Source organism: Bacillus sp. I-2, from assembly GCF_001974945.1.
Lineage (GTDB): Bacteria > Bacillota > Bacilli > Bacillales > Bacillaceae > Bacillus > Bacillus safensis.
The window spans coordinates 1-57671 of sequence record NZ_LZRW01000043.1; the positions used below are offsets into that span (position 1 = coordinate 1).

Sequence of the window (57671 nt, forward strand, 5' to 3'; positions counted from 1 at the left end):
TACACTAATCGGATAACTAACTCTTTTTCCCATACAAAAAACACCTCCAAATTGTTTTCAGATATGCTATACCCGATTTTTCAATTTAAAGGTGTTTTTATTTGTCTCACTTTATGGGGTCAGTCCCGATGCCTGTGCTTTTTTATGTGCAGTTTTTTGAGGTTGAAAGGCCTCAATGATTTGAATGGTGTCGATAATCTTTTCTTTACATAGTCTCCAATCAAACCATCGAATATATGAGAAGAAAGACCCTTCCGTTTTATGGAATTGAGCCGCCGACATTGCCTTTAGGTATGTATTTCCTGTATGATAAAGAATGGTATGTTTTGATTAAATTTAAGAGGTGTTTATATAGATGGAAAAACAATATCGCGTTTTACTTTACTATCAATATGTCCCCATTGAGGACCCAGAGACGTTTACAGCAGAGCATTTAGCATTCTGTAAGGAGCTTGGTTTGTTAGGCCGTATCCTCGTATCAGCAGAAGGCTTGAACGGAACGGTTTCTGGAACCATTGAGCAAACGGACAAGTACATGCAAGCGTTAAAAGAAGATCCGCGCTTTGCGTCTATGCCGATCAAAATTGACGAAGCAGATGGTCATGCGTTTAAAAAAATGCACGTCCGTCATCGGAATGAACTAGTGAACCTCAGCCTTGAGGATGATGTGAATCCATTGGAATTAACGGGGAAACATCTTAGCCCGGTTGAATTTTACGAGCAAATGCAATCACCTGATACGGTTGTGATTGATGCGCGTAATGATTACGAGTTTGATGTTGGTCACTTTAGAGGGGCAGTTCGTCCTGATATTGAGACATTCCGTGAATTACCTGAGTGGATTCGTGACAATAAAGAGATTCTTGAAGGGAAAAAAATCCTGACTTATTGCACAGGCGGTGTACGCTGTGAGAAATTTTCAGGCTGGTTAAAGCGTGAAGGCTTTGAAGATGTCTCTCAGCTTGACGGCGGAATTGTCACTTACGGAAAAGACCCAGAAGTGCAAGGGAAGCTATGGGACGGTCAATGCTATGTGTTTGATAATCGCTTAACAGTACCAGTGAATCAAACAGAGCATGTGGTTGTCGGAAAAGATTTCTTCACTGGTGAGCCTTGCGAGCGTTATGTGAACTGTGCGAACCCTGCATGTAACCGTAAGATGATTGCCACTGAAGAGAGTGAGCATAAGTATATGCGCAGCTGCAGTCATGAATGCCGCACAAGCGAACGGAACCTGTATGTGAAACAGCACAATTTATCTGAAGAAGAAGTACAAGAAAGACTAGCTGTCATTGAAAAAGAACAAGCGATTTCACAAGGATAGAGGGAACCCCCTCTATCCTTTTTTTCTGTACATGACGGGGGTTAGAAGATAGAGGAAGTCATTTCCTCTATCTTTTTTGTTTTGTTTTTTTCAAAATAAGGGTAAAGGTAGTTATTCAGTCTAATAGATTGAACAGGTGGAAAAGCGCTTTCTTTTGAAATAAGCATGTTCGACTATTTCAGAAAATGAAGAATTGAGAGATAATATAACAGGCAAAAAAATGAACAAGGGTAAAGGTTCATTAGGGGAAATATTTGCCATTTTAAAGTGAGCTGCTTTGAAAGAAAGACGCTTGCTTGACACATGCTCTGTATTTTAATCGAAAGGTGTTATGAACATGAATCATTTGCATCGTAGGATGGGAACTTTCGCTTTAATGATGGTAGGTCTTGGCTCAATCATTGGTTCAGGATGGCTCTTCGGTGCTTGGCGTGCGGCTCAAATCGCCGGTCCTGCTGCTATTTTATCCTGGTTGATTGGGATGGTTGTGATTTTATTTATCGCTTTGTCTTATAGTGAACTCGGATCGATGTTTCCTGAGGCAGGCGGAATGGTGAAATATACGCAATATTCACACGGATCTTTTATTGGGTTTATTGCAGCTTGGGCGAACTGGATCGCCATTGTCTCCGTGATACCAGTTGAGGCGGTTGCTTCCGTCCAGTACATGAGCTCTTGGCCTTGGGAATGGGCAAAATGGACATCCCATTTGGTCACAAAAGGGGTATTGACGACAGAAGGTCTTATGGTTGCCAGTGTGCTGCTTGTGATTTACTTTCTGCTTAATTATTGGACAGTTGGGTTATTTTCAAAAGCAAATACATTCATTACCGTGTTTAAAATTGTCATTCCAGGATTAACAATTGGTGCGCTCTTATTCGTAGGTTTTCATAGTGAGAATTTTACTTCTGGAACAAGTATTGCCCCTAACGGCTGGGCGAGTGTGCTGACAGCTGTTGCGACATCTGGGATTGTGTTTGCCTTCAATGGCTTCCAAAGCCCGATTAATATGGCCGGTGAGGCAAAAAATCCAGGCCGGTCGATTCCAATTGCCATTGTCGGATCGATTTTCATTGCAACTGTGATTTATGTCCTTTTACAAGTTGCCTTTATCGGTGCTGTTGATCCATCTATGATTGTGAATGGATGGGGTCATTTGAATTTCAACTCGCCATTTGCGGACCTTGCCATTGCGCTTGGGATTAACTGGCTTGTTCTGATTTTATATGCGGATGCGTTTGTGTCACCTTCGGGTACAGGAATTACGTATACCGCAACGACGTCTCGGATGATTTATGGAATGGAAAAAAACAAATACATGCCAAGTGTGCTTGGCCATCTGCACCCTATTTACGGCGTGCCTCGTCCAGCAATGTTTTTTAACTTAGCCGTATCGTTTATCTTTCTGTTTTTATTTAGAGGCTGGGGTGTACTTGCTGAAATTATCTCTGTCGCTACACTCATTTCTTATCTGACGGGACCAGTGACTGTCATGACGCTGAGAAAGACAGGGACAGATTTATATCGTCCGCTTCGAATAAAAGGACTCAGCATCATTGCTCCTCTCGGTTTTGTCTTTGCCTCATTGACGCTGTATTGGGCAAGATGGCCGTTAACAGGTCAGGTGCTATTCATTATTCTCATCGGTCTACCTATCTATTTTTACTATCAAGCAAAAGTGAAGTGGAAAGGATTCGGCCGCAACTTTAAAGCGGGTGCTTGGATGGTTGTGTACCTGCTTGTGATGATGACGATTTCCTGTCTTGGCAGTGATAAATTCGGCGGTTATAACATCATTCATTATGGCTGGGACATGGCACTGATTACAGTGGTAGCTCTGCTATTTTATATGTGGGCACTCAAAAGTGGATATGAAACAGAGTTTTTAGAGGATGCGAAAAAAATCAATGATGAGCTGCGTGCTTCTCAGAAAGAAGCTGCAACAACCAAAGAATAAAGAAACGGCTGCCTGAACACTCGGGGCAGCCGTTTTTATTTGGATGAAAGGTGCATCACATGCCGTTTCAGCCAAGTGGTGACGCCGTGCAAAACGGCCGCTGTGACAAGTGAAATGAGCACATATCTCCAAAGCTGGCCTAAGCCTTGTCCACTCCACCAGAACACGATGCCTAGAATGATGAGGGTGAACATGAGCAAGAATAAAAATGATGCAGACCAGAAAAAAGCCTTCACAGAAGGTCACCTCCTCAGGAGTATTGTATGCAGGCAATTGAAGGATCAGACCAGCTATGAAAGGGTAGAATTGTGGTGAAATCTATTGCAAAAGTCAGATAAAAACGCCAAGTGATTTGACAGTTGTGTTAAGATGAGAGCATATTTTGTAAAGTTGTTGGTCATAGACGGAGGTGTTTGGAAATGCAGATACAAAAGGTTCTAAACAATAATGTCATTAGTGTCATAGATGAACAAGGAAAAGAAATCGTCGTCATGGGGAGAGGCATTGCGTTCCAGCGACGTCCCGGGGACCCGGTGGACGAATCGTTGATTGATAAAGTCTTCCGCCTGGAGGATCATTCCGTTCACGAGCGGATGAAAATGCTGCTTCAAGAGGTTCCGTATGATGTGGTCAAGGTGACCGAAGAAATGATCCAATATGCACATACAAAGCTGAACCGAAGATTAAACGAAAGTCTGCATGTATCGCTGGCAGACCATATTCATTATGCCATCGAACGGCTGAAGAAAAATCATCTGATTGAGAATTCGCTTATTTGGGAGATTAAACGCTTATACAAAGATGAATTTCTCGTGGCAAAGGACTGTCTTGAGATGATTGAAGAGCGTCTTCATATTGAACTGCCTGAGGATGAAGCGGGCTTTATTGCCATGCATATCATTAACGCAGAGCTCAATGAGGATATGAATACGACGGTCAATATCACAAAGGAAGTCAATGCCATTCTCACCATTGTGAAATACCATCTCAACATGGAATTTGATGAGGACTCACTCAACTTTTATCGTTTTCTCACGCATTTGCGCTTTTTCGTCCAGCGTCTGATCAATGAAACACTCCTTGTCAGCGAAGATCAGGACTTATATCAGCTGATTAAAGTGAAATATCCGAAAGCATACGATTGCGCAAAGAAAATCGCAGAATATGTCTATCAAACCTATCACCGGGATCTCACATCAGAGGAGATGCTGTATCTATCAATTCATTTGAATCGACTGATCAAACGAGAAAAATAAAGATAGATTTTAAAAGAAAGCGTTGACATGAGAAAAGGTGAGTGGTACTATTTGCTCATAAACATAAAAGAATACGGTTTCACAATGATCGTCTTAGAGGATTGTGACTGTTCGGCAGGCAAAACCTAAACGTTCACTAAAAAAGCGCAACAGCAAGCTGCGACTATTTTTGGTGCCCGTTTAGGTTTTTATTTTGCCCAAAAACGTATTTTTTTGAAAAAAAGGGGGTTTTTGCATGAGTTATCGTCAATTAGCAGAAGACATTATCAAACACATTGGCACAGAGAAAAACGTTCATTCATTGGTGCATTGTGCCACAAGACTTCGCTTCACCTTAAATGACAGATCAAAAGCAGATAAAGCGGCCATTGAAAAATTAAATGGCGTCGTCACAGTCATGGAAAGCGGCGGCCAATTTCAAGTGGTCATTGGCAATACCGTACCAGAGGTATATCGAGAAATTGGAGAGTTTACGAATCTATTAGAGGATTCCGCTGCTTCATCTGCAAAATCAGGTGAAGAGAGCACAAGCCTTTTCGGGAAATTCGTCGACATTGTTTCGGGGATTTTCACACCACTTCTCGGTGTCATGGCGGGTGCAGGTATTTTAAAAGGTCTATTAGGCATCTGTATCAACGCGAAATGGTTAACTCCTGAAGATACGTCGTATCAAATTTTATTTGCGGCATCTGACAGCTTGTTCTACTTCTTGCCATTATTGCTCGCCTTCACTTCTGCTAGGAAGTTTAAAGCGAATCCGTTTGTCGCTGTGACGATTGCAGGTGCACTTATTTACCCAACCATTCAAGAATTGTCAAAAGGCGGCGGAGATGTGACCTTCTTCGGGATTCCAGTCGTCTTAATGTCTTATACATCTACGGTCATCCCAATCATTTTGGCAGTGTTTGTCATGGGATATATCGAACGTTTCTTTAACAAAGTCATTCATGAAAGTGTCAAAAACTTTATTACACCACTGATTTTACTTGTCACGGTTGTTCCGCTGACACTCATCGTATTTGGACCATTTGGTGTGTATGCAGGGAATGGCATTGCAGCTGTTTTGCTGAAAGTCTTCTCCTTTAGTCCTACACTTGCAGGTGCTTTAATTGCGATGGCTTGGCAGATTCTTGTCATCTTCGGTATCCACTGGGGACTTGTGCCAGTGATTTTAAATAATATCGCAGTCCATGGGAAGGATCATATCAAGCCGGCCACTGCGCCAGCTGTATTCTCACAAGCCGGTGCTTCTATCGGTGTTATGCTGAAAACAAAGAATAAAAAACTGAAATCATTGGCTGGATCGACAGCAGTTTCTGCTGTGTTTGGGATCACAGAGCCAGCTGTATACGGGGTCACGCTTCGTTTGAAAAAACCATTTATTGCAGCCGTTATCTCTGCTGGGGTCGGCGGTGCGATTATCGGTTATTCACAAAGTATTGCAATTGCGTCAGGCCTTCCAAGTTTACTGACACTGCCGATTTTCTATGGTCAAGGATTTACAGGGTTCATCATCGGTATCTCGGTCTCGTTCGTCCTTTCGATCATCTTAACTTATTTGATTGGATTTAAAGATCCAGTAGATGAAGATGAAACGCCGGTAGCCGCTTCTGCACCGGTAATTGAAAACGAACATGGGGTCAAAGCAGCTCATGTGAAAAGTCCTTTAAAGGGCGAGGTCATCAAGCTGGAGGAAGTGCAGGATAAGGCATTCTCATCTGGTGCACTAGGAAAGGGCGCAGCCATCATTCCATCAGAAGGAAAGCTGTTTGCACCAGTATCAGGAGTTGTGACAACGGTGTTCCCAACTGGACATGCGTATGGTCTAACCTCTGAAAGCGGAGCAGAAGTACTCATTCACATCGGACTGGATACCGTACAATTAGGCGGAAAGCATTTTACCCCGAAGGTTGTGCAGGGGCAAACCATCACAGAAGGCGAACTGCTTGCTGAGTTTGACATAGAAGCCATCCAAGCTTCAGGCCTGTCAGTCACAACACCCGTAATCATTACCAATTCAGGTGAGTTTAGCGATATTATTGAAACAGAAGAGAAACAAATCACACCAGGGCAATCATTTTTACATCTAGTTTAATCAAAAGGAGGAAGAAATCATGAGATATTCAACACTAGCATCATTTCCAAAAGACTTTTTCTGGGGCGGATCTACTTCCGCCTATCAGGTAGAGGGTGCGTGGAACGAGGATGGCAAGGGGCCTTCTGTCATTGACATGAGAGCAAGTTATCCTGAAGGGACAACGGATTTTAAAGTCGCAAGCGATCACTATCACCGCTATAAAGAGGATGTGAAGATGTTTGCAGAAATGGGCTTGAAGGCTTATCGCTTTTCCATTGCGTGGACACGGATCATTCCAGATGGAGATGGGGAGATCAATCAAAAGGGGATTGAATTCTATCATTCTCTCATCGATGAATTGCGCCGCTATGACATTGAACCAATCGTGACAATGTATCATTTTGATCTGCCTCATGCGCTTCAAGTAAAGGGCGGTTGGTCTAACCGCGAAACAGTGGATGCGTTTGAGCGCTATGCTGAGGTTCTATTTCAGGAGTATGGTCAGAAGGTAAAATACTGGCTGACCATTAATGAACAAAACATGATGATCTTACATGGATCAGCGCTCGGTACACTTGATCCAAATTTAGAAAATCCGAAAAAAGAACTGTATCAGCAGAATCATCATATGCTCGTTGCACAGGCAAAAGCGATGACGCTTTGTCATCAAATGCTACCTGAAGCGAAAATTGGACCAGCGCCAAACATTGCGCTCATTTATCCGGCTTCTCCAAAGCCTGAAGATGTGCTTGCTGCGGCGAATTACAATGCGATCCGCAACTGGCTTTATCTTGATATGGCCGTGTTCGGCCGTTATAACAACCTTGCTTGGGCGTACATGAAAGAAAAAGACATTCTTCCTGTCATCGAAGAGGGAGATATGGATATTTTGAAAAGCGCGAAGCCAGACTTTATTGCCTTTAACTACTACACCTCACAAACGGTTGAAGCGAGTAAAGGAGATGGCAACGACGAATTTGCACGCGGCGGAGATCAGCATTTGAAATCCGGTGAAGATGGCGTCTACAAAGGTGGCAACAACCCATTCTTAAGCAAAAATGCGTTTGGCTGGGAGATTGACCCTGTCGGCTTCCGTTCAACAATGCGCGAGATTTATGACCGCTATCAGCTGCCACTTATTATCACGGAAAACGGATTGGGTGCATTCGACAAGTTAGAAGAAGATGGATCAATTCAGGATGATTATCGAATTGATTATCTAGAAAAACATATCGAGCAAATCAAATGGGCGATCACAGACGGCGTCGAGGTATTCGGATACTGCCCGTGGTCAGCTATCGACTTAATCAGCACACACCAAGGATGCTCCAAGCGCTACGGGTTCATCTACGTCAATCGTGACGAATTTGACCTAAAAGACCTTAAGAGAATTCGCAAAAAGAGCTCTTATTGGTATGAAACCTTGATTCAGCAAAATGGAGACAACATCGGGAAATAACATATGAAAAAGCCAATCACCTTATGAGCGGGTGATTGGCTTTTTTTCGTTCATTTTATTGGCAAGATCATATTGTTCGAGTTGTTCTAAAAGGATAGTCTGATCTTAACAGCCTAATAAACTGCTTTCTTTGCGTATTTCTTGTCTCCTCGGATGCTGTCCGAACCAGTCGGGGAAATCTTCCCCGAACTTCATAAGTTAACGAATTCTACCACAGAAATTTTCACCAAAACGAAGTTCTAAAAAATAAAAAAATGATTGCGGACACCGCAAACAAAAAAGGAATTTTCTTAAATCTATCTTAAATCCATTGATACACTCATTTTGATTTGATAACCTTTATTTGGGATTTAATACAAAAGGAGGAATGTGAACAAAATGTTCAAAAAAACACTTTTAACCCTAATTACCCTAGCTCTAGTCATATCAATATGGACTCCATTTTCATCGGAAGCATCAGCAGAAACACACTTTATCAATTCACAAGAATTAGAAACGTTCGTAACACCAACAGTTCTACAAAATGAACAAGCTACCAAAGAATTAGACGAACTTGAAATGAAAATGGGAGAATACATAGAAAACCTTCCATTTACAGAAAAAGAATTTGAAAACATGTCAGAGTCAGAACAATATAAAGTGATAGATCAATATTTCAACAATGAAGAATTTTTAGCTCTAGAAAACCGAATGAAACAACTTGATTCCAAAAGTAGTCAGAGTGAAATCACAACACAAGCACTACCAATATTTTTCGTACCAATCGCAATGACCGTAGGAAGAGTTGCTTTGTGGGCCATAAGATCAAAAGGCGCAAAAGTTGCACTGAAGTATTTGAAGAACAGAATAAAAGGTTTTGGGAAGAACTATCATATCGATTGGTATGTAAAAAATAGAAAAGGAAAAGTCGAGAGTCTCGTAAAAGTGTTCCATAAAAAAGGAAAAAAGAAAATACGAGTATTTGCAGTTGATAACGGAGTCATACCACTAAAACCAGGATCATCAAACTGGTACTGGCATTTTCATGTAGCTCCAAAAATTCAAATACACCATGCTCTTAGAGCATCAGTACCAAGTAAACACAAAGCTGTAAAAGGTAGAACAATACTCCACTAAAAAAGAAAAGCCCTTTTATAAGGGCTTTTCTTTTTTAGCATCGTAATCTTTAATAATTTCAATTGGATCAATTGCATCATCATCTTGTACATATTGCTCTACATAAGGAGTCATCAACTTCTCAAATTGATTTTCATCGTCTACTAAAGCAATACAAGTTTCATATCCTTCAAAATCAGATGGGTATAAATTTGCAACAGCACTACCAGTTTTTAAAGCCTGATCTATCGCATTTTTTAATTCCAATAAACCCTTCCTGTTTCCTAAAATCAATGCTTCTCTATGATGAGTTTCTTGAGCATATATATTACACATCTCTAAAACATCATCATCATCAACTTGAATAGACATACAAAAATCACCTCCGAAGTAAAATTTAGTTAATTATATAATTATTGATGCCAACATGCCAAGACCTCAAACGTCTCATTGGCTACTTAATCCTCATCCTGTTCCGTTGCCGTAATTCATTTTTTAGTTTCTTGAGTTTTTCTTATGGCCTCTAACAGCTTTTTATCTCTTTCAAGCAGACTGCTTTGTATGTATTCTTGCTGTTTTTTCAACTTACTGGAGCTTACACATCTAACTCTCTACTATTATTATACCCCGAATTTAATGAAATTTATAGACTGTTTCTCGCCCATATCTAGCCGTATACTGTTATACGCAAGTCAAAAACGATGAGGGGTGTGGCTGTATGAATGACAAGCAAAAGGTGTTAGATCCCGGGCCATTTTTTCATGGGACAAAAGCGGAATTGAAGATTGGAGATCTGCTTGAACCGCTGCATTTATCCAATTATCAGGATAAAAAATCGAACCATATTTATTTCACCGGAACACTAAACGCGGCCAAATGGGGTGCTGAATTAGCTAGGTCTGATGCGAAAGAAAGAATTTATATTGTAGAACCGTTAGGCGAATTTGAAAATGATCCAAATGTGACGGACAAAAGATTTCCCGGCAACCCAACACGTTCTTATCGATCGAAATCTCCGTTGAAAATAGTCGCAGAATTAGGTTCATGGGAAAGACATTCCGATGAAGAAATCAATCATATGCTGAGCTCCTTAAAAAAATTAAGTGAAGAAGGAAAAAATGTCATCTACGATTGATGTTACGTATATTTAAATAAAACAAAGGCCGCCTCATGAACTGGGCGGCCTTTTATTTGATCTTATTGGAACAACGCATCCATCAGCTCATCAAATGTTTTGGCTTGCTTGAGGGCGCGAATGCGGTCTGGATTGTCTAGTAAATCGACGGCCTGTTCAAAGAATTGGTTCATGCAGGCAGCGTCATCCTTATGAATCGCTAGTAAAAAGACAATTGATACTTGGTTTCCCTGCCAGTCAATCGGCTGTTTTAAGTGTGCGATGGCTACAGAGGAAGTGCCTTCATTTGTGATGAGCGGATGCGGCATTGCAATACCGCTACCAAGATAGGTAGACGACATTTGCTCACGCTCAAGCACCGAGGGCCGAAAGGAAGACGATACTAGCTGATGCGCCTCTAAACGGCTGCATAATATATCTAATACCTCATCCTTGTTGCTTAGGTCAGCATTCATTAAAGTCAATCGCTCTTGAAAAAACGCCATCAGCTCTTTTGAGGGTGCCCCGTGTCCATTTAATAAATGAATGACTTCATTTACACGCTGTATATCATGATGTTCAAAAAAGGCGCTGACCTGAATGACTGGTTTCCCCTTTGATGTGAGAGGCACGGTTGTGATGATGACGTCACACGGCAAAGAGGAGCTCATGAGATAATCCTGATAGGAATAGAGCTCAACAATGTCAAGCTCGTGCTGAAAGGCTGCCTTCAATTTAATTTCAAGCAGTCTGGCCGTCCCTAGTCCAGACCCGCACACGATAATCGCTTTCTTTTTTTGTGATGTGTCGAGCTGACTTCTTTCAAATGAAGCAGCGATATGCAGGGCAGCATATGCCGCTTCATCTTCATTTGGCGTCCGCACCAGCTGTAAGGCATTCAGCCCGCTGACAGCCAAATCAAACGGGTAAGGATAGGACGCTTTGATCTCATGCAAAAGCGGATTTTGTAATGATACGCCATATTGGATGCGATTTAATAGCGGCTTCATATGAAGCATCAAGTCTTGCTTCAGGATGCTGTCATCAGCAAAACGATGACCGCTTATTTTTTCAATGTGCTGTAGAAAGACTGTAACCGCCTGCTGAACTTCCACTGTCGTCTGATGCTGGGCGGCTTCTTTCCACGTTTGATTCGCCAATAGATGCATGACTAAGTAATCTGTTTCATCCTCTGATAAGGTCACGCAAAAAGTGTCACTCACCTGCTGTATGATTTTTTGTGCAATTCTCATTAAAACGGGTGATCTTTGTGTACGGGCGGTGCTGGCGGATATCCGCTGGTTTTTTCGTGTTTGCTGAATCGCAATGGCTAAGTGAATGACTAAATTTTTTAAGGCAATGTCTTTAATGAGCAATGATTCTTGATGCAGGTTCGTCAACACAATAGAGCGAATGGTTTCAAGAGATATATCAGGAAAATGGAGCTGCTCCCGCTCGGTGATATGAGAGAGTGCAGGCTCTTCCTCAAGAAGTAAGTCTGCATAGCACGTTCTTTTTTGCAGCTCATCTCCTTCAATCTTTAAGCCAAATCCAGGCTTTGATACAAGGGTCATGCCGTAACAGGCTAACAGCTCTCGTCCTTTTTTTAAATCACTGCTGACCGTCATGCGGCTGATAAACAGTTCTTCAGCCAGCTGGTCAATTTTTAAGTAATCTGATTGAAGCAGCAGCTTTCTCATCATAAATCGTACACGCTCTTCTGGCATGATTGGGACAAGAGAGCGGGCGGGAAGCTTTTGCTGATGAAGCCAAAGTAAGAAAGCGTCTTGGTCACTCGTTAAAAGAGTATACCCCTTTCCTCGGATCGTTTTAATCATGGCTCCAGCTTCCTTTAAATACTCATTTGCCTCCTTGATTAAATTGCGAATAGAGCGGTCAGATAAGCGAAAAGAGGCAGTGAGCTCCTCCAGCTTCACGAACCCCTTCGTTTCAAATAGCCGCTGAATCAGCTGATAGGTTCGAGGATCTGCCGTCATCATCATTGCGCGGCTCCTTGCGCCTGTAAGGCATCAGTTCCAAGAGCAATGGCGCCCATTAAACCAGATAATCCATCAAAGGATGGTTTTGTGATAATTTCATGTAAAGGCTTTGGCAGCTGCAAATAGCCGTGAAGCCGTTTGTCTGTTTCATCAAGGATAAGCGGCAGCATAGCCGGCTGTTTCATCACGCCTCCACCTAGAATGATGCGTTCTGGTGAAAGGGTGAGCAGCAGGTTAGCAGTCATCTGCCCGAGATAATAAGCATGAAGTGACCAGGCAGGATGATCCTCTGGCAGCATTGGTGCCAGTGTATGATAGCGTCCTTCTATGGCAGGTCCAGATGCCAGTCCCTCTAAACAATCATGATGTATAGGGCAGCAGCCGCCGTATGTGTCATGAGGATGCCGCTGAACGGTGATATGACCCATTTCTGGATGCAGCAATCCGTGAATCAGGCGATGTTCAATATAGGCACCGCCTCCTATTCCAGTCCCCACAGTAATATAGACCAAGGAGGCAGGCTTTTCTGCTTCAGTTGAAAAACGGGCTTCTCCGAGTGCTGCGCAGTTTACATCGGTATCAAGCTTCATCGGGAGCCCGAGGGCTTGTTTTAAGGTAGAGAGGAAAGGGAATTGGCGCCAGGCTGTTTTTGGTGTGTCTAAAATCGTCCCGTAGCTTGGGCTTTGCTCTTTCACATCGACAGGCCCGAATGCCCCAATTCCAATGGCATCGACACGATGCTTTGTAAAGTAATCGATCACTTGCCGGCATGTTTCATCTGGATTCCCTGTTGCAAAGGAAGTCATGTGTTCAATCGTTCCGTCTGTTGTTCCGTAGCCGCAGACAAATTTCGTTCCGCCTGCTTCAATGCCTCCAATTCGCATGATCAATGCCCTCCATTAAAGAGGGGCGGAATCCAATGGATCCCGCCCCTACATGTTCATTTTTTCTTTACAATGTAGGTTTGTACCTGACAAGGTGTAAGCGGTTCAATGTGTAATGATCCATGTTGTGCTTTGAGTATATGTCCTTCAGGTGTTTCTCCTAAATTCGCTGTTTCTCCGTGTTGTAGAGATGAACTATTGATTGAAGCGGCTGTTTGACGCGTTAAATATGGATTGAAGAGACGAATGACAATGCCTGTTCCATGCTCTTCTTTTTTCAGAGCGCTTAGAATGGCTCCATCTGTCTCGATGTCAAGCAGGCTATAAGTAGATTGTAAGTCTTCTTTTTCATCTCGGAAAGAGAAAATTAAACGACCGTTTAAAAAGTCTGCCCGTTCGTAGCATTGAACAGGGGTGGTGTACCGTTTGGCAAGCTGTGCTAAGTGTCCCTCGCTGACTGCGTCCTGGCTATAGTGCATACCAAAGGAGAACGATAGTGCACCTTGCAGCTGAGCATCGGGTGTATCAACAATTTTCTCCCCAGATGCGCGGCCTGGACGGTAAAGTAGATTTTCTTTCCCCATTTTTCCGAAACAGCGGAAGAGCGTATATGCAATCGTTGTGTAGCCTTCTCCTGTGATCTGATATTCTCTCACGCAGTCGGTCAACAGAGCGGCACCATATGCTTCATCACGAAGTGCGACAAAGGATTGCATTGGTTCAATGGTGATCGGTTTTTCTTCCCAATGTTCATTGTTCCACCATTCTAGCTCTTGCGTCAGCTCTGTTGGGCGTTCGATTGTACCAAACTGTTGATCGCTCAGTGATACGTTTGATGCGATGCCTGTATCAAAAAGAACGCGCAGGCGATGATCTAACGCATGGTTGTCCACATCTACATGAAAACGGATGACAGCATCGTCTTTGTTTAATGCTATCTTCGCTGTGATCGGAAGTGAAGTCGCAGCCAATTGCTGAGAGCGCTCCTCTAGGTCGTAAGGGACAGTGAGCTGAAGCTTGATGGTCAGCTCTTGCTGCAGGCTGTTTTTAGCCACTGAGATGTCTGCTGATGAAAGATCTTTGGATGACACATACAGGTCCTCACGAGGGGGTGAATAGTTGTAGGAATCCCCATCATCTCCGTTGTCTTCAAAGATCATTTGCTCAGAAAATGTCCGGCCAGTTTGTTTATCTGTGATGTCCAGTGTTCCGTTGTCATTTGCCGCAATGCGGTAATACATATTTTCAATCACGCGTCCTTCAGTTTGTTCCCATGCCGATTCGCTTGATTCATCGAAGACCATGCTGACCTGTGTATAACCAACTGACGGTAAGTCGAGGGCTTCAATCAGCAGCACGGCTTTCCATACTTGCTTTGGCATGTACACTTCTTTACTTGGGTTAAGAGAAATTTGCTGTGCCAGCACATAATCTGTGACATCGGTTTTGCTTTTCACTGTGTACTGAAGCGTTCGTCCATTTGCATCCTTTAGCGTAAATGGACGTTCCGTGATAAAGGTCTCGACTTCAATGACTTCAGAACGCTTTGAAGGCAGTGTATTGAACAACGTGAACGTGATTTCCTGCTCTGTTTGCAGTCGAATAGTGATGAGACGCATGTGCAAGTCTACAAGATTCTCAGCGATTTCCTTTGCCTGCTTGTAGCGGAAGAAGACATCTTGGTTTGTCGTGTCACTATTACAGCCGCCAATGCTGTCATGCGCTGCATTTTCAAACATGAGGTACCAAATATCGCGAACCGTATCATGCGGATAGTCGTGTCCAAGCGAATAGCTGATCGTTAGGATCGGCTCCATCACATTGACGAGATAGTTTTCAATTTGATTGTTTAAGATTTTTAAATCTGCTCGTGTTGAAAAAATAGATTTATGAATCCGCATATGCTTCGCATGAATAAGCTCTCCCTGTAATGTCTCAAAAGATGTCCGCTCTTTTTTCACTGCTGCAATATAATCTTCTAAACTGCTGATTTGATAGTGATGCTCGTCAAGTTCATTGGCTTTTTCTAATAAGTCAGGCAGGTTTTTGCGAATTGGAGCTTGGTCAAAACCGTTCGGGAAATAGACATTCTTTGTGGTTGCCTTTGCTTGCAGTGCACCGATTTTTTCAGATAAAAAGGCTTGTAAGTCCTCAACCTTCTCAGGGATATTTCCACCGTAGTAGTAGCCGAATGGCAGATTCACAGCAAAGACTTCACTGCCGTCAGCACCGCGCCAATTGAATTCAGTTTGGTTCGTCATATGGTCAGAAACGCCGCGCCAAAATGCCGTATCGACAATGCCGAAGCCGCGATAAATTTGAGGCATTTGTGCGGATTGACCGAAGGAATCAGGGACATAGCCGACTTTCATCACGTGGCCGAACTGCTGACAGCGTTCAATCCCATATTGCAGGTTCCGCACAATCGATTCACCTGAAATGACGAGCTGGTCGGTTTGGGTATACCATGGGCCGATGATGAGACGTTTCGCTGTGACGAGCTTCTTGATTCGATTCTCATCCTCTGGACGCCATTTCAAATAATCATCTAATAAGGAAGCCTGGGCATCGAGCATGAAGTAATGGAATCTTTCATCTGTTTCAAGGGTATCTAAAATGTCCATTACGCTTTTCATTAAGTAAATACGGGAGCGGGAGGTGGTGAAATACCATTCCCGGTCCCAGTGAGTATGTGGAATCACATGTACATTGACAGTCATTGATCAACGACACCTTTCTTCGTTCGAATTATCCTTCTAGCACAAGGTCAAAATCGTCTTCTTCTTTCTGCTTCTGATCATGTTCCGGCGTTTTTGGTTCTTTTTTCTCAGAGAAATTCACAAGCAGGTTGGCGCCAATACCGATGACGAGTGCGCCAGTAAGGGCTCCGATTAAATAAGCCCACCAGTTTCCGACTGAGAAGAAGCCGTATAGCCCGCCAATTGGCGGCATGATGTCATGAACTCCTAATAATGCAGCGACCCCGCTTCCAACAGCACATGCGACAACATTGAGCGGAATCAATTTCAAAGGATTGACGAGGGTAAAAGGGATCGCCCCTTCCGTAATACCGATAATGCCCATGACAAGGCCGCCTCGTCCGGCTTCTCTAAAGGTTGGGGAGAAGTTGCGTTTTCGAATCAATGTCGCAAGCCCGTATCCAAGCGGTGGAATGACAATCGCAATATTGACGAGAATGGCAGGGAGGTAGACACCTGATAGGAAGAGGGCGTTACCAGCCATCCACGCTGATTTATTCACCGGTCCGCCAAGATCGAAGCCAATCATCGCACCTAAAATGAGAGCGAGCGCGAGTGTGCTTGTTCCATCAGCGACCATGCCTTTGATCCATTCAATTAATGCCGTGTTCAAAGCGCCTAATGGGCCGCCCAGCAGAACTGACATAAGAAGTCCGGTTAAGCCAACGGTAATAAGCGGCAGGATGAGCAGAGGGACGAGCCCAGCTGCAGAGCCTTGAATTTGAATTTTTCTTTTCACAAAAAGAGCAACATATCCTGCGAAGAAGCCTGCAATGACGGCACCTATAAATCCGGCATTTGTTGAGCTGGCAAGGGCCCCGCCGATAAAACCAGCCGCAAGACCTGATTTATCCGCAATGGAATAGGCGATAAATCCAGCGAGCAGAACGTTCATTAAGCCAATGCCTGTCCAGCCGACCTGCTCCATTAAATAGGCACCGTGCAGTATGCCGCCAGCATCCTTATAGGTGTTTAAATCTGAAACACCAAACCCTAATCCGACCAGTTTTGCTAAGCCAACGATAAGTGAGGCACCGATGATTACAGGAAGAATATAAGAAATACCGGTCATAAGATGGCCTTCAATGACTTTTAATTTTGCTTTCATTTTGCTTTGCTCCTTTCTATATGGCATTGCTCATGTTTATTGAGATTCAGACTTTTTCTTTTCAACAAGTGCTACAGCTTTGGTGATAATTTGTTCGGCATTTTTTAAGGCACGTCCGATCTCGACACGTACAGTGGGAATGCCTGAGAAGCGTTCCGCATCGTTGATATGCTGATTTGAGGCAATGATGCATAGGTCTGCCTGCTGCGCTTCCTCTGCTGTAATGCCGTTCACCTGTCCCATAATCCCCTGCTGTTCGATTTTGATCTCGTGTCCAAGCTGTTTACCTGCATTTTCTAACGCTTTGGCTGCCATTGGAGTATGAGCTAACCCTGCTGGACATGAAGTGACACCGACAATTTTCATTGTGTAATCCCCTCTTTCAATTGTTGTTCAATGACTTCGTAATAGTAATCAGCTGTTTGACCTGGTTGAATCTTCTCGATAAAAGCAGGTTCCATTAGGCTTGTCGCAATACCTGACAGTAATTTCAGATGTGTGACATTTGCTTCTTCTAGTGGAACGAGCAGTGTAAATAAATAGCTTGTGGGCAAATCGTCGAAGCTTCCCCATTCAATGGGTTGTTCAAGTTCTAAAAAAAGAAGTGAAGCCGTTTGTACAGCGGAGCTTTTTGTATGTGGAATGGCGAAGCCTTGCTGAAGTCCTGTTGAGACTTCGTCTTCGCGTGTCAACAAATCTGCTAATAGCCCCGCCTGATTGTTTGTAATCTGAAGGTCTTCAGCTTTCTCGGAAATGTATTGTAAAATCTCATTCTTTGATCGTCCGTTTACTTGTGTGAAAACATGATCTTTTTGGAACAAGCTGATCCCTTCTCTCTTGTTTGTTAAGCGCTTACAAGTTGATTGTAATGTACTTTTCAGCATGTTTAAATAGCATCATTTTCCGTTTGAAATGGCAAAAAGTTTATGAAGCTATCCGTCTTGCTGACTGAATATCTCAAATCCTAGCTTAAAACGAGTTTAATTATGTAAAAAACAGATTCTACTAAATGTCTTTCTGTGATATTCTTCCAAGGTATCATAAAAGATAAGGGGGTCTTTTCATGTTCAAAAAGCAGGTCAAATCCTGTGTGATCGTACTCATGGCCATCATTCTATGTATGGCAGCATTACCTGGATACGAGGCAGCAGCTGCCAGTCATGGAACAAGTGTCAATGAAGCCATTGGGTTAAAAAATGGTGAAGTCATCTCAGGTACATTACAGAATGAAAAGGAAGAGTCTTGGTATCAAATCACGCCATCTGCACAAGAGGTGGCAAAACATACACACATGCAAATTTCTGTGAAAAGTAAACAAGTGCTGTCTGTATCTGTTTATCCAAGCAAGGACAGAGCGATGAAGGATGACACATATTCAAGATATCGCGTGGACACAGCAAGCGGAGAGACAGAGATCAACTTCCCGCATGCATGGTCAGGTCCCTATTATGTCAAAGTGCTCTATTTAGGGTCAGAGGAAGACAGCCGTGATGAGGAAGAGGATGCGGCATATACAATCGGATATAAAGGAGCTAATCTTCCGCCTTCTGAACCTGTTTTTCCTGAAGAAGATGAGCCTGAAATCATTATTATTGAGAAAAAGTACGGGCGTGAAATTCTTCAATCGATTCGTACAATCGAAGATAAACGATTCAATGAAACAGCAGAAGGTCAAAAGCTTTCACGTCTGCTCCAAAAGACAAAGCCGTTTCTCAAATCAAAGCTCATCAAACATCAAAAAGAGCAGCAAAAGGTTTACAACCATCTGCTCACATTAAAAACACTGCTAAGTGACATAGAGAAAAATGGTGCATTTAGCGGTCATATCGTAACAGAAAAAGAACAGCAGGCGATCGGCTCCCTTTTTGATATGCTCAAAGAAGCAAGTCCGGCATATTTAAAAAAGGAATTAGAAGCCGTCAGTCAAAAAATGGGCATCGATCAGTTTGAAGGAAAGTCAGTTGGTTATGTATTAGAGAAACAAAAACTTGTAAAAGAAGAGAAGGTTAAAACGAATAAGATCATTTTTAAATTAAAGGATGGCCAAACACTTCAATCTGCGAAAAAGAAAATGAAAAGCTACGGCATCCAAGAAAACCGTGTGACATCACAGTCAGTCAGTCCTTTATTCAAAGGAATGTATGTCTATGATGTGCCAGCAGGGCAAGAATCCGCTGGAAAGACACTAAAAGCAGGCAAAGCGGCGATCAAGAGCACGGCAAGAAAGCTTTCCAGCATGCCGAATGTTGAATTTGCAGAGCCTGTTCAAACCTATCGTGCGCTAAGCAACGACGCGCAGTATGGTTATCAGTGGCCGCTGAAAAACAGTGCGCAAAACAGCGGGAAAAAAGGCGCTGACGTCAAATTTGAACAAATGAATACACTGATTGGCACAAGCAAAATGAAGCAAACATTAATTGCTGTTGTGGATACAGGTGTAGACAGCCGTTTGACAGATTTAAACGGGACTGTTCGTACAGACTTAGGTGCGAATCTCATTGGACGAAACAAAGATGCGATTGATGACAATGGACACGGTACGCATGTGGCAGGCATCATTGCCGCAAAATCCGATAATCATTACTCAATGGCAGGTCTCAATCAACATACGGGCATCATTCCGGTGAAGGTGCTGGATGCCTATGGCTTTGGCGATACAGAGCATATTGCACTTGGAATCAAGCATGCAGTGGACAAAGGCGCAAAGGTGATCAACATGAGCCTTGGCGGCTACTACAGCAGAGTGATTGAATATGCAATGAATTATGCTGCACAAAGAAATGTACTAGTGGTCGTGGCAAGTGGAAATGATGGCGTACCAGAAATGGGCTACCCTGCGACGTCAAAATACGCAATGGCGGTTGGCGCAAGCAACCGTATGGATATTGCCGCTGAGTTCTCAAGCTATGGCAAAGGACTGAGCATGTCAGCTCCAGGGTCGGATATTCCGAGCCTAATGCCTGATGGGAATGTCTCATACCTTAGCGGGACATCAATGGCGACACCATATGTGGCAGCAGCAGCAGGGTTACTGCTTTCTAAAAATCCATCCTTAAAGCCAAATCAAGTGAGAAATCTTTTGCAAAGTACAGCAGATGACATCTCATTTAAATCTATTGATGGAAAAGACGACGTTTTCTATGATGAAAACGAGGAGCCAATTGTCGATCCTAAAATCCCAGGAATTGATTGGATGACAGGACATGGCAGACTGAATGCATTTGCTGCATTAAGTGCTGTCGAATTGAATGCATCAGTGAACAAAGTGGAAGATCAGCATCAAAAGGTGACAGGTAAAGCAAAAGCCGGCGCTGCTATTTCTGTGTATAGAGGCAAAACGCTGCTTGGAAAAGGCACAGCAGGCAAAAAAGGAACCTTTAGTGTGAAGATTAAGCATCAGAACAAAAACAAGGTCCTTCACATTAAAATGTCAAAAGGAAAGGCCGCTACGTCGCTCAAAACCGTCGTGAAAAAAGGCAAAGCACCAGCTAAGCCGAAAGTGAGCAAAGTAACCGTCAAAAGTAAAGCGGTCAAAGGGACTGCGGGTGCAGGCTTGACCATTAAAGTGAAAAACAAATCAAAGAAAGTCATCAAAACAGTCAAAACCAATAGCAAGGGTGCATTTACTGCCCAAATCAAACCACAGAAAGCCAAAACGGTTTTATATGTGACCGCATCAGATGTGAGAAAAAGAGAAAGCAAAGCGGTAAAAGTGGTTGTGAAAAAATAAAAGAAGAACTTCCCTTTCTAAGAAAAGGGAGGTTTTTTTGTTTTTAACTGGAAATATACCAATTAATGTCGATAGTAATATAGTAGGAAAAAAAGGAGGATTTATCGATGAAAAAAATTATGTTTGCTTTCTTTCTATCATTGCTTCTCATATTCCCAAGCTTTGCACATGCTGAAGAAACAGGGGCAGTACCAGCATCAGTAGAAGTAACAAGTGTCACAGCAGCCGATAGTGGAATAGTGAATTACGGCTATGGCAGTAAATATCGCGTGGGTTCTTATTATCCAGCTACGTTTAAAGGGACACTAAAAGATGCAAGCGGAAACCTCATGCCTAATCAGCCGATCAAGCTTTATTTTGAAGCAGCCATCAAATCATATGCTCAAACAGCGACAGGCACAACAGACGAGAATGGACAGTTTTCACTGACGTTTCAAGTTCCTGCAGGTGCAGGCTACCAATCATACAATAATGCAGGCTGGTCAACACATTACTACGATATCGTTCCAGTGACGTTCACGTCAAACGACATCAAACTATCTTCAAATGTCACAAGTGTGTACCATTTGGCATATACATCACGTTACTAATCTCATAGAAAAAAGGATGTCATCAAGTGACATCCTTTTTTGTCAGATGGTTTATATAGAAAAAAACCTGATGTTTATACATCAGGTTTTTCTCGTTTTTTCTGAATCCAAGCTGTCACGTAATAGGCAGCATAGCAGAGCGCAATGAAAGGAATGCCGCAGATGAGGGCAATCCGCTGATTTGGATCAAAGGCAATGCCGATGACAGATGCAAGACATAGGAGGAAGGCTGCAATCGGAACTACTGGATAGAGCGGTGTTCGAAAGGATAAATCATGAAGCTGTCCGCCTTCCTGTAAAAATCTTTTCCGAAACATAAACTGTGAGGCAGCAATCCCCATCCATACAACCACAACGGCCAGTCCAGAGATTGACACAAGGACAAGGTATACCGTTTCTGGTGCGATCACGCTCGATAGCAAAGAAAGAATACCACCGATCATACTTAAAATGAGTGCATTCAAAGGAATGCCTTTTGACGTCAGCTTCGCCAGTTTTTTAGGAAGTGTCCGTTCCTCAGAAAGCGACCAAAGCATACGAGATGATGCGTATAATCCTGAGTTTGCGGCAGATAAGATCGCGGTCAGGATGACAAAATTCATGAAATCTGCGGCATAAGGAATCCCGATACGATCAAATACCACGACAAATGGGCTTTTGATCACCCCGGCTTCTTCTACTGGAATCAAGCCAGCCAACACAACGATCGTTCCAACGAAAAACAGGACGAGACGCAGGACGGTTGTGCGAATTGCTCTTGGAATGGTCTCGTCAGGATTGACGCTCTCACCCGCAGCAATCCCAATCAACTCCGTACCTGAAAAAGCAAAATTGACCGCAAGCATCGTCATTAAAATCGGTAAAAAGCCGTTTGGGAAAAGCCCGCCTTCGCCAGTGAAATTAGAAAAGAACGGAGCGGCCTCACCGCCCTTTAATGGGATCAAACCAAACATGGCAGCTCCGCCAAGAATAATAAAGAGAATAATAGCCATCACTTTAATACTGGAAAACCAAAACTCTGATTCTGCAAAAAACTTGACTGTAAATGCATTCAGTAAAAAGATGAGAAGAGCAAAAACGCCACTCCACATCCAAACCGAAGTGTCTGGAAACCAGCGCTGCATTAATAGTCCTGCCGCTGTAAATTCCGAACCGAGTGCCACTGTCCACGTCAGCCAGTATAGCCAAGCGACCGTATAGCCTGTACCAGGTCCAATGTATTTTGTTGCATACGTATGAAAAGCCCCTGTGACCGGCATTGCGACAGACAGCTCGCCTAAACAGAGCATCACGAGGTAGACAATTAAAGCCCCGACAAGATAGGCAAGAATGGTTCCCGCAGGTCCGGCCTGATTGATGGTATACCCCGAGCTTAAAAAGAGCCCTGTTCCAATGACGCCGCCTAGAGAAAGCATGAACAGGTGCCGGCTCGTCATTTTTCGTTGATATTGTTGTGACTGATCTTTTGCTTGTTCCATGTCTTCCCGCCCTTTTGCTTAGAAGTATGTGTGATGATTCATGATGCTATGATGTGGTTCGTTTTAAGATGTCATTGATATCTTCTGGAGTCGTGCGGCAGCAGCCGCCGATGATATGCGCGCCGTCTTTGTACCATTGATGCGCACATTCGCCAAAAGTAAGATGAGACGTATCTCCGTTCCATACCTTTTCTTCAGGATCATATATTTCACCTGAGTTTGGATATACCACAATCGGTTTGCTCGTTCCCTTTTTCATTTCTTGAATGAGAGAAGTGATAAATTGCGGCGGCGTACAGTTCACGCCGACAGCAGCGATTTGTTCATAAGGCTCAAGCGCCTGTACACATTCTCGTATGGAATCACCTTCACTAATGTGCAGGCCATCCTTTGCGCTGAATGTGATCCAAGCAGATGTCCCGCTGAATTCATCTTGCAGCAGCTTTGCAATGGCAGTGGCTTCAATCAGACAAGGAATTGTTTCACATGCAAGAATATCTGCACCCGCTTCTACTAATGCCTGAATTCTTGGTCTGTGAAAATCAATGAGAGCCTGCTCTGAGAGCCCGTAATTTCCTTTATATTCTGAACCATCAGACAAATAAGCGCCGAATGGCCCCACAGATCCAGCGACAAATGGTTTTGTCCGTCCTTCACGACGCACTTCATCCTGCCAAAAAAGATCGCGTGCCTCTTTCGCTAGAGTGACAGAGCGTTTCATGAGTTCAATCGCTTCTTCTTTTGTATAGCCTTTTTCAGCAAAGCCTTCAATCGTTGTTTGGTAGCTGGCGGTTGTTGCGCAGTCAGCACCTGCTTGGAAGTAGTCCAAGTGTACTTGCTGAATCAATTGTGGCTGTTCAATAAGTATTTTGGCTGACCATAAACGATCGTTTAAGTTACAGCCCTTTCGTTCAAGCTCTGTTGCTAATGCACCGTCTAAAATCAAAGGTGCGTGAGCCTGTAAACGGCTTTGAATAGGATTCATCGGAATCAAACAGCCTCCTTTTTAGATCGGAAATGATGGATATGATATGAGGCAGTAGTTTAAATGACTAAAGTGTTTTTGTCAAGGAGAGGAAAAAGCATCGTAGGGCGGAAAAACCCTGAAAACATGCGGGTTTTGATGCATAAAAATGCAGTCAAAATAATAGAAAACCAAGTCATTGACAGCCTCTAAAAAGAGATATATATTATGGAAAGATTGATTTCAGAAAGCTTCATCAAAAGGCGCCGTCTTTTGATTTTTATGTTGTCCAACGACTGTCTTCTTTCGTGCAGAAAGAGGGTTTTTTATATGCTTAAAAAAGGAGGAAAGAAGAAATTGAAAAAATGTGTAAAAGATATAGCGATGATTCTAGTTGGTTCTTTTTTATTTGCCGCAGCAGTGAACATGTTTGTCATTCCGCTTGAATTTGGTGAAGGCGGCGTCACGGGGCTGTCCATTATTTTTTATTATTTGTTTGAAATAGCACCGTGGCTGACGAACCTTGTGTTTAATGCCATCTTACTGCTTGTCGGCTATAAGTATTTAGACAAGAAGACCACGATTTATACTGTGGTTGCCGTCGCAAGTAACTCTCTATTTTTGCACCTGACCACAACATGGGTCGTGAATGTTCATGAATTGATCATTGGAGCGATTTTTGCAGGAATTATCATCGGAATTGGGATTGGTCTTGTGCTCAGAGCAGGTGGAACAACGGCGGGTTCTGCCATTCTCGGAAGAATTGCCAACAAGTATTTAGACTGGAACGTGAGCTATGCCATCTTGTTCTTTGATTTGATCGTTGTATTTGCTTCCTACTTTATTATTGGTGCGGAAAAATTAATGTTTACGATTGTGATGCTGTATGTGGCGACTAAGGTGATGGATTTCGTCATAGAAGGGCTTAACACGAAAAAAGCAGTGACGATTATTTCTTCATGCAAAGATGATATTGCAGAAGAAATCAATCACACCTTGGATCGAGGCGTAACCATTTTAAACGGTCGCGGTCATTATTCGAAGGAATCGAAGGAAATTCTCTATGCAGTCATTCAAAAACAGGAGCTGATGCGTTTAAAGAAAATCATTAAGAAAATTGATCGAGACGCATTCGTTGTTGTCCATGACGTGCGTGATGTGTTTGGAGAAGGATTTGTGAATATATAAAAAGTAAAAAAAGACACCTCCACTATAAAGTGGGGGTGTCTTTTCATATGTTGAGTGATCTTATGTTTAAGGGACTATTTTTTCAAGGTATCATCTTTTTTCTCGTTACTTTTCAGAACGAAAAAGCGTATACACTCAGCAATGGCCACTCCCACCACAAACAGGATGATGGGTGTAATGGTAAAAGGTTGTTTGAAGATGAACAAATACACGATATAACATAATGTTAATGTAATAACTAACGTGAGGTAATTGCTCAACGCTCTATTCAAGATCATCAACTCCTCTCTTTTAAGGTCTACAACTAGCCGGTATTGGTTGAGTTGAAAAGAATTTTCCACTTTCTGCCGTTCTCATCACTTTTTTTCGAGTTGAGTTTTCGTAAAACTTAGTATGATTAAAATAAGGATAAGCATTACATTTAAAAGCATATCGGTATTGAAAAACTGTATAGTACAGTGTGGTGGATGTGCCAGCAAGAAATGCAATAATAGCTGTAATCACACTAACTGGAGCTTTAGTAACAGCAGAAATGCTTGCTGCAGCAAGCCCAATTGTTACATTTTTTATGTTATAAGAATAGTTGAATTTTCCCATGTAAGAGCCGCCTTTTGGAACAGCTTGGGTTGTGAATTCTGTAGATACGGTATTATCCGTAGATACTTTTAAATTTTCATCCTTCCTACCATTAATAAAAAGTGTCTGAGTGTTGTTATAGAACTCCACTAAAGTTTCGCTATTGTTACCTTCCTCTTTAATTTTAACAACGTTTTTTTCTGAATCAGTGAAATCATAGGAGTACTTTATAAGACTGTCATTAAAAATAATTTTTTCAGAGAATAACTTACCCTCATAAGAATCTTTAAAGTTATTTTCCTTTACAGAAAATTTAGAGGGAGTAATAGCACTTGAATTAGACTGGGGGAGGATTGTTGCAATTAGTAAAATCAAACAGAAAAAAGTAAGCCTTTTCAAAGTAACTGCCCCTTTCATATTATATTATCGAATCAACTTATTAATTCCATAAAATTAAACTTATTCCTCTAAAAAAATGAAATAAACAGATAAATTTCTAATATATTACGGTTGATCATAATTCATCTGAGTATAAATACTCTTAATGAAACGAGCATTGTAAAGATGTGATATTTGGAATTCATCAGATATACCTCTTGTCACATCATACTATGTATTGTATAGTATGAATAGTTAGGAGTTGTAAACATGAATGCACAATTAAAAAAAGGATTACTGGAATTTTGTGTACTGGCGGTATTAAAGAAAGGCGATTCCTATGGTTATCAAATCATTAAAGATATGTCCCATTGTATTGAGATTTCAGAATCGACATTATATCCGATTTTAAAGCGTTTAGAGCAAAACAATTATGTGGAGACCTATTCCCAGGAACATAACAGTCGATTAAGAAAATACTACCGCATGACAGAAAGCGGGCGGGAGCATATGGCGCAGTTTTTAGAGGAATGGGATCAGGTGATGGCGATTTACGACTTTATTTCTGGAGGACAGGGCAATGAATAAAAAAGAATTTTTGAGCAGCCTAAAGAAGCATCTGCATCTTCTAGGTGACAAAGATAGTGATCGGTTTATCGAATACTACGATGAAATGATTGAGGATTATCAGGAAGATGGCTACAGTGAAGAGGAAGCGGTTCATCAAGTCGGGCAGCCTGCTATGATCGCTGAAGGGATTATGAAGGAACAAGGAATAAAAACCGTTCAGGTGCCGACGTTTGGAGAAAAAGCGACGAGACTCTCCATTCTCATTTTAGGCTTTCCGTTATGGGGCAGTATTCTAGCAACAGTCTTCCTGCTGATTCTTTCTGTGTATATGGTGATTTGGTGCATTCCACTCGTGACAGGTGCATTGACGCTTACTGGTCTGCTTGGCGGTTTTTGGAGCATCATTGGTTCTCCATTTATTTTTCAGGACGGTTTGCATGTGGTGGTGACGCAGGTTGGCGTTGGTATTCTTCTATTAGGTGTCGGATTATTAAGCGGCATAGCCACGGCGTATTTGACAAAGCTATTTGTGCAAATGACTATTCAAACCACTAAGGCATTCATGGGAATGTTTAAAAAGAAGGTCGTGAGAGTATGAACGTGAATGATTTAAAAAAGCAATGCATCAAATGGGGGATCATCTTCACCGTTGCCGGAGGAATTGTCATGGCAATTGGTTTTGGAATATCAGGCTTTGATTTAGATGCATATCACAACAATGACGAGAGTAACGTGTTCCGCACCATCAATTGGAGCAAGCCATAATAAATGAAAAAACCCGCTTATGCGGGTCTTTTTTTCGCTCGGGCCACAAAGAAGAAATAACAGCAAAGTGCGCCTAGATCACAAAGCATAATGATTAGACCCATTGGAAAGGCTGTTTGGCTTCCGGCTAGTCCGACAAGAGGGGTCATGCAAGCGCCTAGCAGCATTTGTGCCACACCGATCAGTGCAGCTGCACTTCCTGCATGCGCTCCGTGATGCTGCATCGCAAGAGACGGCGCAGATGTGCCGACAATTCCAACGCTTGAGACAACAAAAAACAGCGGAATCAGAATACCGTACAATCCTGCATCAATTGAGATCATGAAAAATAAAGTGACTCCCCCTAATGCAGCTGTCAGCAATCCAATACGAAGAACTTTCTCTTCACCGATTTTCGCAGCGACTCGGGCAAATACTTGTCCAGCCGTGATAATCCCAAGACTATTTACCGCAAAGGCCGCACTAAATCCTTGTGGAGAAAGGTTAAAAATCTCCTGAAGCACAAACGGTGAACCAGAAATATAGGCAAACATTGCTGCGAAGACAAGACCTTGTGATAGGGCATATCCAACAAAGAGACGATCGCTCGCTAGTATTTTCATCGCACCTAGGATCTGTTTGAAGCCCCCAGTCTGTCTGCGTTCCGCAGGTAAGCTTTCTTTCAATGAAAACATTGATCTTAGGAGCATTAGCGCTCCAAGGATTCCTAGAAGAACAAACACACCCTGCCACGTCGTGAACCGTAACATTTGTCCGCCCACGATAGGTGCCGCTGCCGGAGCAACCCCGTTGACTAACATCAGCAGTGCAAAGAATTTCGTCATTTCTGATCCTTCATAATGATCTCGGACAATGGCTCGTGCAATGACAATGCCTGCTGAACCAGCAAGTCCTTGAATCAATCTAAGAAGAATGAACGTCCAAATCGATGTGACCACTGTACAAAGAAGGGATGCTGCAATAAAAATGATCAATCCAATCATGAGCGGCTTTCTTCTGCCGACTGTATCACTGATTGGACCTGCAATCAGCTGTCCAAGAGCAAGTCCAATCAAACAAGCCATGAGACTTAACTGAGAAAGCGCCGTGCTTGCTTCAAAGTCACGGGCGATATTAGGTAAAGCAGGTAAATACATATCCATTGCCAGCGGAGCAAGGGCTGTTAAAGATCCGAGCAATGCGGCAAGGAGAAATCGATTTTTTTTCGATTCTTGGGGATAGGATAAAGAACTCATATGATGACAACACTCCTCGTATACTTCCTCAACACAGCATAATGAATCAAGCGTTCCTTTTCAATGAAAAATTTTCAGAGATGATTCCGTGCAAAATGATTGATCTTTCGAATGAGACTCTTTACATTGAATGAGTAGAGAAAAGAGTAAGGTGATCGCATGCAGTGATTGCATGATACGTATACCCACTAATAGAGAGCAGGAGGTGCTGACATGAAGCAGCAAGAGCTGATTATTCGTCAAGCAGTCAAAGAAGATCATGAGGCCATCACACGCGTGCTGATCAAATCCTATGCACAGTATGAGCCGCAATTTACAGAAGAAGGTTGGCAAAATTATTCTGCCGCGCTTGCAGCAGCCGTAGATAATCCGAACATGGAGCTGATGCTTGTGGCGGAACATGACGGCAAGGTCGTGGGGACGCTTCAAATGTTCCGGTCATCAGAGCAAGCGTATGACAAACCCGAAATGGGCATTACATCAGCCATCGTCCGGTTTTTAGGAGTAGATCCCGATGTGAGGGGAAAAGGCATTGCAGAATCATTGCTGCGTAAAAGTATTGAACTGACGCAATCATGGGGCGAAAATGTCCTGTATCTTCATACATCTGATAAAATGCAGGCCGCCATTCGCCTATATGAAAGAATGGGCTTTGAGCGTGCGCTTGATAAAGAATTTGTGAACCAAAATGGGACACATGTCAAGAGCTATCAATATTTGATCAAGAAAGAACAGCCGGCAGGTTCATAGTATAACGTGCAGCAAAAGGAAGAGCTTACCTCCATGACAAGCTCTTCCTTTTTTCAATTTACGCCCACAGTGCCAGCGCCCAATAGGATACCACCCACGAGATGAAACCGAACATGACAAAGAATTTTAACATGCGCTCATAAGGAGACAGCTTTCGTTCTTTCTTCGTTTTCACCAGCTGCCAATAAAGGACATAGCCGCAAATCATGAGGATGATTTGTCCAAGCTGTGTAAAGTTTTCAAGAATCGTGATTCCGTTCATTTATTTCACCTCATCATAGGTCTTCCATAAGTAAATGAGGCAATCCTTTATTTCTTCAAAAAAAATCGGTGTATACTGGAAAGAGACCAAATGTTTAGAGGGAGTTGTGACATGTTGTTTTCGCTGCATGCGAATCGTTGGGATGAAGTCATCGAGAGAAAAATCAAATACGATCAGAAAGTTGTGGAACATACCTGTCAGCTGTTAGACGCACAGGGACAGCAGGCTGTGCTGTTTCACAAGATTGAAGAACCGTTTACGATGAGGGCAGGTGAGGGTGCTCTAACCATTCCAAAAGGGAGCTATACGACCGCCTATTATTGGAAGGATCGTCCTTATAACATATATTTCTGGAGAGATGATCAAGGGAAGGAACTAGGATCTTATTTTAATATGGTGGGAGATACACAGTTCAACGGGCAGCTGGTCATGTTTGAAGACCTCATTATTGATCTTCTTGTTCTTCCGAATGGTGATGTCTTTGTGCTGGATGAAGATGAATTGCCGGAGAGTTTAGCGGATTTTGAACACGGTACAGTACGGCGGGCATTAGAGAGCGTGACGGCTTCGTTAGAAAGCATTCTCGATCAAGTGAGGGCAGATGCCGAAGGGAAATATCATCACAGCTTGTTTGAGCCGATGTTGAAATAGAAAAAACGATTCCTCGCTGAAAGGAATCGTTTTTTCTGTTAAACCTTAATACGGTTTAATCGTTTTTGTAAATTGGTTTTTGTTTTGGAGGCTTTTAGCTGTTTGACAGCGCTTTGAGCCGCTGCTTTTGTTTTCTTTGTTCGTTTGGTTTCTGCTTTTTTGACCTTTTGTTTAGCGTCCGTCACTTTCTTTTGATAAGCGACTTGTTTTTTAACTTTGTCGAGCCGGTTTTGCAGGCTTGTTTTTTCTTTGCCTTTATTTAGTTTTTTGATGGCCGTTTGAGCACTTTTAATAGCGCCCTGTGTTTTGTTCTTTTCGGCTGTTTTGACCTTTGCACGTGCCGAGCGGATATCAATGGCTGCTTGGACTTTCTTCACCCGTTCTGTGAGTGCTGTTTTTTGCTTGCTTGCAGTGAGCCTGCCAATTCTCGTTTTGGCTTGATTGACATCTGCCTGCTTTTTAGATGTTTCGGCTGTTTTGACAGCACTGGCCGCAGCCTTTAAAAAGGTGGATTGCGGCACATATTGCACGCGGCCATAGCCGAATTGCGGATCCTTCCCTTTTGCGCCAAGATCCACTGTATAGCTGCGCAATAAAGTGCGAAGCTGTGCATTTGTTTTCTTCGGATGAAGCTGCTTTAACAGTGCCAGCATTCCTGTGACATGCGGCGTGGCTTGTGATGTCCCCGTTGCATACCAATATTCATTTTTTAAATAAGTGCTGATAACGTTCTCGCCAGGGGCAGAAAATTCAATCCCTTTTCCTGTATTCGAGATAGACGCGAGTTTGTCTTTGGAAGTTGTTGCAGAAACGGCAATGACACTATTGTAAGCGGCAGGATAGCTAATATCATTCTTTTTCCCATCATTTCCGCTTGCAGCGACTACAAGCAGTCCTTTTTTATAGGCTTCATCTACTGCTGAACGCAAGATGGGGATATTGTCTTCAAAGCCTAAACTTAAATTAATAATGTCCATCTTGTTGGTAATCGCCCAATCGATGCCTCGAAGCAGACTATACAGGTCGCCTTCTCCCTTTTTATCTAACACTTTCACAGCATACAGCTTCACACCGGAAGCGACGCCGACTGTTCCATAATCGTTATTAAGCGCACCAATCGTGCCGGCGACATGTGTGCCATGTCCTTCATCATCTTTATAAGAGGATGTGTAGTTCACGAATGATTTACCGCCGGCTACCTTTAAATCCTCGTGTGAGAAAATGCCAGTATCTAATACGGCTACTTTTACATTTTTACCAGTGACGCCTTCTTTTATTGCTTGCTTGATATTTAGTTTTTGCAGATTGTAAGATTTTTGTACCAATGCATCCTGATTAGTAGCAGCGGCTGTTTTCTTTACAGTAGAAGCCGCGAGTTTGACCTTTACGTTTTTTGAGACGTAAGCGATGTTTGGGTCTTTTTTGAGTGAGGTGACCGCTTGTTCATCTGCTGTCACAGCGACAGCGGGAAGATGTATGTACTGTGCGTTCACTTTCTCACTTTCCTCAATAGCTGTTTGTTTTCCTTTTTGATTTTTATAGACGATGATGACATCTGTTTCTTTTGGCGGTGCAGCTGCCTGCGAATGGAAGGGCAAAGCAGTTGTCAACGCAAGAAGAAACGCAATGACGATAAGTAATTTCTTTTTCAATGCGTGGCTCCTCTCATCCGATGACCTCGGTCTTTTTTCTCTATTATATCGGAGAAAGCAGAGGGATGGGATAGTAGAATTGTCGTCTTGTTCAGAAAGTTATTTTTACAAGTAACCTGAAATTGAAATTCATAGAATTCTAGTAGACAATAGAGACATCATGATAAGAGAAAGAAGGACATGCTGATGAACGTAAAAGAGTATATGACGTATGATGCGACTGGCTTGGCAGCACTTGTGCGGAATAAGCAGGTAACGCCCGAGGAGCTTATGAAGGCGGCATTTGATAGATTGAATGAGGTCAATCCAGAACTAAACGCTGTGATACGGACGAGACAAGAACAAGTTTTAAAAGACATCAAGGAGTTACATGAGTATCAGCCATTTGCGGGCGTTCCGTTTGTGCTGAAAAATATATCACAAGGGATAAAAAATGAACCGCTGACAGCAGGAGCTTTGCTGTTAAAGGATGTAAAAGCAAATTCGGATTCGCACTTTGTTGATCGGTTGAAGCAGGCTGGTTTTCTCATGATCGGACATACAAATACACCGGAATTCGGTTTAAGAAATGTGACGGAGCCTGCGTTACATGGTCCAACGAGAAATCCTTGGAATACAGACTATTCTCCGGGAGGCTCAAGTGGCGGGACAGCAGCAGCTGTTGCAAGCGGCATTGTACCTGCTGGCGGAGCAAGTGATGGCGGTGGTTCCATCCGGATTCCAGCATCCTTTACCGGTCTGTTCGGCCTTAAGCCTACGCGGGGAAGAACGCCAGTAGGCCCAGGCGCAGGAAGGCAGTGGCAAGGGGCTTCCATCGACTTTACACTTACAAAAACAGTACGGGACAGTGCAGCCCTTCTTGATCTTCTTCAAGTCATTCAGCCTGAAGCTGCTTTCCAAACTCCGTTATACGATGGCAGTTACCAAGAGGATCTGGCGAAACGTACATCTTCTATGCGAATTGCTTACAGCGTAGAATCTCCAGTTGGCACGAAGGTCAGTGAGGAAGCGAAGCAGGCGGTTCAGCAAACAGTGAAATGGCTGAGTGAGCAAGGTCATCAAGTAGAGGAAGCCAAGCCGGAAATTGATGGGATTCATCTCATGCAGCAATATTACGTGATGAACAGCGGAGAAATGTCTGCGTTATTCACTTCCTTGGCTCGTTCGTTAGGGCGTCCAGTAAAGCCGGAGGAAACGGACATCGTGGCATGGGTGCTGGCGGAGGCTGGCAAGAATGTGACCGCTGCTGCTTATACAGAAAGTCTTGATGCGTGGGATCGGGCTGCTGCACAAATGGCATCATTTCATCAAACCTACGATCTCTATGTGACACCAGCTACTGCCTATTCAGCTCCAAAGGTAGGTGAGCTTATGCATTCAGATCAGGAAACAGCCGCACTTTTACGTGTGTCATCTCTTTCCATGCAAGCACAGCAGGATCTGATTTATGACATGTTCCTCAAGAGCTTGACCTACACCCCATTTACACAGCTTGCCAACTTAACAGGTCAGCCATCAATGAGTGTTCCTGTTCATCTTACTAGCGCGGGCATGCCTTTAGGGGTACAGGTGACAGCACCTAAAGGAAAAGAGGACTGGCTGCTCAGGCTTGCGGCGGAAATGGAGACATCCTCGATTTGGAAAGGAACTAGTCAATTAAATCGATAACGCATGATAAGCGACTTTGGTCTATGGAGGGAAAAGAGTGTCACACGTGAGTACGAAGGACAAAATCATTCAAACGGCAGCACTTCTTTTACGTAAACAGGGATACCATGCGACAGGATTGAATCAAATTATCAGAGAGAGCGGCACACCTAAAGGCTCTCTTTATTATTACTTTCCAAATGGAAAAGAAGAGCTGGCCATTGCATCTGTTGAATACATTAGTCAAAAGGTCATCAATCAAATTGAAGAAGGCTTTGCCTATTCGGATGACCCATATATCGCCATCGATCGTTTTATGACCAAGATCATTCGAGGATTTATGGAGAAAGAAAGTGAAAGAGGGATTCCAATTGTCTTGCTTGCGGCAGAGTCCAAGCCTGAAAACGCGCAGCTTCATGCTGCATGCAAACAAGAAATGATCCGCTGGCAGGAGCTTGTAAAAGAAAAGCTAATGAACAGCGGGTATGAAGAAAACAAAGCGGATGAGCTGGCTTCTCTCCTTCACTCAATGGTCATCGGGGGTTTATCGATGACCACTGCACTCAAACAAACGACCCCTTTAGAACACGTAAAAAGTTACCTTAGACACTTATTTATGCGAGAAGAGTAAAAAATCTCTCGCATATTGTCTATCTATTATATCAATTGGTCTATATAATATAGATAGTCAATTTGTCATGAGGAGTGATGGGATGTCGGAGCAACCGCAATCGATGAAGCAATCCGAAGGTACCTTTTTTTATACCGTGTCTGGTTCCGGAAAGCTGTATGGGCTGGAGAATCAGCTTGTTCATATGCTGGCAGAAGCAAATCAAACGAATCAGCTGTTTGAGCTTGCTTTAATCACAGGTGGGAAAGGAGCTTATTTCCCGTTGCACTGTCATGAGCACTTATTTGAAACCATTTTTGTGCTGGAAGGAAAGCTTGAAGTGATGCTGGACGGTAAAAAATACATGGTCACAGCCTTTGATTATATTCATATCCCGCCCAAAACGATTCATGGCTACAGAATGCATAGTCATAAAACAAGATTTATTTCATATACGCTGGGCGGAAAAATGACAGATGTCTATCAGCAAATTGGGAAGAGGCTTTTTCAGAATGAATGGTCTATGACTCATCATGCTTTCGATGCATCCAGTTTTCAGCAGGCTGAAAAAGAAAGCGATATCATCCTGATGCATGGAATCAGAGAACTGTCTAATACAACGAGGCCCTCCGTTTTATTTCATAGTCAGCTTCCTCACGAGGTACAGCCTTATGTATTAGAGGCTGGTGAAGGGAAGCAATACATCATTGATGGTCAGATTCATCAACTGATTGCAACAGTAGAAACAACAGGAGGCGGATTCAGTCATTTTGTGGTTGAAGGAGCGAAGGAGAAATATTTCCCGCCGCATTATCATCAAGTTCATACAGAAGCAATCTATTGTGTGGAAGGGAAGATGAACCTTCATTTGAACGGAGAGGATATTTGCTTGATGCCGGGTGACTTTGCCTATATCCCGCCGGATACGATTCACTCTTATGAATTTGTGTCTCATTCAAATAAAATGTTGGTTTTGCTGCTTCCAGGAGAAATTGAGCAGGTGTATGAGCAGTTTGAAGAATCTCCAAGCCCAAGTATATGTCCCTATTTTATTCAAGAAGGGAATTTCATGTTCAATCGGGAGACTTCCACTCAATATGATTTGTTTTTTGTTGAAAAGGAATAATTGTGTAACGCGTTACACGACATTATGAGTCTGTCGAAACAATCGACAGGCTTTTTTTGGTTTTTTGCCTCCTCCACATAAATTTCTCATTTGATGAATGAACCATTCATTCAAGGTGAAGCTAAGTAAAGATGACTTGAGCTAAAGGAGGAAGGGCATGTGAGGGCTGTTACTTATCAAGGGAAAAATAGCATTGCAGTGAAGAAAGTAGATGCACCGTCGATTCAAGATCGGGAAGATGTGATCATACGTATTACATCAACAGCAATTTGTGGATCAGATTTACATTTGTATCAGGGGAATTTCCCGCTTCCAATCGGCTATGTGATTGGGCATGAACCAATGGGGATTGTGGAGGAAGTTGGCCCGGATGTCACAGCCGTAAAAAAGGGAGACCGTGTCGTCATTCCATTTACAGTTGCATGTGGTAAATGCCAATATTGCGATCATCACTTAGAAAGCCAATGTGACAACTCAAACCCGCACTACGATTCGGGTGGACTTTTTGGCTATAGTGAGAAATATGGGAATTACCCCGGAGGACAGGCAGAGTATTTACGCGTACCTTTTGGCAACTATACCCCGTTTAAGATCCCAGATGATTGCGAGCTGGAGGATGAACAATTGCTCTTCTTATCGGATGTCCTGCCAACCGCCTATTGGAGTGTAGAGCACGCAGGTGTGAAAAAAGGCGATACGGTCATCGTGCTAGGCTGCGGACCTGTTGGGTTAATGGCGCAGCAATTTGCTTGGCAAAAAGGGGCAGAACGTGTGATTGCCGTCGATTACATTGATTACCGCCTGCGGCATGCAAAACGGATGAACGGCGTGGAAGTCTTTGATTTTACAGAAGATCCCGACATGGGAGAAACGTTAAAGGAGCTCACCAAGGGCGGAGCCGATGTTGTGATTGATTGTGTGGGAATGGACGGAAAGAAGTCGCCGCTTGAAAAAATTGAGCAAAAGCTCAAGTTGCAAGGCGGAACGATCGGACCCATTCAAATTGCCACAAAAGCCGTTCGCAAATGTGGAACAGTGCAGATGACGGGTGTGTACGGCGGCCTGTACAACATGTTTCCATTAGGCGCTTTTTTCGCAAGAAACGTCACCCTGAAAATGGGCCAAGCCCCGGCGAGAGGATACATGTCAAAGCTCTATCAAAAAGTGACAAGCGGTGAAATTGATCCTAGAGCGATTATTACTCACAAATTGCCATTAGATGAAGCTGCTCATGCGTACCACATCTTCAATGACAAACAGGATGATTGTATAAAGGTCGTTTTAAAGCCATAAAAAGAAGGCTTAGGAGTATTCCTAAGCCTTTAATGTGTGCTTGTCCATCATTTTTTCGATTAATTCAAAAAATGTTTTTTTATCTTCCTCTGAAAGGTGGTTGAACAATTGATTCACAAGCAGCTGGCGATTGTCGATCATTTGTTTAGCAATTTGTTCACCCGATTCAGAGAGTTCAATCCACACAGTACGGCGGTCATTATTATTTCGAGAGCGGATGATCAGCCCTTCGTCTTCTAAGTGATTGAGAGCGGTTGTTGTTGCAGAGGGAGATAATGAAACTTCCTGCAGAATATTTTTCACAGTACATGATTGATGGCGGTAGATGATACGTAAAATAAACCCTTTAACATTCGTGACGTTTTTCGGAATATTTTCTTCATCTATTTGTTTCGTCGCCTTTAAATACTTTGTCAGTGCATGGTCTAACAAACTTGCCTCTAGCTCGAAATGTTGCATTCTCCATACCTCTTTTCCTATTGCATTCGCATTTCCGATCAATTACTAGGTCTATCTTATCATAATAATCAACATGATTTAAACCAAAATGGAAGACGGCTATAAAATTACCTATATTATCAATTAATATAAAGAACAATTCCAAAATGAAATGATTTTACTTTCAGCTGTTTTTATTTTAGAATGTGAATGAGATAAAATCTGCCAACCCAATTCGCTGGAAATTGGCTATTGGAAATCAAACGTTTGGAGATGAAGATATTGAATACTTTACAGGCATTACTAAACGACAGAATGGAACGCTCTTCACAAATTGAGGCGGTAACTGGCGGAGGGGTGTCTTATACATTTGAAGAATATGCAAAACGCATCGACCAGCTTGCTCATTACTTACATCAAAAAGGAATTCGAAAAGGTGACCGCGTTTGCTTTATTTGTCAAAACCATCATCACTTTTCAACGATTATGCTGGCAGCCATTAAAGCAGGTGCAGTCGCAGTTCCGCTGAGCTGGCAGCTTACTTCTTTTGAGCTGGAAGGTATTTTGAAAAAAGCAGAGCCAAAGGCTTTATTTTTTGACCGAGAATTCCGTGACATGATTGCTGCGGTGAATGTGTCTTTAGACAACTGTCTCATGGCGGAATCTGGTGTAAATGCGAAAACAACGCAGCTGTTTGAAGACATATTAGCTTCAAACGATGGCAGTGATCTTGCGGAAGAGGTATCAGAAGAGGATCTAGCGATGATCTTATTTACCTCTGGGACAACGGGGAATCCAAAAGGCTGTATGGTCGGACATGGACGAATCTATCAATTTTTAACAAGACGCGGGAATCGAGGATTTGACTTGAAAGGGAAACGGTACTTGGCGAGTCACCCTCTCTATCATATGAGTTCAATTAATCATCTGATCGCTGCTGCCATTGAAGGGTATACACTTGTTTTCTTACATGATGCAACACCGAAGCGCATTTTAGAAACGATCGAAAAAGAAAGAATAACGTTCATGATGGCTTTCCCATCAGCTTATACGTACATGCTGGAAGAAATGAAGCGCGGTTCGTATGACCTTTCATCCTTTGAAATTGCGATTTCTGGCGGTACGAAGGTGCCGGTCCGTTTGATTAAGGACTACAAAGAAGCAGGCATTCAGATGATGCATGGCTATGGAAGCACGGAAGCATGGGTTGTCAGTGCGTGGCATCCTGCGATGGGCGAGGATAAAATGGGCTCTGCTGGTAAAGTGGATCCAGATGTAGAAGTGAAAATCGTTCATCCTGAGACTGAGGAAACACTGCCAGCTGGAGAAATTGGCGAAGTCGTCATGAGAAGCCCATTTTATTTCTTAGGCTATTATCATCAGCCTGACGCTACTGCGAAGGTGCTCAAAGATGGCTGGTTCCATATGGGAGATGCAGGCTATCTAGATGAAGACGGGTTTCTATTTATCACAGGCAGATACAAAGATGTGATTTTATACGGCGGAGATAATATCTATCCTGATCAAGTAGAAGAAGTCATTGAACAAATTCCAGGTGTGATTGAATCAGCTGTCATCGGGGTGCCGGACGAATTATATGGTGAAGTGCCAAGTGCATATATCGTAAAAGACGAATCCGCCGATTTCTGCGAAGAAGATGTGGTGAACTATTGTCAGGAACGTTTGGCAGATTACAAAGTGCCATCCATTCATTTCATCAGTGAACTGCCAAAAAACAAGCTTGGTAAAATCATGAAGAAAGATTTACGTGAATTGGTTGTGAATGCTTAGTACCTATTCTGCTATAATGAAATTTGAATGATTTTTTGTTTTTCTAACGTTTTGGAGGGAAAGGGTTTGCGACATATTCTTCGTAAGAAACACGTTCACGATTTGTTGGAACAGAGCAGACAGCAAAAGGTAAAGAAAACGCTGGGCGGGCTCGATCTCACGCTTCTTGGTATAGGGGCAGTGATTGGTACAGGGGTTATGGTGTTAACTGGTATTACAGCGGCTAAAGATGCAGGACCGGCTGTCATTTTCTCCTTTGCGATTGCAGCCATTGTGTGCAGTTTGGCAGCACTTTGTTATGCAGAAATGGCTTCAGCGCTTCCTGTATTCGGCAGTGCATACATTTATTCATATACGACCATGGGCGAGCTTGTAGGTCATTTAATGGGATGGACCTTATTATCTGTCTATATGCTGACTGCTTCAGCTGTCGCCAGCGGCTGGTCGAGTTATTTCAACAGCCTGCTCGAGGGATTTGGAATTTCGATTCCGCATCAATTCTTAGCGGGGCCGGAGCAAGGCGGATATATGAATTTGCCGGCGATTATCATTGCTTTACTAATTGCGTGGATCTTATCTAGAGGAACGAAGGAAAGTAAAAAATTTAATAATATCATGGTGTTTGTGAAACTCGGTATTATTGTTCTTTTCATTGTAGTAGGCGGCTTTTATGTACAGCCAGCCAATTGGCAGCCTTTTATGCCGTTTGGTGCAGAAGGCGTCATTGCCGGTGCTGCCGCTGTATTTTTTGCCTTTTTAGGGTTCGATGCGATTTCTGCTTCAGCAGAAGAGGTGAAAAATCCGCAGCGGAACCTGCCAATTGGGATTATAGGTTCATTACTTATTTGTACGATCATTTACATTGTCGTTTGTTTGGTCATGACAGGCATGGTGCACTATACAAAGCTGAATGTCACAGAGGCTATGTCCTATGTCCTGCAAAGTGTACATCAAAATAGCGTGGCTGGTATTATTTCTGTTGGTGCGGTCATTGGATTGATGGCTGTGATTTTCGCCAATAATTATGCAGCAACTCGAATTGCCTATGCGATGGGCCGAGACGGACTTTTGCCTAAAGTGTTTTCAAAAACAAACAAAAGCGATACGCCTGTTGCTAGCATATGGATGATTGGCGGAATGACAGCTGTTATTTCAGGCTTTATTGATTTGAAGGATCTGTCCAACTTAGCGAATATCGGTGCATTATTAACGTTTGCCATGGTTAGTTTATCTGTGCTTATTTTGAGAAAGACACATCAGCAGCTTGAGAGGGGCTTTAGGGTTCCTTTTGTGCCGGTTTTGCCGATTATCTCAATGGGCTGCTGCTTGTTCCTTATGCTCAACTTACCAGGCCGGACATGGCTTTACTTTGGGGTTTGGCTGTTAATCGGTGTCGTCATGTACGCAGCGTATTCAAACAAACACAGTGAATTAGCGAAATCTTCATGAGAAAAAGGTGCAAATCCGTTGACGATTTGTGCCTTTTTTCATACGATTTGGGATAAGCTATAAAAGAGATGATGGACGGAACAAGAGGAGGATGAGGGGTATGATTAGTGTTAGTCCTTATATTGTTGTAGAAGATGTGAAAGAATCTCTTCAATATTATCAAGGGATTTTTGGTGGGGATATTCAGATCTTAAATGAACATCAAGACCGTGTCCTGCATGCTGAATTGCACCTTGGGGAATCACTGCTTCATTTTTCAGATACATTTGGACGTACACCAAAGCCAGAGAATCTGAGATTGATCATGCAGTTTGACAATGAAGAAGAACTAAAGGCTGTCTATGAAGCGCTGGAAGCTGATGGAGATGTACTGGTCGAATTACAGGATACCTTCTTTGGCGCACTTCACGGACAAGTACAGGACCGGAAAAATGGGTTGATCTGGGTTCTGAATTATATGAAATAGACGAAGACCTTCACCAGTGTGAAGGTTCAGCGTGTAGACAAACCCTCGCATTCTGTGTCAGGTCTGCGTGCCGGTGCTCACGAATGCCCAATTCGCTCCGCTCCGGTACTCGCCCTTCCTAGGGCTGCAAAGGTTTTCTATCACGCTGAGAAGAGAACAAAGGCCTTCACCATAGTGAAGGTTTTTTTGTGAGTGTTTTTATTTTCTGAAAAATGGAAAATATGCTATGTTGGAAGAATAAAAGGACAAGGAGAAGGGTGGCAAAGGAATGGAACAAATTGAGTTTCAATCAATCCAAACAAATGGTGTAACACTTCATACAGCAATGGCTGGACCGGAAAATGGCCCGCTGCTTGTGCTGCTCCACGGGTTTCCTGAGTTTTGGTACGGCTGGAAAAATCAAATCATCCCCTTGGCTGAGGCAGGCTATCGTGTTGTCGTTCCTGATCAAAGAGGCTACCATCTAAGTGACAAGCCAGAAGGAGTCGAATCCTACGTATTAGATCAACTGAGAGATGATATTGTGGGTTTGATCAAGACGCTGAGCCCGAACCAAAAGGCGATTGTCGGCGGACATGACTGGGGCGGAGCTGTTGCTTGGCATTTGGCTTCAACCCGTTCTCAATATGTCGAGAAATTAATCATTGTCAATATGCCGCATCCGCGGGTCATGATGAAGGTTCTTCCATTTTATCCGCCACAGTGGAAGAAAAGCTCCTATATTGCTTTCTTTCAGCTTCCGAATGTGCCAGAGGCAGCACTCCAAGAAAATCAATTTCAAAAACTGGATGAAGCCATCGGACTGACGGCAAGACCACATTTGTTCTCGAAAGAAGATATATTAAGCTATAAGCTGGCTTGGACGCAGCCAGGCGCCTTGACCTCCATGCTGAATTGGTATCGTGCCATTAAAAAGGGCGGCTTTGAAAAGCCGATATCTACACGTATTTTAGTACCTGTTCGCATGATCTGGGGGATGGAAGACAAGTTTTTAAGCAGAAAACTGGCAAAGGAAACGATAAAGATTTGCCCTAATGGCCAACTGATTTTTGTCGATGATGCTTCTCATTGGATCAATCATGAAAAGCCAGAAGTGGTGAACAAACTCATACTCGAATTTTTGATCTAAAGAAAAAAGCTCTGGTCAGGGGACCAGAGCTTTTGTGATTTACCCGATATGATTCTTTTTCAACGGAGCAGGTTCATCATCCCAGCATTCAATGTTCTCATTGTTTGGAACGGCATTTTTATAAAAGACTGGATCTTTCCCCTCTTTTTTCTGCCGTGAATAATCCTTTAATGCTGCAAAGGCGACTTTAGATAGCATGGTAATGGCAATGAGGTTGACGATGACCATTAAGCCCATAAACAGATCGGCAAGATTCCAAACAAAAGGAACACTTGCTACAGCACCGAATAAAACCATGGCAATGACCGCAATACGGTATCCAATCAACCATGCTTTGCTTGATTTAAGGAATTCAATGTTCGTTTCACCATAGTAATAATTCCCGATTAGCGTACTAAACGCAAATAAGAAAACCATAATGGCAAGAACACCAGAAGCCCAAGGACCGATGTGTTCACTCAAAGATGCTTGAGTGAGCTCAATACCTGTTAATTTTGTCGTTTTATATGCACTTGAGAAAAGGACGATAAAGGCAGTACTTGTACAAATAATCAGAGTATCAATTAAGACACCAAATGCTTGGATCAGTCCTTGCTTTACAGGGTGGGTCGTCACGGCAGCTGCAGCAGCGTTTGGTGCGCTACCCATCCCAGCTTCGTTTGAGAATAGACCCCGTTTAATCCCTTCCATAATGACGGCACCCATGGTACCTCCTGCAAACTGCTCAATACCGAATGCATGTGAAATAATAGTCTTGACCACACCAGGCAGTTCAGTAATGTTTGTAATCATGACAAAAAGAGCAATACCAATATAAGCGACAGCTAAGAAGACCACAATGTATTCTGCCATCTTGGCAATCGTTTTGACCCCGCCGAAAATGATGATACTAAATCCGATAGCCATAATGACGCCTACGACCAAACGATTTGTACCAAATGAATTTTCGAAAGCAATGGTAATAGTGTTCGACTGTACAGCATTAAAGACAATACCGAAAGAAATGGTGATTAATACAGCAAACAAGATCCCCATCCAGCGTTTCTTTAAGCCTTTTTCAATATAGTAAGCGGGACCACCGCGAAAGCCTGATGCATCTTTTACTTTATACACTTGGGCAAGCGTACTTTCAACAAAGCTTGACGCGGAACCGATAATGGCTAGGAGCCACATCCAAAAAATAGCACCCGGACCACCCATGGCAATTGCAATCGCAATCCCAGTAATGTTCCCAGTTCCAACCCGAGCCGCCATACTAATAGCAAAGGCTTGGAATGGCGATACGCCAGATTTTTGTTTGTTTGTTCCTTCTTTCAGAACGATCACCATTTCCTTAAGCATACGCACTTGAAGGAAACGAGACCTGAATGTGAAATAAAGACCGACAAGAATTAATAGTGCAACAATAATATATGACCATAGATAACCATTTGTTGTTGTTAATAAATCATTCATAACATCACCTCTTCTAATTCATCCTATTTTTTTAAAAAATACTGAGATCCCACTCTTTAGCGAGCTTTTTCAGCATCATGACACCGGTAATGCTATTACCACAATCGTCAATGGCGGGACCGTAAATACCGATTCCACAGCCTGTCTGAAACGGGAACTCTCTTCTTGCGCTTGGCGGAACGCAAGCCATAATTCCTCCAGACACACCACTTTTGGCTGGTACGCCTACGAAAGCTGCAAAATTCCCAGACGCATTATACATGCCGCATGTCAGCATCAATGCCTTTGTTAGTCTGGCGATATCCTTTGGGATGACTTGGACTTGTTTAAAGGGATGGTAGCCATCACTTGAAATAATTAGTCCAATCAAGGCGATGTCCTCAGTTGTGACCTCGATGGAACATTGCTTTAGGTACACTTCTAATGTCTCTTCGACATCTGATTCTAAATAATTGGTTTCTTTTAAGTAATAAGCAAGAGCACGGTTGCGGTGCGCAGTTGCCCATTCTGATTGATAAACCTCTTCATTAACAGAAGGACGCTTACCTATTAAGTTTTCGATTAAATCGAAAATATATGCTAGCTTTTCTGTAGAAGTCTTTCCAGGAAGGATGGAGGATACGGTAATAGCTCCAGCATTAATCATTGGATTAAAGGGTTTCCCTGGTTTATGCATCTCAAGACGGTAGATGGAATTAAATGCATCACCAGTTGGCTCTACATCTACCCGATCCAAGACGTAAGGTACGCCTCTTCCTAAACAGGCAGCTATAAAGCTGATGACTTTTGAGATACTTTGCAGGGTAAAGGGAACGTCCCAATCACCATATCGTACAGATGATCCATCTGGGCCTATCACGCTGATACCAAGTTGAGAGGAATTCACTTTTCCAAGTGCTGGAATGTAGCCAGCATTCTGCCCGTTTGTGTAATACGGACGTATTTCTTCTGCCCATTGATCAACAGAAGACTGGCATGCGTGTTGTGTATTTTTAGAAATTGCTGTTTTCATACGATTCCTCCAATCAAAAATCAAAAAGTACCCTATTGAATTGGCGGATGACAAAAAATGCGATCAAATAGGCACGAAAACATGTTACACATCTTCAAAGAACTTGTCATGCGCTGCTTGCACCACTCCTTTACACCTAAATATATGTACAAATGAAGGCATTGTCGGCGGAAAAACAAAAAGGGTTTTTAGTGAAAATTCAGAAAACGCTTACATATAGTTTCACTAAAATTGTTCATTCAATTTATCTTGGAAACTACACAATCTGACGTAAATCTACAGAAAAACTTACAAATAAAAATCAGTCTGTCGATGATTGTCGTCAATGATCAAAACACTGAATAGCTGAAAGGTCACCTTGCTGCCCCGGAGAATAGTCATAAAAAAGGATTTTGAGGATAAAAGGAGCAGTGAAAATTATTTTTTTGTACATTGTGGAGAAAAGAGTCTCCTTGTATACTGTGGCTATGCAAACAGGGGAAGGGATGTCAGTCATTTGAGTTTAAATCAGCTTGTCAAAAAGGACGCATTCATTTTAATTTTTATGATGGTCATTGTGCCGCTTGCAGGAGAGCTGAAGTTTTATCCTGTGAATGAGACGTTTCGCATCAGCTTTGGAGCACCTGCGTTTTTCTTTTGCTTATTACTCTTAAGAAAATCTAGACCGCTATTGCCGGGATTTTTAACAGGCGCAGCCATTGTGCTTTTTCGGGTAGGCTTAGATTTGATTCAGCAGAATGCTGATCTTGCTTCATCATTTTATCAGCAATTCCCAAGCTTCTTTTTCTATTTCACTTATGCTTTCCTGTTTTTTGCCGTCCGTACGGGACGCTTTAAACAGCGCTCTATTTTCATTGGGATCATCGGTCTGATGATCGAATTAGTTGCTGATTTTGTCGAGCTGTTTGTACAATTCTTAGTGTTTGATACAACGATGACCTTATCAAAGCTGAGCGATATGTTCTTCATTGCGTTTGCTCACAGCTTTGTGGTGATCAGTTTTTTTAATATGATGAAGCTGTATGAGGCCCAATCAAGAGAAAAGCAGATCATGAAACAAAATGAGCATATGATGATGGTCATTTCGAATTTATATGAAGAAACGGTTCATTTAAAGAAAACGTTAAAACATACAGAGCATATTACGCAGGAATCATACCGGCTTTATCGTTTGCTGCATGAACACGAAGCAGGGAAAAAAGTGAGTCAGGAGCTGTTAAAGCTCGCAGGAGAAATTCATGAAGTGAAAAAGGACAATCAGCGTATTTATGCTGGGCTTTCAAAGCTGATTTCGAAGGAAAATATGCAAGACTATATGAAGGCGGAAGAGCTCGTCCAAATTGTCATCCGGATTCAAGAGAAGTATGCTCTATCTCTGGGGAAAAACATCTCCTTCACATCTGATATAAGGGGCATTCATCTGCATGATTATCATGTGTTTATTTTCTTATCGCTGATTAATAATTTAATGGCCAATGCAGTCGAAGCAATAAAAGATACCGGGATGATCTCACTCGAATTGAAAGGAAGTCATGATAAAATAGAGATTCGGATTGAAGATGACGGACCAGGGATTCCTAAAAAAATGAGAGAGATTGTGTTTGATCCAGGGTATACCTCCAAATTTGATGCATTTGGAACACCTTCTACAGGGATTGGCTTATCCTATGTGAGAGAGCTGGTTCAAGAGCTTGGCGGTCATATTCAAATCGAACCAAAAGAAACAAAAGGTGCAGCTTTTCTGCTTGTACTTCCTATACAAAATTTAATACAGAGAGGGTGAGTGTATGCGATTCTTCATTGCAGATGATGATCGTGCAATACGCTCGATTTTAGGTCAAATCATAGAGGATGAGGATTTGGGAGAGGTTGTAGGTGAAGCGGGTGACGGAGTTGGATTAGAGGCACATTCCCTGAACCTCAAGAAAGTAGACATCCTTTTGATTGATCTTTTAATGCCTGCTAGAGATGGCATTCAAACCATTCGCCATATCCACCCTGAATTCAAAGGCAAGGTCATTATGATTTCCCAAGTAGAAGCGAAAGAGATGATGGCAGAAGCCTATGAACTAGGGATTGAATATTATATCCATAAGCCTGTCAATCGCATTGAAATCGTCAGTGTGATTCGAAAAGTCATGGAGCGTATCAAGCTGGAAAAATCGATTTACGATATACAAGCCTCTCTTCGTCAAGTGCTGCCATTAGAGCCTGTGATTTCTCAAGGTGCGGGCGTTGAGGCGAAGAGAAGAACGATGAAAGAGGCTGGGGAATTCCTCTTATCTGAGCTTGGAATTGTCGGCGAGAGCGGCTCTAAGGATTTACTGGAGATACTCATCTACTTACATGAAACACAGTCAGCCAATTCTCATGAGGTCAATTTCCCGCCGCTAAAGCAGCTGTTTATCAAAACAGCAGAAAGAAAACTGGATCATGGTGCAACCGATGTAGAGGTGATGCGGGAAGTGAAAGCGGCGGAGCAGCGGATTAGACGAGCTATTCATCATTCCTTGAATCATTTTGCCTCACTAGGATTAACAGATTTCTCAAATCCTAAGTTTGAGCACTACGCGTCGAAGTTTTTCGATTTTACCGATGTCAGCCAAAGAATGAAAGAAATGCAGAAGACATCTTCTCCCTCAGGATCGACAGGCAGAGTCAATACGAAGAAATTCGTTCAAATCTTTTATTTTGAGGCAAAGCAGTTATTCGAAGGAATGAGCTGAGGAAAATCTGTTGGTATGATTGGAGAAAATAAACAGAGAAAGTCTGTCTTTCCTATGATCTATCGTGATTTTCAGGTGTTTTTATAATTTAACTGATCATTCAGATTTTTCTTTTTTCTTGAAAATAAAACCCTCCTGTGCAATCGTTTGTTAAAATAGTGAGGTTAGACTAGAATGTCGGAGGTTTTATTTTGGGAAAAATTAAACGAAATGCGCTCTGCCCATGCGGAAGCGGAAAAAAATATAAACATTGCTGTGGTCAAAAATCAGGCGGAGAACAAACGTCTGAGCTTGTGTTTAAGGAAGCTGTACAAGTTCAAAAGGATTTAATGAATTATGCTTTTTCTAAGCATCAGAGAGCGATCAATCAATTCATTAATGAGTTTTCTTTCCTTGCAGATATGGATAAAGAAACGCAACAAATCTCAGTTTTCCATTTGAGTGTATGGGGCATCTTCTTCCGTCCATTAACTGATCAGAAAGAGACCATTTTCCAAGAATTCCTGACAAAGAAAGCAGAGGATATTACCCGTCCGAAAACAAGACAAGTTGTCCAATCTTGGACAGACATGGAACCATCTTTGCTTTTATTAAATGAAAAAACGGACGAGTCTCTTTATTTTGAGAATATGATAACAGCGGAGAAGGTTGAAGTAGATGTAAAACCTGATCAAACGGTACTGCCTGAAAAGGGAAGTCTCGTGCTTGGTTTTCCTGTTCAATTTGAAGAAAAGGCAGAGTTTTTCATTCAATATACGATGTTTGCGAAAGAGTTTACAGATACTCTTCTTCTTCAAGTTCGCCAGCTTGTTGACGCATATGAAGCAAATGGAGAGGCGCGCAGCACATTTATGAGAGAATCATTCCCTGATGTGCTGAAGTGTATGTTTGCGAAGCAAGAAGTAGAAGAATCAGAAACACCTGCTCAAACAGAAGGCGTTGCAGGTCTATCAGCAGATCGTATGGACTGGGCAAGTGACGTTCAGCTGGAAACAGCTAAGCTGATTGAAGACGGAATGAAGGAGCACGGTGACCAGAGCCTGACAGACGGTGCTTTAACGGTTTGGAAAGCCTACTGTGATCAGAAATCACCTGTGATCCGTAAAGCAGCGTCATTTGCTGCGGGAATCGAATACTATATTCATTCACTTGCAAGCGATGCCCCGCTTTCTCAATCACAAGTAGCGAAAAAGTATGGCATTAGTGCGTCTACTGTATCGAGCCGTTTTAAAGATATCGAAAAAGCGGTGAAAGAAGAGCAAGAGGCGACAATATAATCTAAAAAAGACGCGGCACCTTCAGAGGCCAGCGTCTTTTTTTAGATTATCTCGTTTTAATAAAACCACTCATGTACTGCTCTGTATTATAATCGTTGAGGTCAATTTTCCATTGACCATCCCCATTACGTTTCATTTTCACTTCATATTCAGCTGGGCTGGAAACGGGAGGAAGTTTTTCGAATTCAGATGCGTACATGTTTAAGCTTTTTTTATACAATTCTTCTTTAGAACGGATTTTCCCGTTGTAAAACTCGTCTCTTTGCTTGTCTAGCTTGTCTTTTAAGTTAGAAGCATCAATGCCGGTTACTTGAGCGACAACCTTTGCTTCGTCATCAGAGATGGTTTTCACACTTGTTTCTACTTTGGCTTTATCCTTCATGGTGTTTTGAATGCGTTTGTACATCGACAGAATATCTCGGTCACTCACTTCATTTCCGTATATTCCTGCACTTCTTTTGAAGTCTTTTACAAACATCTCATGGTATTTATTGACGACATCCGATTGGTTGTCACCCGTTAAATCTGCGAATTCATCGTTCTTTTTATCAAAAACAATAATATCGGTATAAGCGGATAACGCTTTTGCTGGGTTATCCAGCTTTTTTGCTGAATCGAGTATTTTGTTTCCATCTAGGTCGATTTGGATGGAATCACTGTTTTTCTTGATGCTGTCCTGATAGACGAACTGATATTTTTTCCCTTTGTCTACTAGGAAATAAAGAGCTCCTGAAAGTGACTTGCCTTTGTTCAATGAACCAAGGTCAAGACGGTCTTTGCTGCCGTAGAATTTTAAATCAGATACTTTGGCATCGTCCTGATAAAGGGAGAAGTCAGAGTTATATAATGAAAGGGCTTTGTCACCTTTGTTTGTGATCGTCAGGTTGACTTTTAGTACCAATTCATTGTCTCTTAGGGTAGTTGTTGAGTCTTCTGGTAACGTATATTCGTAGCTATTGACTTTTACCTCTGCTGTTTTTGTTGACTTTTGATCAGCGTCGGTTGATTTGGTTGAGCTCTGGCAGGCTGCAGAGATGATCATCACGAATGAAATCATGAGGAGTGCACTTATTTTTTTAAGATTCACAGTTGAAGCTCCTTTGCTTTTCTTTCGTCATTTCTTTCCCGCTATCTGACTATGAAAAAAGAAACAGATAGATTGGTATATTCGGGTGTTAAAGGGGAAAATATCCTAATGACGATTTGCACTATTCATTCTATCGAAATTCATTCATGATGAGGAATAGGTTTTAGTCCCTATTTTTGATAGTTTTTAACACAATCACCTATAAAATAAGGAATTAAATAAGCACAATATACTAGTTAAAAAGTATTGATTTATGGATTTATTTTAGGTTTTAAATGTTTTTTGTATAAAAATCTTGAAGTGAAGGTAGTTTTTATTTCACGAGGCGGTGCCGGATGGCGAAGACGACAGCCTGTGTACGGTCTTGTGCATTGAGCTTTTGTAAAATACGGTGCACATGCGTTTTTACCGTACTTTTGCTGATAAATAATTGATCAGCAATGTCTTCATTCTTTAAGCCATAGGCCATTTGCTGTAATACATCGCGTTCACGTTCTGTGAATGATTCGTGCAGCAGATGAGTGTGATGTGTATCATTTGCCTGCTGAAGAGCTCGTGCCATCATGTGCTCAGAGGCTGCCGTTCGAAAGACAGATTCACCAGCAAAGGCGGTGCGGATGGCCTCAATTAATTCCTCAGGCATTGTATCCTTCAGCAAATAACCGACTGCCCCTGCACGAATTCCGTCAAAGACGTATTCTTCCGTATCAAAGGTCGTGAGAATCACAACTTTTACATCTGGATGCTTTTTTAAAATGTGCTCTGTTGCCGTGATGCCATCCATTCCAGGCATTTGTACATCCATCAGCAGTACGTCTGGTGTGTTGATCGAGCAAAGCTCAACCGCCTCCTGACCGTCTGACGCCTCCCATATGACGTCAATATCCTCTTGAGCGCTTGCAATATAACGAAATCCTTGGCGGATCAGCGGCTGATCATCAATAATGCTAATCTTAATAGGGTTTGTCATGCCTTGAAGTCCTCCTTGATAGGAATTTGAATATGAATACAGAAGCCGTGCGGCTCGCGTATGGACGCCTTGAGGGAACCGCCTGCTGCGTCACACCGTGCCTTCATGCCTGACAGTCCAAAGCCAAATGAAATATCTTTTTCGCTGGTCAAATATCCATCGTCTTCAATGTTCATCATCAGCTCATGCTGGTCGTTAGATAGTGTAATGGTCATCGCGGTCGCCTTGGCATGGCGAATTGTATTGGTGATGGCTTCTTGTAAAATGCGGTAAAGCAGTTCAGATACGGAGAGCGGCCATTTTTTATACGTAAGCTGCTCTGTATGAAAGTGAATGTCAAGCTCACCCGATATCTCTCCTTGCTTGATGAGGCTGCGAAGTCCGGCAAGTCCGAGACCTGCATCATCTGACGCCATATGATGAACCACAGAACGAACTTCGGTGAGACAATTTTTAGAAATATGGATCAGCTCCTGAAACGTCTGCGTCATCTGCTCTGGTTCTTCCTGCTTTAAACGGTAGGGCAAAGACTGCAGCTGGACAATCATCGAGGTTAATTGGTGACCGATACTGTCATGCAGGTCACGTGCAATTCTGCTTCGCTCCTCCAGCACTGCAAATTGGAGTGACTGAACGGTCGCTTCTTCAAGCTCCATATGCGCCTTTTTCAATTGTTCATGGGCTTCTGATAATTCCTTGTGAACCAATTGCAGTTCTCCGAAGTGTTCTTCCTTTAATTCCTGTTCACGCCGACGCATTCTAGAAATCAAAACAAGTGTATACACAAGTAGCTGGAATAGCGGGAGAGTGATCACCATGTTCCAAGAAAAATTGTTTATATAATAGCTGACCCCACTGGTGAAAAAGATGATAGCAAATAGATAGGGATGATGCGCCTCTGAAAAACGAAAAGCGATAAAGCCGATCATAAAAAAGGTCAGTCCAATACTGTCTTGAATCTGATCTGTCACTAGCCACAAGAGATGTGTCAGAATCCACATCAAGAGGAGCATAGAAAATTGCTTTTTAGGTGACAGCTTGCTTTTTGGAAAAAGACAAAGGAGAAACACCAAATAGACGAAGGTGCGAAACACCAATTCGCCTATTGAAAGGGACTCATACATTTGAATATACATATAGGTCAATACAAGGCCTAATACGAATTTTCGCCTTATTTGACCTAAAAGCTTGAGTGGCTGCTGAAGGTACATATCAAAAACTCCTGTCTGTCAGTTAATAGCAGCAGATGCCTTGATGTTCATATATCTTTTTAAAAGAATAAAACGTAATCCGATCATACTGCCGATTGGAAGGAATGTCAGGCCATTTGCGAAAATGATCAGGGAATGACCGCCATCCTGTACAATTGAGCCTACTGTCATCCGGATAAGGATGATTCCGATGAAAAAAAGTGTTCCATAGAGTGAGCTGGCGGCGGTGATACGTCCCGACTGTTGATCATATGTTACTTTGTATAGTTTACCTCTCCATAGACCGATTGCAAAACCTGCGAGTGCAAAGACAATCATTGCAAGCAGGCTCATCGCCGTGATTTCAATATGCTGGGTCAAGGAATAAGAGAGTGTGCCTAATAAAATGAGCGGTCCTATGAGAAGCCTGATGGGGCGGATTTCTTTTTCCTTGCCTGTTCTTAAAAGCAGAATAATCATAATGATGACAATTTGAATGGTCATGACAAGATCTCCTTTTCGTTTTAGTCTATCTTCATCATACGCATCTTCTATTTTCGCGGCGTCCACCTGCGGGTTGATTTTAGAGAGCGGTATACTTGAATGTTGGAAATGATTCGTGGGAAAATAAGGATGATTATGTAGATAAGGGAGATGAGCTTTTGAAAAAGGTAACGCTTGGACGAACTGATTTGCAGGTAAATCCGATAGGGCTTGGTACGAATGCAGTAGGCGGGCATAATTTATTCCCGAATCTTAGTGAGGATGCTGGACGGGAGCTTGTGGAGACGGCTCTTGATCAAGGTGTCAATTTCTTAGATTCTGCTTTTATTTATGGGCTGGGCCGTTCAGAGGAATTAATCGGTGAGATCATTGCCAAAAGAGGCGGCAGAGAAAAGCTTGTCCTTGCGACAAAAGGAGCTCATAAGGAAGTAAATGGCCAAATTGAACTTGATAACAGCCGTGATTTCTTAAGAGGGCAGGTCGAAAATAGCCTGAAACGACTGCAAACTGATTATATTGACTTGTACTATATGCATTTCCCGGATGGACACACGCCGCTCGAAGAAGTAGCAGGCACATTAAAGGAATTGAAGGATGAAGGGAAAATCAGGGCAATCGGTGCATCAAACCTTAATTTTGAACAGCTTCAAGCCTTTAACCAAGATGGCTACTTAGACGTGCTTCAATCGGAGTATTCTCTGCTGAAACGTCAGGCAGAGCAGGATCTTCTTCCATACTGCGTCGAGCATGGGATCTCCTTTATTCCTTATTTCCCATTGGCATCAGGCTTGTTGACCGGGAAATTTACAAAAGATGCGACATTTGATGATATTCGAGCAAAGGACCCGCTTTTCCAAGGCGATGCATTCCTTTCAAATCTCGAAAAAGTAGACAAGCTAAAAGCCATTGCTCAATCAAAGAATGCAGAAACAGCACACGTCGCACTCGCTTGGCTCTTAGCGCAGGATGGCATTGATGCTATTATTCCAGGGGCAAAACGAGCAGACCAAGTGCTACAAAACCTAAAAACAAACGATGTTCAACTAACAGAAGAGGAAATCAATCAAATCGATAAAATCTTCTCGTAACACTAAAAAAAGGTGCAGCTATGCACCTTTTTTTTATGACATGGTGAGAGGGATTTTGATGACGAGCCGCAAATTTGGAGAACGGTAAGTGAAATCAAGTGTACCGTCTGCCTTTTGAACAAGCTGTTGAATGATATACGTCCCCATGCCTTGATGATCGCCGCCTTTTGTCGAACGGCCAAAAGTTTTGAATAAATGATCTAACACGTGTTTTTCCATACCTTTTGTGCTGTTTTCACAATGGATTAAAAATAGCCCGCTCCGAATAGAGGTCGTGACCGAAATGCTGCCCTCTTTTCCGGCTTGCTTCGCTTCAATCGCTGCATCTAGAGCATTATCAAGCAGGTTGCCAGTAAAACTAACCTGATCCGCCTTTGAAAAAGGAAGCGATGAAAAGGGTGCTTGAAGGTCTAGTGAAAGTGCAATGTCCTCTTTCTCAGCCCGCTCCAAAAAGGGGTGGAGGGTTGAGGCTAAATATGCATTTTCTCCTTTCATCCATGGGAAATGTTTGACGTATTGCTGAATCAAATCTTTAATTTCATGTTCGTCGTTCGACGCGGAAAAGGCATTTAAATGTCTGGCTGTTTCATGATGTTTACTGCGCAGCTCAAGAAGTAATTCGTTGGTTCTTGATTCCGCGTTTATGAGCTCTTGAAGCCGTCCATTTAACTGTTTCTCTGTCTGCATCACCTTCAATGAGAGGATATTGACTGTCACCATGATAATGAGCGCCAAAAGACAGCTCAGCCCATTCTGTTGCGTTAGAAACAGCAAAAGGCCTGTGCAGGTAATGAGTATAAAAGCGCCCAATATCACATCACCACTCGTAAGAGGCAAAAATCTTTTGTACATGAAAAATGTATAAACACACACCGCGCAAAAGGTAAGAAGCCACAACACAATGGATGATAGCGGCAGAAAGGCTTCAGCAGCCGCATGAAACGCAAGACCTAGCCATATGAGGGCATAAATGCGAAATCCAAGATAGAAAGCGTTCACGTTCGTTCTCCTTAAAAATAGTATTTCTTAAAGAATTCTAGTTGCTGCTTGGTCATCATGGCTTTTTTATCTGTACCTTCAAAAGACACGATATACGAATTTTTAGCATACGCCGAGAAATTCTTAATGTAATGAATATTAATGATAAACGATCTGTGGGAGCGGATAAAATCCTTTTCAGCCAGATCGCCCTTTAGCTCATTTAATGTCTGATAGGTCTGGATATCTCCTGTCGTTGTCACGATAGTTGTTGACCGGCCCGTTCGCTCAACAAAAATGACATCCTTTTTCTGCAGCACATGAATATCTGACTGCTGTTTAATGAGAAGCCGTCCATGAATGCTTTTCTCCTGCTTGGTGGACATATAACGCTCTAAGCATTTGGCAATTCGATCAGCTTGGTAGGGCTTCATAATATAATCATGTACATTCAAATCAAACGCATGGACTGCATATCCACTGTTTCCTGTCACAAAGACCACATCGACATTCAGTGCGTGAGAGTGAATGAGGTCCGCTAATTCATAGCCGGACATTCCAGGCATTTCAATGTCAGCGAACAACAGATCAATGTCTCCTTTTTTGACCTTCTCATATGCATCCTCTGCTGACTGCGTGACAAAGACGATGTCCACAGCCTCCATCCTGCCTACAATGGCGTGCAGCTTTTCTAAATCTACTCGGTAATCGTCGACGAGACCTACTTTTATCATAAAAATCACCTATGACCATTCTTATTATTTGTCTATTTTACCATTTGTTTTTTTGAAATAGATCATTTCAAGACAGAAAAAGGACGTTTCGCGACATTTTTATATCAGGCAAGCGTTATTTTTTCTATCATAGACTTAGAAAGTTGAAAGGGGCGAACCACATGATTACTCTCAGCGATTGCAGCTGCTGGTTTAAAGATAAGAAAAAAGTCGTGAAAGCGATGAAACACATGACGTTCTCCGTGAAGGAAGGGGAAGTCGTTGGCATTCTAGGAGAAAATGGTGCAGGAAAAACAACATTATTGCGCGCCGTAGCCACATTATTAGAGCCTACACACGGAACAGTCACTGTCGCAGGCTTTGATACAGTGAAAGAAGCAACAGAAGTGAAAAAGCGAATTGGTGTCTTGTTTGGCGGAGAGACGGGGCTTTACGATCGTTTGACGGCAAGAGAAAACCTTGAATACTTTGGCAAATTATATGGCTTAGATCAGCATGAAATCAAAGCAAGAATAGAGGATTTGGCAAAGCGTTTTGGAATGAGACAATACATGGATCGCAAGGTGAAAGGATTCTCAAGAGGAATGAAACAAAAGGTGGCGATTGCCAGAACGTTAATTCATGATCCTGACATTATTTTATTTGATGAGCCGACAACAGGCTTAGATATCACGTCGAGTAATATTTTCAGAGATTTTATCCATCAGCTCAAGCAGCAAAATAAAACGATCCTCTTTTCAAGCCACATCATGGAAGAAGTCAGCCAGCTTTGTGACAGTGTCATGATGATTCATCAAGGAGAGCTTGTTTACAAAGGGACACTTCCAGAATTATATGCACAGGAACAAAGTGAAGACTTGAACTATATCTTTATGTCGAAGCTCGCTAGGGGGATTTCATAATGTGGAAAACCGTCTTTTTGAAAGAAATGACAGATGCGCTAAGGGATCGAAAAACGTTGCTCTTAACCGTACTGATTCCTCTTTTGACCATGCTTGGGCTGGTGTTCTTTTATGAAAGCATGATTGCAGATCCAGGGGATAAAGCCTATACAGTCGCCATCAATGAACAGCTTCCAGCCGAAATGAACCAAATGATCAAAGAGGTCAAAAACCTAAACCTTGAAACATTTGATGATCCCCAGCAAGCCGTCAAGGATGGGGAGGCAAATGCTTACCTAGAAATGCCGAAAGAGGCAGGCGATATGCTCAAGCATCAAAAGCCATTCGCCATTAAAATTCATGGATATACGACAGATGATGATTCGGTGATCACCGTTCAAATGCTGCAATCATTGCTGGAGCAATATCAAAACCAAGTAGTCGAGAAGCGTTTAGCAGCGGATCAAATTGATACGTCCGTTATTCATCCGTTTGAGGTGCAGTCCGTTGATGTAGAAGAAGGGGATGAAGGGGAAAACGGAGTGACCGCTATGCTGTTGTCGATTCTCCTTCCGATGATTTTGGTGACCTCCGTCATCTCAGGAGCCTTGCCGGCTGCGCTTGATATTGTAGCAGGTGAAAAAGACCGGAAATCCATTGAAGCGTTGTTCCTGACACCTGCCAGCAGACTCCAGATTCTCATCGGAAAATGGCTCGCTGTCTCTATGTTCGGTATTTTAAGTGGAATTGTGGCGATCGGCATGCTGCTTCTATCCACTTTGCTCTTTACAGAAAAGCTGAAGCAAGCTTTGAACTTTGGTGATCAAATGTGGAGCATTATCGGCGTCATGTTTGCGGCGTTAATCATCTTCTCCTTCATGGTATCCATGATTGAACTGCTGCTCAGCGTGATGTCGGGCTCAGTGAAAGAAGCACAGTCGTACATGTCCATGATCATTACACTAGGTGTGCTCCCAATGTTCTTTACTATGAGAGCAGGTGCTACGCAGCTAGATACGTATTATTTTGCGGTCCCATTCCTGAATATTCATGCGCTGTGTAAGCAACTGATGTTTGGGATCATTGATCCAATGTCCATCACCCTGACACTCGGCTCCTCGGCCTTGGCAGTCGTTATCCTGTTTGTCATCGTGAGAAGTTTGTTTATGAAAGAGAAATGGATGCTTGCGAAATAAAGAAACGCCCTCTTTGATAGAGGGCGTTTTCAAGTGAATGCCGATCATCGTATTTTTCAGTTTAAGAAACCGAATTGATCTAAGTTCTCTAAATAAAATTGAAAATACTCGTCATGAATACCATCAGGATATTCTTCTAACCCATTTTCAATAAGTGCACCTACAATTAAAGCATTTGTATATCTATTAAGCTTTTCGCAACTATCTCTTACGGTAAATTCTGAAACATATAATCCATCTTTACTTTCTAAAATGATATCAATTCTTCTACCTTCTTGTTCATCAAGCAATAAGTGATTATACTCCCATTCTTTTACTTTCTTGGGGTTTAAGGGATGAAGACGATTATGAAGTACTTGTTCACGATGTTCCTTTTTTTCCTCATTCGAAAACAATTGAATCAATATACTCGGATCATCAATGACAAAACATTTATATACCTTAGTATATTCAAAGTGATCATCATTTACTAAATCTAAAATCTTTGTTTTTGAAAATTCTCTAGCTTTAAATTTAGACGTTATCATCTCAACGACTTGTTCTTTAGTAAAAATCAATTGATTTTTTTTATATAAATACTGTTTATATAGCTTTTCGTAATTGAACATTATTCACCTCTATTAACTATTTAACGGACCTCCGTAGAAAGCATGAGCTTTTGAAGTTCTTTATGGGGATGCCAGTAATAATAATACCCTTTCTTGATTTCATTCTAGCAATTGCTTGTGACTTATTTATTCCTTTTCCAATATATACTCAGCCTCGGATAATAGCTTCATAATGGTTATACTTTTTATTCCTG

Annotated in this window: 53 protein-coding genes; 29 read left to right on the forward strand and 24 right to left on the reverse strand. The window is 42.4% G+C overall.

Going from position 1 to position 57671, the window contains the following annotated elements; genetic code table 11:
- Positions 1-355: 355 nt before the first annotated feature.
- Both trhO and BAE31_RS13220 read left to right on the forward strand, forming a co-directional pair.
- Positions 356-1324, forward strand: coding sequence for an oxygen-dependent tRNA uridine(34) hydroxylase TrhO (trhO, locus tag BAE31_RS13215; protein ID WP_039176148.1), 969 nt, complete (start codon positions 356-358; stop codon positions 1322-1324).
- Between the two features lie 337 nt (positions 1325-1661).
- Positions 1662-3281 (forward strand): APC family permease, encoded by a 1620-nt coding sequence (locus BAE31_RS13220; RefSeq protein WP_076840642.1) that lies wholly within the window; start codon positions 1662-1664, stop codon positions 3279-3281.
- A gap of 35 nt (positions 3282-3316) precedes the next feature.
- On the opposite strand, the gene BAE31_RS13225 is transcribed toward BAE31_RS13220, so the two are convergent.
- Complete coding sequence (locus tag BAE31_RS13225) at positions 3317-3517, reverse strand: hypothetical protein (protein WP_075622241.1); 201 nt, start codon at positions 3515-3517, stop codon at positions 3317-3319.
- 183 nt (positions 3518-3700) lie between these two features.
- On the opposite strand from BAE31_RS13225, the gene licT reads away from it, so the two are divergent.
- From licT to BAE31_RS13245, 4 genes are all read left to right on the forward strand, one after another.
- Positions 3701-4537, forward strand: a complete 837-nt coding sequence (gene licT, locus BAE31_RS13230; protein WP_076840643.1) for a BglG family transcription antiterminator LicT — start codon at positions 3701-3703, stop codon at positions 4535-4537.
- A gap of 235 nt (positions 4538-4772) precedes the next feature.
- Positions 4773-6632: a beta-glucoside-specific PTS transporter subunit IIABC gene (locus BAE31_RS13235; RefSeq protein ID WP_076840644.1), complete on the forward strand. Its 1860-nt coding sequence runs from the start codon at positions 4773-4775 to the stop codon at positions 6630-6632.
- A 19-nt stretch (positions 6633-6651) separates the two neighbouring features.
- Entirely contained in the window at positions 6652-8073 is a 1422-nt protein-coding gene (locus BAE31_RS13240; protein WP_076840645.1) for a glycoside hydrolase family 1 protein, read from the forward strand.
- Positions 8074-8451: 378 nt separating this feature from the next.
- The gene (locus BAE31_RS13245; protein ID WP_076840646.1) at positions 8452-9189 is read left to right on the forward strand and encodes a hypothetical protein; all 738 of its coding nucleotides are present in this window, start codon (positions 8452-8454) and stop codon (positions 9187-9189) included.
- A gap of 15 nt (positions 9190-9204) precedes the next feature.
- Here the strand turns inward: BAE31_RS13245 and BAE31_RS13250 are convergent, their stop codons facing one another.
- The gene (locus BAE31_RS13250) at positions 9205-9540 is read right to left on the reverse strand and encodes a hypothetical protein (RefSeq protein WP_024424405.1); all 336 of its coding nucleotides are present in this window, start codon (positions 9538-9540) and stop codon (positions 9205-9207) included.
- Between the two features lie 346 nt (positions 9541-9886).
- On the opposite strand from BAE31_RS13250, the gene arr reads away from it, so the two are divergent.
- The gene (gene arr, locus BAE31_RS13255; RefSeq protein ID WP_024424404.1) at positions 9887-10303 is read left to right on the forward strand and encodes an NAD(+)--rifampin ADP-ribosyltransferase; all 417 of its coding nucleotides are present in this window, start codon (positions 9887-9889) and stop codon (positions 10301-10303) included.
- Positions 10304-10365: 62 nt separating this feature from the next.
- On the opposite strand, the gene BAE31_RS13260 is transcribed toward arr, so the two are convergent.
- The 6 genes from BAE31_RS13260 to BAE31_RS13285 are packed head-to-tail and all read right to left on the reverse strand — an operon-like array spanning position 10366 to position 17917.
- Positions 10366-12285: a BglG family transcription antiterminator gene (locus tag BAE31_RS13260; RefSeq protein ID WP_076840647.1), complete on the reverse strand. Its 1920-nt coding sequence runs from the start codon at positions 12283-12285 to the stop codon at positions 10366-10368.
- Positions 12282-13166 carry an ROK family protein gene (locus BAE31_RS13265; protein ID WP_076840648.1) on the reverse strand — a complete coding sequence of 295 codons (885 nt, stop codon included), beginning with the start codon at positions 13164-13166 and terminating at the stop codon, positions 12282-12284. Before BAE31_RS13265 ends, BAE31_RS13260 begins: the two co-directional genes overlap by 4 nt.
- 56 nt (positions 13167-13222) lie before the next feature.
- Complete coding sequence (gene mngB / locus BAE31_RS13270) at positions 13223-15886, reverse strand: mannosylglycerate hydrolase (RefSeq protein ID WP_076840649.1); 2664 nt, start codon at positions 15884-15886, stop codon at positions 13223-13225.
- A gap of 28 nt (positions 15887-15914) precedes the next feature.
- On the reverse strand, positions 15915-17033 hold the full coding sequence (locus BAE31_RS13275; RefSeq protein WP_024424401.1) for a PTS fructose transporter subunit IIC: 1119 nt from the start codon (positions 17031-17033) through the stop codon (positions 15915-15917).
- Between the two features lie 36 nt (positions 17034-17069).
- Positions 17070-17399, reverse strand: coding sequence for a PTS fructose transporter subunit IIB (locus BAE31_RS13280; protein ID WP_024424400.1), 330 nt, complete (start codon positions 17397-17399; stop codon positions 17070-17072).
- Complete coding sequence (locus tag BAE31_RS13285) at positions 17396-17917, reverse strand: PTS sugar transporter subunit IIA (RefSeq protein WP_226340863.1); 522 nt, start codon at positions 17915-17917, stop codon at positions 17396-17398. Before BAE31_RS13285 ends, BAE31_RS13280 begins: the two co-directional genes overlap by 4 nt.
- Before the next feature lie 179 nt (positions 17918-18096).
- On the opposite strand from BAE31_RS13285, the gene BAE31_RS13290 reads away from it, so the two are divergent.
- Positions 18097-20763 (forward strand): S8 family peptidase, encoded by a 2667-nt coding sequence (locus BAE31_RS13290; protein WP_076840650.1) that lies wholly within the window; start codon positions 18097-18099, stop codon positions 20761-20763.
- A gap of 107 nt (positions 20764-20870) precedes the next feature.
- A complete protein-coding gene (locus BAE31_RS13295) occupies positions 20871-21353 on the forward strand; it encodes an Ig-like domain-containing protein (RefSeq protein ID WP_076840651.1) in 483 nt (160 codons plus the stop codon).
- 74 nt (positions 21354-21427) lie between these two features.
- Here the strand turns inward: BAE31_RS13295 and mmuP are convergent, their stop codons facing one another.
- Positions 21428-22831: an S-methylmethionine permease gene (gene mmuP, locus BAE31_RS13300; protein WP_041106182.1), complete on the reverse strand. Its 1404-nt coding sequence runs from the start codon at positions 22829-22831 to the stop codon at positions 21428-21430.
- A 46-nt stretch (positions 22832-22877) separates the two neighbouring features.
- Positions 22878-23816, reverse strand: a complete 939-nt coding sequence (gene mmuM, locus BAE31_RS13305) for a homocysteine S-methyltransferase (RefSeq protein ID WP_076840804.1) — start codon at positions 23814-23816, stop codon at positions 22878-22880.
- Positions 23817-24152: 336 nt separating this feature from the next.
- Here mmuM and BAE31_RS13310 point away from each other — a divergent pair, with 336 nt between their 5' ends.
- Entirely contained in the window at positions 24153-24983 is an 831-nt protein-coding gene (locus BAE31_RS13310) for a YitT family protein (RefSeq protein WP_034283328.1), read from the forward strand.
- A gap of 291 nt (positions 24984-25274) precedes the next feature.
- Here BAE31_RS13310 and BAE31_RS13320 read toward each other — a convergent pair whose 3' ends face one another.
- Positions 25275-25958 carry a hypothetical protein gene (locus BAE31_RS13320; RefSeq protein WP_076840653.1) on the reverse strand — a complete coding sequence of 228 codons (684 nt, stop codon included), beginning with the start codon at positions 25956-25958 and terminating at the stop codon, positions 25275-25277.
- 249 nt (positions 25959-26207) lie between these two features.
- On the opposite strand from BAE31_RS13320, the gene BAE31_RS13325 reads away from it, so the two are divergent.
- The 3 genes from BAE31_RS13325 to BAE31_RS19715 are packed head-to-tail and all read left to right on the forward strand — an operon-like array spanning position 26208 to position 27272.
- Positions 26208-26525, forward strand: coding sequence for a PadR family transcriptional regulator (locus BAE31_RS13325; RefSeq protein ID WP_024424392.1), 318 nt, complete (start codon positions 26208-26210; stop codon positions 26523-26525).
- Positions 26518-27105 (forward strand): DUF1700 domain-containing protein, encoded by a 588-nt coding sequence (locus tag BAE31_RS13330; protein WP_041106184.1) that lies wholly within the window; start codon positions 26518-26520, stop codon positions 27103-27105. Before BAE31_RS13325 ends, BAE31_RS13330 begins: the two co-directional genes overlap by 8 nt.
- A complete protein-coding gene (locus BAE31_RS19715) occupies positions 27102-27272 on the forward strand; it encodes a hypothetical protein (protein ID WP_164512186.1) in 171 nt (56 codons plus the stop codon). The genes BAE31_RS13330 and BAE31_RS19715 overlap by 4 nt, the downstream gene beginning before the upstream one ends.
- 17 nt (positions 27273-27289) lie before the next feature.
- On the opposite strand, the gene BAE31_RS13335 is transcribed toward BAE31_RS19715, so the two are convergent.
- The gene (locus tag BAE31_RS13335; RefSeq protein WP_076840654.1) at positions 27290-28507 is read right to left on the reverse strand and encodes a multidrug effflux MFS transporter; all 1218 of its coding nucleotides are present in this window, start codon (positions 28505-28507) and stop codon (positions 27290-27292) included.
- A gap of 213 nt (positions 28508-28720) precedes the next feature.
- On the opposite strand from BAE31_RS13335, the gene BAE31_RS13340 reads away from it, so the two are divergent.
- Entirely contained in the window at positions 28721-29257 is a 537-nt protein-coding gene (locus BAE31_RS13340) for a GNAT family N-acetyltransferase (protein ID WP_076840655.1), read from the forward strand.
- 58 nt (positions 29258-29315) lie between these two features.
- On the opposite strand, the gene BAE31_RS13345 is transcribed toward BAE31_RS13340, so the two are convergent.
- Positions 29316-29519 (reverse strand): hypothetical protein, encoded by a 204-nt coding sequence (locus tag BAE31_RS13345; protein ID WP_076840656.1) that lies wholly within the window; start codon positions 29517-29519, stop codon positions 29316-29318.
- 111 nt (positions 29520-29630) lie between these two features.
- Here BAE31_RS13345 and BAE31_RS13350 point away from each other — a divergent pair, with 111 nt between their 5' ends.
- Positions 29631-30170 carry a ribonuclease FAU-1 family protein gene (locus tag BAE31_RS13350; RefSeq protein WP_076840657.1) on the forward strand — a complete coding sequence of 180 codons (540 nt, stop codon included), beginning with the start codon at positions 29631-29633 and terminating at the stop codon, positions 30168-30170.
- Positions 30171-30208: 38 nt separating this feature from the next.
- On the opposite strand, the gene BAE31_RS13355 is transcribed toward BAE31_RS13350, so the two are convergent.
- On the reverse strand, positions 30209-31822 hold the full coding sequence (locus tag BAE31_RS13355; RefSeq protein ID WP_076840658.1) for a S8 family peptidase: 1614 nt from the start codon (positions 31820-31822) through the stop codon (positions 30209-30211).
- Positions 31823-32008: 186 nt separating this feature from the next.
- On the opposite strand from BAE31_RS13355, the gene BAE31_RS13360 reads away from it, so the two are divergent.
- The 4 genes from BAE31_RS13360 (at position 32009) to BAE31_RS13375 (ending at position 36498) form a co-directional block, all read left to right on the forward strand.
- The gene (locus tag BAE31_RS13360) at positions 32009-33490 is read left to right on the forward strand and encodes an amidase (protein WP_076840659.1); all 1482 of its coding nucleotides are present in this window, start codon (positions 32009-32011) and stop codon (positions 33488-33490) included.
- 37 nt (positions 33491-33527) lie between these two features.
- Entirely contained in the window at positions 33528-34100 is a 573-nt protein-coding gene (locus BAE31_RS13365; protein WP_024424384.1) for a TetR/AcrR family transcriptional regulator, read from the forward strand.
- A gap of 82 nt (positions 34101-34182) precedes the next feature.
- Positions 34183-35205 (forward strand): quercetin 2,3-dioxygenase, encoded by a 1023-nt coding sequence (locus BAE31_RS13370; protein WP_076840660.1) that lies wholly within the window; start codon positions 34183-34185, stop codon positions 35203-35205.
- 159 nt (positions 35206-35364) lie between these two features.
- Positions 35365-36498, forward strand: coding sequence for a zinc-dependent alcohol dehydrogenase (locus BAE31_RS13375; RefSeq protein ID WP_076840661.1), 1134 nt, complete (start codon positions 35365-35367; stop codon positions 36496-36498).
- 21 nt (positions 36499-36519) lie between these two features.
- Here the strand turns inward: BAE31_RS13375 and BAE31_RS13380 are convergent, their stop codons facing one another.
- Positions 36520-36957 carry a MarR family winged helix-turn-helix transcriptional regulator gene (locus tag BAE31_RS13380; protein ID WP_076840662.1) on the reverse strand — a complete coding sequence of 146 codons (438 nt, stop codon included), beginning with the start codon at positions 36955-36957 and terminating at the stop codon, positions 36520-36522.
- Between the two features lie 261 nt (positions 36958-37218).
- On the opposite strand from BAE31_RS13380, the gene BAE31_RS13385 reads away from it, so the two are divergent.
- The 4 genes from BAE31_RS13385 (at position 37219) to BAE31_RS13400 (ending at position 41771) form a co-directional block, all read left to right on the forward strand.
- Positions 37219-38727 carry a class I adenylate-forming enzyme family protein gene (locus tag BAE31_RS13385; protein WP_076840663.1) on the forward strand — a complete coding sequence of 503 codons (1509 nt, stop codon included), beginning with the start codon at positions 37219-37221 and terminating at the stop codon, positions 38725-38727.
- A gap of 66 nt (positions 38728-38793) precedes the next feature.
- The gene (locus tag BAE31_RS13390; protein ID WP_041106205.1) at positions 38794-40176 is read left to right on the forward strand and encodes an amino acid permease; all 1383 of its coding nucleotides are present in this window, start codon (positions 38794-38796) and stop codon (positions 40174-40176) included.
- A 100-nt stretch (positions 40177-40276) separates the two neighbouring features.
- Entirely contained in the window at positions 40277-40642 is a 366-nt protein-coding gene (locus BAE31_RS13395) for a VOC family protein (RefSeq protein WP_025092526.1), read from the forward strand.
- Between the two features lie 268 nt (positions 40643-40910).
- Complete coding sequence (locus BAE31_RS13400) at positions 40911-41771, forward strand: alpha/beta fold hydrolase (RefSeq protein ID WP_041106207.1); 861 nt, start codon at positions 40911-40913, stop codon at positions 41769-41771.
- 39 nt (positions 41772-41810) lie between these two features.
- Here BAE31_RS13400 and BAE31_RS13405 read toward each other — a convergent pair whose 3' ends face one another.
- Together BAE31_RS13405 and BAE31_RS13410 are read right to left on the reverse strand one after the other, a co-directional pair.
- A complete protein-coding gene (locus BAE31_RS13405; protein WP_041106210.1) occupies positions 41811-43226 on the reverse strand; it encodes an alanine/glycine:cation symporter family protein in 1416 nt (471 codons plus the stop codon).
- Between the two features lie 31 nt (positions 43227-43257).
- Positions 43258-44238, reverse strand: coding sequence for a glutaminase (locus tag BAE31_RS13410; protein WP_076840664.1), 981 nt, complete (start codon positions 44236-44238; stop codon positions 43258-43260).
- A gap of 496 nt (positions 44239-44734) precedes the next feature.
- On the opposite strand from BAE31_RS13410, the gene BAE31_RS13415 reads away from it, so the two are divergent.
- The 3 genes from BAE31_RS13415 to BAE31_RS13425 all read left to right on the forward strand — a co-directional run bounded on the left by BAE31_RS13415 (position 44735) and on the right by BAE31_RS13425 (position 48241).
- Positions 44735-46021, forward strand: a complete 1287-nt coding sequence (locus BAE31_RS13415; protein WP_076840665.1) for an ATP-binding protein — start codon at positions 44735-44737, stop codon at positions 46019-46021.
- Positions 46022-46025: 4 nt separating this feature from the next.
- Positions 46026-46964, forward strand: coding sequence for a response regulator (locus tag BAE31_RS13420; RefSeq protein WP_076840666.1), 939 nt, complete (start codon positions 46026-46028; stop codon positions 46962-46964).
- A 191-nt stretch (positions 46965-47155) separates the two neighbouring features.
- Positions 47156-48241 carry an SEC-C metal-binding domain-containing protein gene (locus tag BAE31_RS13425; RefSeq protein ID WP_076840667.1) on the forward strand — a complete coding sequence of 362 codons (1086 nt, stop codon included), beginning with the start codon at positions 47156-47158 and terminating at the stop codon, positions 48239-48241.
- Between the two features lie 46 nt (positions 48242-48287).
- Here the strand turns inward: BAE31_RS13425 and BAE31_RS13430 are convergent, their stop codons facing one another.
- From BAE31_RS13430 to BAE31_RS13445, 4 genes are all read right to left on the reverse strand, one after another.
- Positions 48288-49328 carry a DUF4352 domain-containing protein gene (locus tag BAE31_RS13430; protein WP_076840668.1) on the reverse strand — a complete coding sequence of 347 codons (1041 nt, stop codon included), beginning with the start codon at positions 49326-49328 and terminating at the stop codon, positions 48288-48290.
- 313 nt (positions 49329-49641) lie between these two features.
- The gene (locus BAE31_RS13435; protein ID WP_076840669.1) at positions 49642-50298 is read right to left on the reverse strand and encodes a response regulator; all 657 of its coding nucleotides are present in this window, start codon (positions 50296-50298) and stop codon (positions 49642-49644) included.
- The gene (locus BAE31_RS13440) at positions 50295-51509 is read right to left on the reverse strand and encodes a sensor histidine kinase (RefSeq protein WP_076840670.1); all 1215 of its coding nucleotides are present in this window, start codon (positions 51507-51509) and stop codon (positions 50295-50297) included. The genes BAE31_RS13435 and BAE31_RS13440 overlap by 4 nt, the downstream gene beginning before the upstream one ends.
- A gap of 18 nt (positions 51510-51527) precedes the next feature.
- Complete coding sequence (locus tag BAE31_RS13445) at positions 51528-51992, reverse strand: DUF1453 domain-containing protein (protein WP_229137071.1); 465 nt, start codon at positions 51990-51992, stop codon at positions 51528-51530.
- A 158-nt stretch (positions 51993-52150) separates the two neighbouring features.
- Here BAE31_RS13445 and BAE31_RS13450 point away from each other — a divergent pair, with 158 nt between their 5' ends.
- Positions 52151-53080: an aldo/keto reductase gene (locus tag BAE31_RS13450; protein WP_076840805.1), complete on the forward strand. Its 930-nt coding sequence runs from the start codon at positions 52151-52153 to the stop codon at positions 53078-53080.
- Between the two features lie 33 nt (positions 53081-53113).
- Here BAE31_RS13450 and BAE31_RS13455 read toward each other — a convergent pair whose 3' ends face one another.
- Both BAE31_RS13455 and BAE31_RS13460 read right to left on the reverse strand, forming a co-directional pair.
- Positions 53114-54079: a sensor histidine kinase gene (locus tag BAE31_RS13455; RefSeq protein ID WP_076840672.1), complete on the reverse strand. Its 966-nt coding sequence runs from the start codon at positions 54077-54079 to the stop codon at positions 53114-53116.
- Between the two features lie 11 nt (positions 54080-54090).
- Positions 54091-54792 carry a LytR/AlgR family response regulator transcription factor gene (locus tag BAE31_RS13460; protein ID WP_025092773.1) on the reverse strand — a complete coding sequence of 234 codons (702 nt, stop codon included), beginning with the start codon at positions 54790-54792 and terminating at the stop codon, positions 54091-54093.
- 161 nt (positions 54793-54953) lie between these two features.
- Here BAE31_RS13460 and BAE31_RS13465 point away from each other — a divergent pair, with 161 nt between their 5' ends.
- Together BAE31_RS13465 and BAE31_RS13470 are read left to right on the forward strand one after the other, a co-directional pair.
- Positions 54954-55694, forward strand: coding sequence for an ATP-binding cassette domain-containing protein (locus BAE31_RS13465; RefSeq protein ID WP_025092774.1), 741 nt, complete (start codon positions 54954-54956; stop codon positions 55692-55694).
- Positions 55694-56869: an ABC transporter permease gene (locus BAE31_RS13470; protein ID WP_076840673.1), complete on the forward strand. Its 1176-nt coding sequence runs from the start codon at positions 55694-55696 to the stop codon at positions 56867-56869. Before BAE31_RS13465 ends, BAE31_RS13470 begins: the two co-directional genes overlap by 1 nt.
- A 56-nt stretch (positions 56870-56925) precedes the next feature.
- Here the strand turns inward: BAE31_RS13470 and BAE31_RS13475 are convergent, their stop codons facing one another.
- Complete coding sequence (locus BAE31_RS13475; RefSeq protein ID WP_076840674.1) at positions 56926-57477, reverse strand: hypothetical protein; 552 nt, start codon at positions 57475-57477, stop codon at positions 56926-56928.
- Between the last annotated feature and the right edge of the window lie 194 nt (positions 57478-57671).

Coding starts and splice junctions, on each gene's coding strand:
- trhO (WP_039176148.1), top strand. CDS start 356: ATGGAAAAACAATATCGCGTTTTACTTTACTATCAATATGTCCCCATT.
- BAE31_RS13220 (WP_076840642.1), top strand. CDS start 1,662: ATGAATCATTTGCATCGTAGGATGGGAACTTTCGCTTTAATGATGGTA.
- licT (WP_076840643.1), top strand. CDS start 3,701: ATGCAGATACAAAAGGTTCTAAACAATAATGTCATTAGTGTCATAGAT.
- BAE31_RS13235 (WP_076840644.1), top strand. CDS start 4,773: ATGAGTTATCGTCAATTAGCAGAAGACATTATCAAACACATTGGCACA.
- BAE31_RS13240 (WP_076840645.1), top strand. CDS start 6,652: ATGAGATATTCAACACTAGCATCATTTCCAAAAGACTTTTTCTGGGGC.
- BAE31_RS13245 (WP_076840646.1), top strand. CDS start 8,452: ATGTTCAAAAAAACACTTTTAACCCTAATTACCCTAGCTCTAGTCATA.
- BAE31_RS13250 (WP_024424405.1), bottom strand. CDS start 9,540: ATGTCTATTCAAGTTGATGATGATGATGTTTTAGAGATGTGTAATATA.
- arr (WP_024424404.1), top strand. CDS start 9,887: ATGAATGACAAGCAAAAGGTGTTAGATCCCGGGCCATTTTTTCATGGG.
- BAE31_RS13260 (WP_076840647.1), bottom strand. CDS start 12,285: ATGATGATGACGGCAGATCCTCGAACCTATCAGCTGATTCAGCGGCTA.
- BAE31_RS13265 (WP_076840648.1), bottom strand. CDS start 13,166: ATGCGAATTGGAGGCATTGAAGCAGGCGGAACGAAATTTGTCTGCGGC.
- mngB (WP_076840649.1), bottom strand. CDS start 15,886: ATGACTGTCAATGTACATGTGATTCCACATACTCACTGGGACCGGGAA.
- BAE31_RS13275 (WP_024424401.1), bottom strand. CDS start 17,033: ATGAAAGCAAAATTAAAAGTCATTGAAGGCCATCTTATGACCGGTATT.
- BAE31_RS13280 (WP_024424400.1), bottom strand. CDS start 17,399: ATGAAAATTGTCGGTGTCACTTCATGTCCAGCAGGGTTAGCTCATACT.
- BAE31_RS13285 (WP_226340863.1), bottom strand. CDS start 17,917: ATGCTGAAAAGTACATTACAATCAACTTGTAAGCGCTTAACAAACAAG.
- BAE31_RS13290 (WP_076840650.1), top strand. CDS start 18,097: ATGTTCAAAAAGCAGGTCAAATCCTGTGTGATCGTACTCATGGCCATC.
- BAE31_RS13295 (WP_076840651.1), top strand. CDS start 20,871: ATGAAAAAAATTATGTTTGCTTTCTTTCTATCATTGCTTCTCATATTC.
- mmuP (WP_041106182.1), bottom strand. CDS start 22,831: ATGGAACAAGCAAAAGATCAGTCACAACAATATCAACGAAAAATGACG.
- mmuM (WP_076840804.1), bottom strand. CDS start 23,816: ATGAATCCTATTCAAAGCCGTTTACAGGCTCACGCACCTTTGATTTTA.
- BAE31_RS13325 (WP_024424392.1), top strand. CDS start 26,208: ATGAATGCACAATTAAAAAAAGGATTACTGGAATTTTGTGTACTGGCG.
- BAE31_RS13330 (WP_041106184.1), top strand. CDS start 26,518: ATGAATAAAAAAGAATTTTTGAGCAGCCTAAAGAAGCATCTGCATCTT.
- BAE31_RS19715 (WP_164512186.1), top strand. CDS start 27,102: ATGAACGTGAATGATTTAAAAAAGCAATGCATCAAATGGGGGATCATC.
- BAE31_RS13335 (WP_076840654.1), bottom strand. CDS start 28,507: ATGAGTTCTTTATCCTATCCCCAAGAATCGAAAAAAAATCGATTTCTC.
- BAE31_RS13340 (WP_076840655.1), top strand. CDS start 28,721: ATGAAGCAGCAAGAGCTGATTATTCGTCAAGCAGTCAAAGAAGATCAT.
- BAE31_RS13345 (WP_076840656.1), bottom strand. CDS start 29,519: ATGAACGGAATCACGATTCTTGAAAACTTTACACAGCTTGGACAAATC.
- BAE31_RS13350 (WP_076840657.1), top strand. CDS start 29,631: ATGTTGTTTTCGCTGCATGCGAATCGTTGGGATGAAGTCATCGAGAGA.
- BAE31_RS13360 (WP_076840659.1), top strand. CDS start 32,009: ATGAACGTAAAAGAGTATATGACGTATGATGCGACTGGCTTGGCAGCA.
- BAE31_RS13370 (WP_076840660.1), top strand. CDS start 34,183: ATGTCGGAGCAACCGCAATCGATGAAGCAATCCGAAGGTACCTTTTTT.
- BAE31_RS13380 (WP_076840662.1), bottom strand. CDS start 36,957: ATGCAACATTTCGAGCTAGAGGCAAGTTTGTTAGACCATGCACTGACA.
- BAE31_RS13395 (WP_025092526.1), top strand. CDS start 40,277: ATGATTAGTGTTAGTCCTTATATTGTTGTAGAAGATGTGAAAGAATCT.
- BAE31_RS13400 (WP_041106207.1), top strand. CDS start 40,911: ATGGAACAAATTGAGTTTCAATCAATCCAAACAAATGGTGTAACACTT.
- BAE31_RS13405 (WP_041106210.1), bottom strand. CDS start 43,226: ATGAATGATTTATTAACAACAACAAATGGTTATCTATGGTCATATATT.
- BAE31_RS13410 (WP_076840664.1), bottom strand. CDS start 44,238: ATGAAAACAGCAATTTCTAAAAATACACAACACGCATGCCAGTCTTCT.
- BAE31_RS13420 (WP_076840666.1), top strand. CDS start 46,026: ATGCGATTCTTCATTGCAGATGATGATCGTGCAATACGCTCGATTTTA.
- BAE31_RS13435 (WP_076840669.1), bottom strand. CDS start 50,298: ATGACAAACCCTATTAAGATTAGCATTATTGATGATCAGCCGCTGATC.
- BAE31_RS13440 (WP_076840670.1), bottom strand. CDS start 51,509: ATGTACCTTCAGCAGCCACTCAAGCTTTTAGGTCAAATAAGGCGAAAA.
- BAE31_RS13445 (WP_229137071.1), bottom strand. CDS start 51,992: ATGACCATTCAAATTGTCATCATTATGATTATTCTGCTTTTAAGAACA.
- BAE31_RS13460 (WP_025092773.1), bottom strand. CDS start 54,792: ATGATAAAAGTAGGTCTCGTCGACGATTACCGAGTAGATTTAGAAAAG.
- BAE31_RS13465 (WP_025092774.1), top strand. CDS start 54,954: ATGATTACTCTCAGCGATTGCAGCTGCTGGTTTAAAGATAAGAAAAAA.
- BAE31_RS13470 (WP_076840673.1), top strand. CDS start 55,694: ATGTGGAAAACCGTCTTTTTGAAAGAAATGACAGATGCGCTAAGGGAT.
- BAE31_RS13475 (WP_076840674.1), bottom strand. CDS start 57,477: ATGTTCAATTACGAAAAGCTATATAAACAGTATTTATATAAAAAAAAT.